This window comes from Piscibacillus salipiscarius (genome assembly GCF_042685285.1).
GTDB lineage: Bacteria > Bacillota > Bacilli > Bacillales > Alkalibacillaceae > Piscibacillus > Piscibacillus salipiscarius.
The window spans coordinates 1-57,671 of sequence record NZ_JBHUMZ010000016.1; the positions used below are offsets into that span (position 1 = coordinate 1).

The 57,671-nt window shown below is 36.0% G+C and carries 60 protein-coding genes and 1 other annotated feature (1 of these 61 running past the window's edge); of the genes, 51 read left to right on the forward strand and 9 right to left on the reverse strand.

The window, feature by feature from the left end; genetic code table 11:
* Window positions 1-103: 103 nt before the first annotated feature.
* Together ytvI and ACFSW4_RS04725 are read right to left on the reverse strand one after the other, a co-directional pair.
* Window positions 104-1,162, reverse strand: a complete 1,059-nt coding sequence (ytvI, locus tag ACFSW4_RS04720; RefSeq protein WP_377327763.1) for a sporulation integral membrane protein YtvI — start codon at window positions 1,160-1,162, stop codon at window positions 104-106.
* A gap of 72 nt (window positions 1,163-1,234) precedes the next feature.
* A complete protein-coding gene (locus ACFSW4_RS04725) occupies window positions 1,235-1,612 on the reverse strand; it encodes a YugN family protein (protein WP_054751638.1) in 378 nt (125 codons plus the stop codon).
* A 199-nt stretch (window positions 1,613-1,811) separates the two neighbouring features.
* Between ACFSW4_RS04725 and ylbD the strand changes: the two genes are divergently transcribed.
* The 3 genes from ylbD (at window position 1,812) to ACFSW4_RS04740 (ending at window position 2,945) form a co-directional block, all read left to right on the forward strand.
* Complete coding sequence (ylbD, locus tag ACFSW4_RS04730; RefSeq protein WP_377327765.1) at window positions 1,812-2,126, forward strand: spore coat protein YlbD; 315 nt, start codon at window positions 1,812-1,814, stop codon at window positions 2,124-2,126.
* Between the two features lie 65 nt (window positions 2,127-2,191).
* Window positions 2,192-2,638: a YlbF family regulator gene (locus tag ACFSW4_RS04735; protein ID WP_377327767.1), complete on the forward strand. Its 447-nt coding sequence runs from the start codon at window positions 2,192-2,194 to the stop codon at window positions 2,636-2,638.
* A 25-nt stretch (window positions 2,639-2,663) separates the two neighbouring features.
* Window positions 2,664-2,945 carry a YlbG family protein gene (locus ACFSW4_RS04740; RefSeq protein ID WP_377327769.1) on the forward strand — a complete coding sequence of 94 codons (282 nt, stop codon included), beginning with the start codon at window positions 2,664-2,666 and terminating at the stop codon, window positions 2,943-2,945.
* A gap of 62 nt (window positions 2,946-3,007) precedes the next feature.
* Here the strand turns inward: ACFSW4_RS04740 and ACFSW4_RS04745 are convergent, their stop codons facing one another.
* On the reverse strand, window positions 3,008-3,391 hold the full coding sequence (locus tag ACFSW4_RS04745; RefSeq protein WP_054751628.1) for a DUF7147 family protein: 384 nt from the start codon (window positions 3,389-3,391) through the stop codon (window positions 3,008-3,010).
* 352 nt (window positions 3,392-3,743) lie between these two features.
* Here ACFSW4_RS04745 and rsmD point away from each other — a divergent pair, with 352 nt between their 5' ends.
* Together rsmD and coaD are read left to right on the forward strand one after the other, a co-directional pair.
* The gene (gene rsmD / locus ACFSW4_RS04750; RefSeq protein WP_054751627.1) at window positions 3,744-4,316 is read left to right on the forward strand and encodes a 16S rRNA (guanine(966)-N(2))-methyltransferase RsmD; all 573 of its coding nucleotides are present in this window, start codon (window positions 3,744-3,746) and stop codon (window positions 4,314-4,316) included.
* Window positions 4,309-4,791, forward strand: coding sequence for a pantetheine-phosphate adenylyltransferase (gene coaD, locus ACFSW4_RS04755; RefSeq protein ID WP_377327771.1), 483 nt, complete (start codon window positions 4,309-4,311; stop codon window positions 4,789-4,791). The genes rsmD and coaD overlap by 8 nt, the downstream gene beginning before the upstream one ends.
* Window positions 4,792-4,830: 39 nt before the next feature.
* On the opposite strand, the gene ylbJ is transcribed toward coaD, so the two are convergent.
* On the reverse strand, window positions 4,831-6,051 hold the full coding sequence (gene ylbJ / locus ACFSW4_RS04760) for a sporulation integral membrane protein YlbJ (protein WP_377327773.1): 1,221 nt from the start codon (window positions 6,049-6,051) through the stop codon (window positions 4,831-4,833).
* 152 nt (window positions 6,052-6,203) lie between these two features.
* On the opposite strand from ylbJ, the gene ACFSW4_RS04765 reads away from it, so the two are divergent.
* Together ACFSW4_RS04765 and ACFSW4_RS04770 are read left to right on the forward strand one after the other, a co-directional pair.
* The gene (locus ACFSW4_RS04765; protein WP_377327775.1) at window positions 6,204-6,995 is read left to right on the forward strand and encodes a patatin-like phospholipase family protein; all 792 of its coding nucleotides are present in this window, start codon (window positions 6,204-6,206) and stop codon (window positions 6,993-6,995) included.
* Window positions 6,985-8,007 (forward strand): SepM family pheromone-processing serine protease, encoded by a 1,023-nt coding sequence (locus ACFSW4_RS04770; protein ID WP_377327777.1) that lies wholly within the window; start codon window positions 6,985-6,987, stop codon window positions 8,005-8,007. The genes ACFSW4_RS04765 and ACFSW4_RS04770 overlap by 11 nt, the downstream gene beginning before the upstream one ends.
* A gap of 170 nt (window positions 8,008-8,177) precedes the next feature.
* Here the strand turns inward: ACFSW4_RS04770 and ACFSW4_RS04775 are convergent, their stop codons facing one another.
* Window positions 8,178-9,389 carry a nucleotidyltransferase gene (locus ACFSW4_RS04775; RefSeq protein WP_054751625.1) on the reverse strand — a complete coding sequence of 404 codons (1,212 nt, stop codon included), beginning with the start codon at window positions 9,387-9,389 and terminating at the stop codon, window positions 8,178-8,180.
* A 156-nt stretch (window positions 9,390-9,545) separates the two neighbouring features.
* Here ACFSW4_RS04775 and ACFSW4_RS04780 point away from each other — a divergent pair, with 156 nt between their 5' ends.
* The 4 genes from ACFSW4_RS04780 to ACFSW4_RS04795 all read left to right on the forward strand — a co-directional run bounded on the left by ACFSW4_RS04780 (window position 9,546) and on the right by ACFSW4_RS04795 (window position 11,658).
* Window positions 9,546-10,085: a YceD family protein gene (locus ACFSW4_RS04780; protein ID WP_377327779.1), complete on the forward strand. Its 540-nt coding sequence runs from the start codon at window positions 9,546-9,548 to the stop codon at window positions 10,083-10,085.
* Between the two features lie 47 nt (window positions 10,086-10,132).
* Window positions 10,133-10,306 carry a 50S ribosomal protein L32 gene (gene rpmF, locus ACFSW4_RS04785; RefSeq protein ID WP_377327781.1) on the forward strand — a complete coding sequence of 58 codons (174 nt, stop codon included), beginning with the start codon at window positions 10,133-10,135 and terminating at the stop codon, window positions 10,304-10,306.
* Between the two features lie 61 nt (window positions 10,307-10,367).
* Window positions 10,368-11,129 carry an enoyl-CoA hydratase/isomerase family protein gene (locus tag ACFSW4_RS04790; protein ID WP_377327783.1) on the forward strand — a complete coding sequence of 254 codons (762 nt, stop codon included), beginning with the start codon at window positions 10,368-10,370 and terminating at the stop codon, window positions 11,127-11,129.
* Window positions 11,130-11,205: 76 nt separating this feature from the next.
* Window positions 11,206-11,658, forward strand: a complete 453-nt coding sequence (locus tag ACFSW4_RS04795) for an RsfA family transcriptional regulator (RefSeq protein ID WP_054751621.1) — start codon at window positions 11,206-11,208, stop codon at window positions 11,656-11,658.
* Window positions 11,659-11,724: 66 nt separating this feature from the next.
* Here the strand turns inward: ACFSW4_RS04795 and ACFSW4_RS04800 are convergent, their stop codons facing one another.
* Complete coding sequence (locus ACFSW4_RS04800) at window positions 11,725-12,204, reverse strand: N-acetyltransferase (protein WP_377327785.1); 480 nt, start codon at window positions 12,202-12,204, stop codon at window positions 11,725-11,727.
* 158 nt (window positions 12,205-12,362) lie between these two features.
* Here ACFSW4_RS04800 and ACFSW4_RS04805 point away from each other — a divergent pair, with 158 nt between their 5' ends.
* The 40 genes from ACFSW4_RS04805 to pyrE all read left to right on the forward strand — a co-directional run bounded on the left by ACFSW4_RS04805 (window position 12,363) and on the right by pyrE (window position 56,015).
* Complete coding sequence (locus ACFSW4_RS04805) at window positions 12,363-13,217, forward strand: 2-dehydropantoate 2-reductase (RefSeq protein ID WP_377327787.1); 855 nt, start codon at window positions 12,363-12,365, stop codon at window positions 13,215-13,217.
* An 11-nt stretch (window positions 13,218-13,228) separates the two neighbouring features.
* Complete coding sequence (locus ACFSW4_RS04810) at window positions 13,229-13,603, forward strand: DUF3397 domain-containing protein (RefSeq protein ID WP_377327789.1); 375 nt, start codon at window positions 13,229-13,231, stop codon at window positions 13,601-13,603.
* 89 nt (window positions 13,604-13,692) lie between these two features.
* Window positions 13,693-15,315, forward strand: a complete 1,623-nt coding sequence (gene bshC, locus ACFSW4_RS04815; protein WP_377327791.1) for a bacillithiol biosynthesis cysteine-adding enzyme BshC — start codon at window positions 13,693-13,695, stop codon at window positions 15,313-15,315.
* A gap of 174 nt (window positions 15,316-15,489) precedes the next feature.
* Window positions 15,490-15,921 (forward strand): division/cell wall cluster transcriptional repressor MraZ, encoded by a 432-nt coding sequence (mraZ, locus tag ACFSW4_RS04820; RefSeq protein WP_377328137.1) that lies wholly within the window; start codon window positions 15,490-15,492, stop codon window positions 15,919-15,921.
* 17 nt (window positions 15,922-15,938) lie between these two features.
* Complete coding sequence (gene rsmH, locus ACFSW4_RS04825) at window positions 15,939-16,913, forward strand: 16S rRNA (cytosine(1402)-N(4))-methyltransferase RsmH (protein WP_054751606.1); 975 nt, start codon at window positions 15,939-15,941, stop codon at window positions 16,911-16,913.
* Window positions 16,914-16,916: 3 nt separating this feature from the next.
* The gene (gene ftsL / locus ACFSW4_RS04830) at window positions 16,917-17,291 is read left to right on the forward strand and encodes a cell division protein FtsL (protein WP_377327793.1); all 375 of its coding nucleotides are present in this window, start codon (window positions 16,917-16,919) and stop codon (window positions 17,289-17,291) included.
* 13 nt (window positions 17,292-17,304) lie between these two features.
* Complete coding sequence (locus ACFSW4_RS04835; RefSeq protein WP_377327795.1) at window positions 17,305-19,539, forward strand: penicillin-binding protein; 2,235 nt, start codon at window positions 17,305-17,307, stop codon at window positions 19,537-19,539.
* Between the two features lie 87 nt (window positions 19,540-19,626).
* Window positions 19,627-21,555, forward strand: a complete 1,929-nt coding sequence (locus tag ACFSW4_RS04840) for a stage V sporulation protein D (protein WP_377327797.1) — start codon at window positions 19,627-19,629, stop codon at window positions 21,553-21,555.
* Window positions 21,556-21,634: 79 nt separating this feature from the next.
* Window positions 21,635-23,104 (forward strand): UDP-N-acetylmuramoyl-L-alanyl-D-glutamate--2,6-diaminopimelate ligase, encoded by a 1,470-nt coding sequence (locus ACFSW4_RS04845; RefSeq protein ID WP_377327799.1) that lies wholly within the window; start codon window positions 21,635-21,637, stop codon window positions 23,102-23,104.
* Window positions 23,105-23,110: 6 nt separating this feature from the next.
* Window positions 23,111-24,454 carry a UDP-N-acetylmuramoyl-tripeptide--D-alanyl-D-alanine ligase gene (locus ACFSW4_RS04850; protein ID WP_377327801.1) on the forward strand — a complete coding sequence of 448 codons (1,344 nt, stop codon included), beginning with the start codon at window positions 23,111-23,113 and terminating at the stop codon, window positions 24,452-24,454.
* A gap of 24 nt (window positions 24,455-24,478) precedes the next feature.
* A complete protein-coding gene (mraY, locus tag ACFSW4_RS04855) occupies window positions 24,479-25,468 on the forward strand; it encodes a phospho-N-acetylmuramoyl-pentapeptide-transferase (protein WP_377327803.1) in 990 nt (329 codons plus the stop codon).
* Window positions 25,468-26,817, forward strand: coding sequence for a UDP-N-acetylmuramoyl-L-alanine--D-glutamate ligase (gene murD / locus ACFSW4_RS04860; protein ID WP_377327805.1), 1,350 nt, complete (start codon window positions 25,468-25,470; stop codon window positions 26,815-26,817). The genes mraY and murD overlap by 1 nt, the downstream gene beginning before the upstream one ends.
* Before the next feature lie 53 nt (window positions 26,818-26,870).
* Window positions 26,871-27,977: a stage V sporulation protein E gene (gene spoVE / locus ACFSW4_RS04865; RefSeq protein ID WP_377327807.1), complete on the forward strand. Its 1,107-nt coding sequence runs from the start codon at window positions 26,871-26,873 to the stop codon at window positions 27,975-27,977.
* 43 nt (window positions 27,978-28,020) lie between these two features.
* Window positions 28,021-28,920, forward strand: coding sequence for a UDP-N-acetylmuramate dehydrogenase (gene murB, locus ACFSW4_RS04870; RefSeq protein WP_377327809.1), 900 nt, complete (start codon window positions 28,021-28,023; stop codon window positions 28,918-28,920).
* Window positions 28,921-29,007: 87 nt separating this feature from the next.
* Entirely contained in the window at window positions 29,008-29,799 is a 792-nt protein-coding gene (locus ACFSW4_RS04875) for a cell division protein FtsQ/DivIB (protein WP_377327811.1), read from the forward strand.
* A gap of 105 nt (window positions 29,800-29,904) precedes the next feature.
* Window positions 29,905-31,212: a cell division protein FtsA gene (gene ftsA, locus ACFSW4_RS04880; RefSeq protein WP_377327813.1), complete on the forward strand. Its 1,308-nt coding sequence runs from the start codon at window positions 29,905-29,907 to the stop codon at window positions 31,210-31,212.
* Window positions 31,213-31,273: 61 nt separating this feature from the next.
* Window positions 31,274-32,413 (forward strand): cell division protein FtsZ, encoded by a 1,140-nt coding sequence (gene ftsZ, locus ACFSW4_RS04885; RefSeq protein ID WP_377327815.1) that lies wholly within the window; start codon window positions 31,274-31,276, stop codon window positions 32,411-32,413.
* 643 nt (window positions 32,414-33,056) lie between these two features.
* Window positions 33,057-33,971 carry a sigma-E processing peptidase SpoIIGA gene (spoIIGA, locus tag ACFSW4_RS04890; protein ID WP_377327817.1) on the forward strand — a complete coding sequence of 305 codons (915 nt, stop codon included), beginning with the start codon at window positions 33,057-33,059 and terminating at the stop codon, window positions 33,969-33,971.
* Entirely contained in the window at window positions 33,971-34,690 is a 720-nt protein-coding gene (gene sigE / locus ACFSW4_RS04895) for an RNA polymerase sporulation sigma factor SigE (protein ID WP_377327819.1), read from the forward strand. Before spoIIGA ends, sigE begins: the two co-directional genes overlap by 1 nt.
* Window positions 34,691-34,920: 230 nt before the next feature.
* The gene (gene sigG / locus ACFSW4_RS04900; RefSeq protein WP_054751594.1) at window positions 34,921-35,703 is read left to right on the forward strand and encodes an RNA polymerase sporulation sigma factor SigG; all 783 of its coding nucleotides are present in this window, start codon (window positions 34,921-34,923) and stop codon (window positions 35,701-35,703) included.
* A gap of 77 nt (window positions 35,704-35,780) precedes the next feature.
* Entirely contained in the window at window positions 35,781-36,032 is a 252-nt protein-coding gene (locus ACFSW4_RS04905) for a YlmC/YmxH family sporulation protein (RefSeq protein WP_377327821.1), read from the forward strand.
* 57 nt (window positions 36,033-36,089) lie between these two features.
* Window positions 36,090-36,881, forward strand: coding sequence for a peptidoglycan editing factor PgeF (gene pgeF / locus ACFSW4_RS04910; protein WP_054751592.1), 792 nt, complete (start codon window positions 36,090-36,092; stop codon window positions 36,879-36,881).
* 29 nt (window positions 36,882-36,910) lie between these two features.
* Entirely contained in the window at window positions 36,911-37,588 is a 678-nt protein-coding gene (locus ACFSW4_RS04915; protein ID WP_054751589.1) for a YggS family pyridoxal phosphate-dependent enzyme, read from the forward strand.
* Window positions 37,589-37,599: 11 nt separating this feature from the next.
* A complete protein-coding gene (locus ACFSW4_RS04920) occupies window positions 37,600-38,031 on the forward strand; it encodes a cell division protein SepF (protein ID WP_377327823.1) in 432 nt (143 codons plus the stop codon).
* Window positions 38,032-38,041: 10 nt separating this feature from the next.
* A complete protein-coding gene (locus ACFSW4_RS04925; protein ID WP_377327825.1) occupies window positions 38,042-38,308 on the forward strand; it encodes a YggT family protein in 267 nt (88 codons plus the stop codon).
* A gap of 21 nt (window positions 38,309-38,329) precedes the next feature.
* Entirely contained in the window at window positions 38,330-39,103 is a 774-nt protein-coding gene (locus ACFSW4_RS04930) for a YlmH family RNA-binding protein (RefSeq protein WP_377327827.1), read from the forward strand.
* Window positions 39,104-39,184: 81 nt separating this feature from the next.
* Window positions 39,185-39,700 carry a DivIVA domain-containing protein gene (locus tag ACFSW4_RS04935; RefSeq protein WP_054751584.1) on the forward strand — a complete coding sequence of 172 codons (516 nt, stop codon included), beginning with the start codon at window positions 39,185-39,187 and terminating at the stop codon, window positions 39,698-39,700.
* Between the two features lie 65 nt (window positions 39,701-39,765).
* Window positions 39,766-39,979, forward strand: a binding site (T-box leader).
* 96 nt (window positions 39,980-40,075) lie between these two features.
* Window positions 40,076-42,817 carry an isoleucine--tRNA ligase gene (gene ileS, locus ACFSW4_RS04940; protein ID WP_377327829.1) on the forward strand — a complete coding sequence of 914 codons (2,742 nt, stop codon included), beginning with the start codon at window positions 40,076-40,078 and terminating at the stop codon, window positions 42,815-42,817.
* 156 nt (window positions 42,818-42,973) lie between these two features.
* Window positions 42,974-43,447: a signal peptidase II gene (gene lspA, locus ACFSW4_RS04945; RefSeq protein ID WP_054751582.1), complete on the forward strand. Its 474-nt coding sequence runs from the start codon at window positions 42,974-42,976 to the stop codon at window positions 43,445-43,447.
* The gene (locus ACFSW4_RS04950) at window positions 43,440-44,351 is read left to right on the forward strand and encodes an RluA family pseudouridine synthase (protein ID WP_377327831.1); all 912 of its coding nucleotides are present in this window, start codon (window positions 43,440-43,442) and stop codon (window positions 44,349-44,351) included. The genes lspA and ACFSW4_RS04950 overlap by 8 nt, the downstream gene beginning before the upstream one ends.
* Window positions 44,352-44,521: 170 nt before the next feature.
* Complete coding sequence (pyrR, locus tag ACFSW4_RS04955; RefSeq protein ID WP_054751580.1) at window positions 44,522-45,061, forward strand: bifunctional pyr operon transcriptional regulator/uracil phosphoribosyltransferase PyrR; 540 nt, start codon at window positions 44,522-44,524, stop codon at window positions 45,059-45,061.
* A 185-nt stretch (window positions 45,062-45,246) separates the two neighbouring features.
* Window positions 45,247-46,623, forward strand: coding sequence for a uracil-xanthine permease family protein (locus ACFSW4_RS04960; protein ID WP_377327833.1), 1,377 nt, complete (start codon window positions 45,247-45,249; stop codon window positions 46,621-46,623).
* Between the two features lie 16 nt (window positions 46,624-46,639).
* Window positions 46,640-47,527, forward strand: a complete 888-nt coding sequence (locus ACFSW4_RS04965; RefSeq protein ID WP_054751578.1) for an aspartate carbamoyltransferase catalytic subunit — start codon at window positions 46,640-46,642, stop codon at window positions 47,525-47,527.
* Window positions 47,511-48,785: a dihydroorotase gene (locus ACFSW4_RS04970; protein WP_377327835.1), complete on the forward strand. Its 1,275-nt coding sequence runs from the start codon at window positions 47,511-47,513 to the stop codon at window positions 48,783-48,785. Before ACFSW4_RS04965 ends, ACFSW4_RS04970 begins: the two co-directional genes overlap by 17 nt.
* Window positions 48,778-49,863, forward strand: a complete 1,086-nt coding sequence (locus ACFSW4_RS04975) for a carbamoyl phosphate synthase small subunit (protein WP_054751576.1) — start codon at window positions 48,778-48,780, stop codon at window positions 49,861-49,863. The genes ACFSW4_RS04970 and ACFSW4_RS04975 overlap by 8 nt, the downstream gene beginning before the upstream one ends.
* Window positions 49,856-53,056, forward strand: coding sequence for a carbamoyl-phosphate synthase large subunit (carB, locus tag ACFSW4_RS04980; protein WP_377327837.1), 3,201 nt, complete (start codon window positions 49,856-49,858; stop codon window positions 53,054-53,056). Before ACFSW4_RS04975 ends, carB begins: the two co-directional genes overlap by 8 nt.
* Window positions 53,056-53,820, forward strand: coding sequence for a dihydroorotate dehydrogenase electron transfer subunit (locus tag ACFSW4_RS04985; RefSeq protein WP_377327839.1), 765 nt, complete (start codon window positions 53,056-53,058; stop codon window positions 53,818-53,820). The genes carB and ACFSW4_RS04985 overlap by 1 nt, the downstream gene beginning before the upstream one ends.
* Window positions 53,817-54,725 (forward strand): dihydroorotate dehydrogenase, encoded by a 909-nt coding sequence (locus ACFSW4_RS04990; protein WP_377327841.1) that lies wholly within the window; start codon window positions 53,817-53,819, stop codon window positions 54,723-54,725. The genes ACFSW4_RS04985 and ACFSW4_RS04990 overlap by 4 nt, the downstream gene beginning before the upstream one ends.
* Window positions 54,722-55,438 (forward strand): orotidine-5'-phosphate decarboxylase, encoded by a 717-nt coding sequence (gene pyrF / locus ACFSW4_RS04995; RefSeq protein ID WP_377327843.1) that lies wholly within the window; start codon window positions 54,722-54,724, stop codon window positions 55,436-55,438. The genes ACFSW4_RS04990 and pyrF overlap by 4 nt, the downstream gene beginning before the upstream one ends.
* Window positions 55,413-56,015 (forward strand): orotate phosphoribosyltransferase, encoded by a 603-nt coding sequence (gene pyrE, locus ACFSW4_RS05000; protein WP_377327845.1) that lies wholly within the window; start codon window positions 55,413-55,415, stop codon window positions 56,013-56,015. The genes pyrF and pyrE overlap by 26 nt, the downstream gene beginning before the upstream one ends.
* A gap of 22 nt (window positions 56,016-56,037) precedes the next feature.
* On the opposite strand, the gene ACFSW4_RS05005 is transcribed toward pyrE, so the two are convergent.
* The 3 genes from ACFSW4_RS05005 to ACFSW4_RS05015 form a co-directional block, all read right to left on the reverse strand.
* A complete protein-coding gene (locus ACFSW4_RS05005) occupies window positions 56,038-56,529 on the reverse strand; it encodes a hypothetical protein (protein ID WP_377327847.1) in 492 nt (163 codons plus the stop codon).
* The gene (locus tag ACFSW4_RS05010; RefSeq protein WP_054751572.1) at window positions 56,519-56,905 is read right to left on the reverse strand and encodes a hypothetical protein; all 387 of its coding nucleotides are present in this window, start codon (window positions 56,903-56,905) and stop codon (window positions 56,519-56,521) included. Before ACFSW4_RS05010 ends, ACFSW4_RS05005 begins: the two co-directional genes overlap by 11 nt.
* Window positions 56,906-57,213: 308 nt before the next feature.
* Window positions 57,214-57,671 carry the end of an Rqc2 family fibronectin-binding protein gene (locus ACFSW4_RS05015; RefSeq protein WP_377327849.1) on the reverse strand. It continues 1,246 nt past the right edge of the window, so the window shows 458 of its 1,704 coding nt (coding positions 1,247-1,704); its start codon lies off the right edge, out of view — the gene reads right to left on this strand; the stop codon is at window positions 57,214-57,216.

Sequence of the window (57,671 nt, forward strand, 5' to 3'; positions counted from 1 at the left end):
CTTTAGATTGAAGATATTATTACATCATCAATATAAAAATATAAAAGTTCGAGTCACATAATTAGGAGTGAGCGTATGCTCACCCCAACATTTGACTTAGAACCTAAATTTTTGTGTTAAACTTTATAATTCCTGCCTCTTTAGCAGAATTAAATAAAATGACTACTAATGGACCTAAGAAAAAGCCTAAAAAGCCAATTAATTGTAACCCTAAGAACATGGCAATTAATGTAGGTAATGGAGAAAGCCCTATGTGATGTCCCATTACCTTAGGTTCAATTGTACGTCTAATAGCAAGTAAAATGATAGCCAGTACTGCTAATTTCGTTCCTAGTACAAGATCTCCTGTTATAAACATATATAACGACCATGGTCCGAGGATTATAATTGAACCAATAATTGGTATTAAATCTACTAACCAAATAATGATCGACATAATAAATGCAACTTCAGGAGTAATGAGTAATAAACCAATTAGTGAGACAGTAAAGATGATTAGACTTACTAAAAACTGCGCTTTAAGAAAGCCCAATAAAACGTAAGACATTCGAGCGTTCATAAATTTAAATTTCTCTTGTGTTTGTTCAGTCATCATTCCATAAAACTTATTCCTTAAATTAGGTAAATCGAGCATAAACAAGAATAATGCAATTAAATAGACTAGTAAACTTATAAGAAAGTCAGGTATTTTCATAAAAATCTGTGTAATACTTTCAATATAATTATAGTCTTGTAATGTTTGACCATAAGTAGTCAAATTTTCAGTTACACGCTTTTCGACTGAATTTATGAACTCATCTGGCCATTCTTCAGTAAATGCATCGAACTTAGTTCTAAAATCTGTTAATTCAGATTCGACATCGCTTATGTATGACGGGATATTTTCTGTAAGTTTTATAACTTGCCCAACGACTTTGGTAGTTGTGTAAGTACCAATTGTTGCAAGGATTAATATAAATATTAAAAAAACAATAGTGACCGAGATTTTTCTAGAAATACCAAAACGCCTAGTGTTAAATCGGACTAATGGGTTTAATATTAATGCCGTTAAGAATGCAAGAATCAGCGGGACTGAAATTGGTAAGATAAAGTAGGCTAGTACTAAGAGTAGTAATATATAAAGAGCTATGGTCCATTGTCGTTTTGTAATATTTTTGAACAATTAAGCCTAGTCCCCTTTCGCACTAAAATGTTATAGGAAGGGCTGTAAATATAGACAGCCCTTCAAACATCTTTACTTAGCTTCTTCTTCGATAAACTGTTTCAATTGTTCATCCACTTTTGAAAGAATACGTTCAGCTTTTTCAACTACATTCTTTGGAAACCCTTCTTCTTCTCCGTATTCCACACCATGAGGGTAGTGATGCTTACCTAATAGTGGTGTAAGAATTTTAATAACTGCTTTACCTGAATCAACATCGCCTTCAATGGCATAGCCGCTAACACGAAGGTAGTACGTGATATTTTTTTCAGGAGCGTTCATTTTTAAATCATATGTGACGCGTTCATAGTCCCATTGACCCGCTAAAACAAAACCATTTCTTTCCATGATATATGTTAATGGTTGGAGGTCTAATACAGTGTTTTCAATATTATTGTTTTCTAATTTCATTTCCTTCACCTCTACAATAAGTTTCATTAAATTTATCATATTATGAAACCGTCAATTAATCAATTATTTCTAAGTAAATATCGTTAATGTGTAACATTTTATTCAAATATTTAAGTGAATATTTAATGAACACATTTTAATACCCCTAATTATAATAGTATTAGCAGGATCTTTATGTATTAAAAGGGGTGATGAAAGTATGTACCATTTAGATTTACCTGAGGAAGTACGTGAGTTCAAAAAATTCGTTCAAACAAGACAAGGCCTTGTTAATGATGTTAGACGTGGTAAATATAATTGGCAAGAATTGTACGATCGCTGGCATGCTAACGGAGAAAGCGATCCATTATGGAATGAATACGAACCAACCGAACCAGACGATAGTAAATCACCTTCAACTGGTAAATTTTCGAACCTATTTGACCTTNCGATAGATCAAGTTCAAGGGTTCTTAAAAAAACAAAGCAACCAGAGACCTTATCATCATTATAACCAAAGAAAACGTTTCTTTTAACATGCAAATTCGATATTGGTAATCTCACCTTCATTTTGGTAAGATAAGTATATGGAGGTGAGTACATGCTCGCTAATATAGAAGTTATTGAAGCACTAGAGCAAGCTGAGAAACTTGGTAAAATGATTACAGAGTCAGAAGACTTTAAAGTATATAAGAATAGAAAAAAAGCTTTATACGAAGACCGTGATGCGGTAAAGCTCATGGATGATTTTTCTAAGATGAAGGAACATTATGATGATGTCCAAAGGTTTGGTCGATACCACCCTGATTATAGTAAAATCATGAAAGAGATTAGGGAACAGAAGCGTGACCTAGATATGCATGATACCGTTGCGATTTATAAACAATCTGAAACGCAACTTCAAACCTTGTTAGATGATGTATCGGAAATTATCGCTCAATCAATTAGTCCAAACATAAAAGCACCTAGAGACGGAATAGCCCTAAAAGATAGTGGTTCTGGTTGTGGCTGTGGATCTGGCGGCTCATGTGGTTGCCAAGCCTCTTAATCAAGTAAGGAATGAGGTAGTACTTATGATAACTAAACGCCAAGGAATCGTTGTATGGATCAAACATCCCAAATACGTAAAAAGGCTTCGAAGATATGGACATCTGATTTATGCATCAAGGAAACTGAAGTATGTTTTAATTTACGTTAATCAAGAAGAGCTTGAAGAAGTGACTGAACAAATTAATCGTTTAAACTTTGTCAAAAGGATTGATTTGTCTCATAAGCCATTTGTCGATACAGTTTATCAAAAGAAGTCTCCAATTATAGAGGAAGAGACGGATTATGAAATAAAAAGCGTTTACTAAAAAACTGAAGCTGATCAGCTTCAGTTTTTTATTTATAATGTGGTGGAACCAGGCAATGCTCGTTATTTAATAATATGATTTAATCTTAAAACGGCAATCAGTTGTTGATAATAGAGTTCAATTTCATGATAAGTATCTGACGGTGGAACGACTAATTCAATAATGGGCTGGTTCAGTCGTTCACTAATTTCCTTAAAGGCATCAAAACGTACATTAGGCGAATCCTCATTTGGTTTTAGAATGCCTTCTAAACAAATATAAATCGGCTGAAAGTTCCCTTGATTTGTAGGCTTAAATACTGCCGCAATGGAAGTGCGTTCTTCTTCATTTTTGATTGTATGAAAGGCCAATAGGTTTTGAACTCGTTCCGGCATAGCTTCAATTAATGTGAACAACTCATAAAGATCCCCGTAACCTTCACCAAGTTTTATAAATCGCTGTGTCATGTTCATACCTCCTCAAATTCCCACTTAAATGTAGCATGTTTCATTAATTTTGTGAATTAAGATAGTCATGCTTGCATCGTTTTGATAAAATAGTAGTCGACTTGTGTAGAATTTTAAAATGAATAAAAAAAGTGGTTTTTCTTCAATCTAACGATTAAAGAAAAACCACACTCTCCGTATTCTAACAGAGAGAGTACAAAAAGGGAGAGGAGAAACCGGAAGAAGGTCTTATGGGGAATGATAAGACTTTCTCCGAGTCGAACGGATTCCTCTTAAATTCCGTTCTAGAAGCTATTATTGCCAATAGAGGGTAAACTATACATTAAAATTTAAAAAAAGTTGGTGATCGTCGTTGAGAGTTATTGCAGGAACACTTAAGGGTCATCCAATTCAAGCAGTGCCTAGTAAAAAAACTAGACCCACAACTGACAAAATTAAGGAAGCATTATTTCAAATCATTGGGCCCTTTTTTGAAGGCGGACGGGCCTTAGATTTATTTGCTGGCAGTGGCAATTTAGGAATTGAGGCAATTAGTAGAGGGATGGAATGGGTCACATTTGTTGACCATCAATATCATGCCATTCAAACGATTAAAAGTAATGTCAAAGACCTTGACATTGAGAAGCATTGTGAAATATTTAGAAATGATGCGTTTAGGGCTATTAAAGCTGCAGGAAAGAGAGATAAAACTTATCACTACATATTTTTAGACCCGCCATATCAAAAAGCAGGTTTTAAGGATATATTAATTGAATTAGATGAACACCAATTGATGGAAGATGGTTGTTTAATCATTTGTGAACACACACAGGATGAGAAATTGCCAGATTCTTTTGAAAGATTTACAATGTTAAGGCAAGATGAATATGGTTCTTTAACTGAACTGACAATATATCGATATGATAAGGGGGATGGGAATGCCTAAAACAGCTATTTGTCCAGGGAGCTTTGACCCAATTACATATGGTCATTTAGATATTATTAGAAGAGGAGCTAAAATCTTTGATCACGTCATTGTAGCAGTCTTTAATAACCAATCTAAATCACCACTATTCTCAGTAGGAGAAAGGTTAGCATTAATTGAAGAGGCCACTAAAGACTTACCTAATGTGTCTTGTGATGTAAGTCAGGGATTACTAGTCGATTATGCAAAAAATAAGCATGTAGATGTAATTTTAAGAGGTTTAAGAGCTGTAAGTGATTTTGAATATGAAATGCAAATTACATCGATGAACCGTAAGTTAAATGAAGATATTGAAACTTTTTTTATGATGACAAATAATCAGTACTCTTTCTTAAGTTCAAGTATTGTTAAAGAAGCTGCAAAATATGAATCTGATGTATCAGATTTAGTTCCAGAAAATGTGGCTAAGGCTTTGAAAGAGAAATATCAATCCTAAATGAAAGCCCATAAATTCTGTTTTATGGGCTTTTTTATTTTAAGACTTTCTTAAGCGTGATAATAGATACAAACAGCCAATGACTAATGCTGATAGTGAGATTAAGTAACCATATTGTTCAAGCCAATACCATATATCATACCAGAAGTATTGCTGAGAAATGTTACCCTCTGAATCAACTGTAATATCATGTGGAGAAAATGCGTTTCGATTTAAGTACAACGGTTTAAACAGGGCGATTGTTAACCAAATGGAGAATATAATGTGTAATAGACGGGCGAAAAAATATGGTGCGAATTTTATGTCAGTTGTTGATAAAATGCTTGCGACCTGTGCTTGAATAGAAAAACCATTAAACGCAAGAATGGCACTGACAAAAATTAATTGGATTAATAACGTTAAATTATCGGTTTGTGAAATCATTTGAGCACCTAGTGTAATTTCAAATAGACCTGCAATAAAAGGTAAAGATAAAGATTCGGGTATTTGAAATAAACCAAATAACTGGGCTAATGCGGCCCCAACGTAATGGGTGATACCTGTAAGAAATAGTAATTTATTTATGACTGAAAATAATATTATAAATCCACCGACTACAACTAAAGTTTGAATAGAAGAAGACACAGCTTGTCCTAATACATGACCTAAAGGTTCATTCTTTTTAAGTCGTTCGTGATGGAGAGTATTCCAAGCTCTTTTAATAAAAGATTGTCTCTCGTCATCATGTTTCGGTTTGGAACGCTCTTCATTATATTTATAAAATCTCATGCAAAACCCAACTAAAATTGCTCCGACATAATGGCTTGCTGCAAGTAATAATCCAGTTTTAGGATCATGAAAAAAGCCTATTGAAATCGCTCCAAAAATAAATAAAGGGTTGGATGCGTTTGTGAAAGAAACTAAACGCTCTGCTTCTGTTTTGGTAAGCACGTCTTCTTGCCTTAACCTTGCCGTAATTTTAGCACCAGAAGGATAACCACTAGCCAATCCCATTCCAAGTACGACTCCTCCTGACCCCGGTATATTAAAGAGAGGTCGCATGAGAGGCTCTAAAACCATTCCAATTACTTTAACTACTCCAAAAGCTAATAATAATTCTGCTATAATAAAAAAAGGAAGCAAGGAAGGGAATACAATTTCAAACCATAAGTTCAACCCTCTTATGGATGCTTCTAGGGATTCATCTGGAAATGTGATCACAGCAAATGCTAAAAATATCGTGCTCATTGAATAAAAGATTGTCCTAATCTTATTTAACACTTGTATTCCTCCTATAGCATTCCTAGCTGTACGAATAGACCATCGCATAGTAAAATAAAATGATAAAGAAAACAGATTGTTTCTTTACACTATACGCGAACAGGTCGAGTATATATGCATAGTAGATTATTAATTTTGACAGGAGGCAATACATGAGCCGGCCAAAAATAGGGTTAGCACTTGGGTCAGGAGGAGCAAGGGGCTTCTCGCATTTAGGCGTAATCAAAGTCCTTGAACAACACCAAATTCCTATCGATTATATTGCTGGTAGCAGTATGGGGGCGTTGGTAGGAGCTTTTTATGGTGCTGGACAATCCGTTGATCAAATGTATCAATTGGCCTTAACTTTCAAACGTAAATATTTTATGGATATCATGGTACCTAAAATGGGTTTAATACAAGGTGAACGAATTAAGTCTTATATTAAAATGTTTACATATAATAAACGATTAGAGGAGTTTAAAACACCTGTGTCAATCGTTGCTACAGATATTTATTCAGGGGAGAAAGTTATTTTTAACGAAGGTGATGCAGCCTCAGCTGTTCGTGCGAGTATATCAATTCCGGGTGTATTCGTACCGGAGAAAATTAATGATCGGTTATTAGTAGATGGGGGCGTCATTGATCGAATTCCTGTTTCTGTTGTTAAGGATATGGGAGCAGATATCGTTATTGCAGTAGACTGTTCAAAATTTGAACAAAATACAGAAGTGTATTCAATATACGATATTATAATGCAGAGCATTGATATCATGCAAAATGAAATTACAAATTACAGAATGGTCGATGCAGATATTGTCATGAGACCTGAAGTTTATTCTTATAGTTCTCGTAACTATTCTCAAATTAAAGAAATAATTGAAAAAGGTGAAGAAGAAGCGGAGAAGCATATTCAGTCGATCAAAAAAGCTATAGAGGATTGGAAGGGTCTTAATGCAAATTAACCGTAAACAATTAATATTATATGCATTTATATTATTAGCAGTTATATTTTTATCAAGTTATAAATTAGATTATTATATATATCAACCCGGTGGGATTTATGCTTTAAATGATGTAGTTGAAGTTGAAAATCGATTTGATAGTGAAGGAGAGCTTCATTTAGTTACCGTTCGAGGCGGACAAGCAACACCTATTTATTATTTATGGGCCAAAATAAGACCTTATTATGAAATTTATGATTTAGAAAAAATAAGACCTGAGGGAATCAGTCAAGAAGAATATATGGATACTCAGCTTCATATTATGGAATCTTCACAAGAAGCAGCGACGGTTGTAGCTTACCAAGCTGCAGGTAGAGATATTAACATTGAATATAAAGGTGTGTATGTCATGGGTGTAGTGGATGGCATGCCTGCAGATGGAGCTCTAAAACCTGGAGATCAAATTTTAGCAATCAATGATCAGCCAGTTGAGTCATCTCAAGATATTCTTGATTTGATTTCTTCATATCAAAAAGGGGATCAAATTCAAGCTAATATCATTAGGAACGACCAAGAAAGAACCGTATCCTTTGATTTAGGAACCTTTCCCAATGAACCAGATCGGGTTGGGATGGGTATATCTCTAGTGACTGATCGTGATGTGACAGTTAATCCAGAAGTAGAATTTGATAGCGGTAGTATAGGTGGTCCGAGTGCAGGGCTTATGATGTCACTAGAAATTTATGATCAACTTACTTCTGAAGATATTACTAAAGGTTATCAAATAGCTGGTACTGGTGAAATTGATTACGAAGGAAATGTTTCAAGAATAGGTGGTATTGATAAAAAAGTTGTAGCTGCAGATGATGAAGGGGCAGACATATTTTTTGCACCTAATGAAGACGGAATAAAAGGCTCTAATTATGAAGTGGCAAAACAAACAGCTGAAGAAATCGGAACTAGCATGAAGGTTGTTCCCGTTGATAATTTTCAAGATGCAGTTAACTATCTAGAAAATATCGACCCTAAATAGACATTAGCTTAAGAGGGTGGGACAGAAGAAAGATAACTTATTAAAAAACGAATATTGAGTGTTATTTTGACGCAGCTAAAAAATGAAGACGAATATTAGGGATTGATCTCTCCTCTAATATTCGTCTTCTTCTAGATTAATACATACTTTGTCCCAGCCTCTTTGTTTCCCTATATAATAATTGGCCCTGTTAATTCTTGTTTTTTCAGTTGTTGTTTAACCTTTGGTGAGTGAGGAATATAATAAGCATCGGTAGCTTTTTCTTCTAGTACTAACATGGGGTGCTTAAGTTCTTGAATGTTTGAAATTAGAGGTACATTCATATCTTTTTTAATCGTCTGTATGTACTCTCTACCTTTTTGGTTCATACCAAGAATTCTAGTGTAAGGAGCTTGCTTCATTTCACTGTATTTCTCAAGATCTTCTTTAGTTGTATTTGTTAAGAGATGTACAAACATACGCTGTAATCTTGTCCATGTATAACGTTTGGTTTTAAGGAGTGTCATCCAACTGTGGAAATCTGTTGCTTCTTGAACCGTTTGTTTTAAACGATATTCTAAACCTTCAATGACACCTTGTATTTGTCTTAGCTCCTGGTGACTCTTTGTTTGTACTAGTAATTGTAAATAAGGGAAATATAATTCCCAATCATGCCAGTTAGATGTTAGATTTAAATATTCTTTTAGGTGCTCAATCGTTTCAACTGGTAAAGCTTTATAAGCTGAATCTGTAATTGATCTGTCTTTTATGATTTCTTTACGAATACTCGTTGCGCTCGCAATCTCATGTTCAATCTTTTCATCGTGGTAGCCGCTTTTAGTTCGTTTAATTGTTTCAGGTTGAATAGTTGAACCCAATTCTTTAATTGCCTTAACATAACTGAAACCTAAAATATTATTAGGCTGTCCAAGGTCAATTTCTCCTGTTGCTAAATCGATGGTTTGATACGCTTTTTTGCTAGCTTGTGGGAAAGATAGCCCTTGATCTAGTTGTTTATGAAGCTCGTCTGTAAAATGGCTTTTATAGTTTTGATAGTGGTCATATCCTTCTAAGAAAGGCTGAATATTACCAGCTTCACTTCCAAAACACACATAGTCGACATTTAGTTCCGATAATGTTAAAATGGCGCCTCTAGCAAATAAATCAGCATATTGAACTGCAAATGCAAAGGGAAGTTCAACGACGAGATCAACACCACGATTTAGAGCTGCTTTGGTTCTATGGAATTTATCGATGATAGCCGGTTCACCGCGCTGAAGAAATGAACTACTCATCACGGCTATCATAATATCTGCGTTTGTTTTTTCTTTAGATTGCTCGACATGATATACATGTCCATTATGGAATGGGTTATATTCAACAATTAGCCCACATGCTTTCATTTAAAACACCGCCTAAAATTCTTTGATAATTCTAATTTAGAAGGATTAGATGATAAAATCAAGCAGATTTTGATTAAAATAGTTGGTGTTAAGAAAAAATATTGACAAAAGGTTCATTTCCTTTTACAATAACTCTTGTTGCCTTGAGGTGATATTATGAAATTTTCCTTACAAAAAATAAAACGAGAAGCTCCATATGATTTTGAAGATACGGTTAACGTAGATGAATTAGAACGTATGGAAAACGATATTAGGAATATTACAGATGTAAATGTGAAAGGTGACGTATCGGTCCGTAGTGAAACGTATACATTTCGTTACACCATCAAAGGGACGATGACATTACCTTGCGCAAGAACTTTAGTTGATGTTCCGTATGAATTTTCGGTTCAAGCTATTGATCAGTTTACTACGAGTGAATATCAAGCTCAAAATGATGAAGATATTCATTTTATTGATCAAGAAGTGCTTGACTTAATGCCTTATATCAAGGAAAATATTTTATTGGAAGTTCCTTTAAGAGTGTATAGTGATGAGGCAACGATGGATAATATCGTTTCTGAAGGAAGCGGTTGGGATCTTCTTCAAGAAGATGAACATTTAGACTTAAAAGCTAAACACGAAGAAGAAGAACAAGAGAAGGTAGACCCTCGTTTATCTTCATTAAAAAAATTTTTTGATGACAAAAAAGATTAATGTAAATATCCCTATAAATTGGGATTACTTTAAGGGAGGTGTAACACATGGCAGTACCAAAGAGAAGAACTTCTAAAAAAGTTAAACGCCAACGTCGTACGCATAAAAAATTACATGTACCTGGTATGGTAGAATGTTCAAATTGCGGTGAATATACAAAACCTCACCACGTATGTAAATCATGTGGTCACTATGATGGTAAAGAGGTAGTTGAGAAGTAAGGAAGAGATGTCTCATCATTGAGGCATCTTTTTTTATATTAATAATTAAGGAGAGAATTCAATGGCTGAAAGTTCACTTTATATTGACCCAAAACAGTACGCAGTCATTACATTAAATCGTCCACACAAGTTAAACTCTATTTCTAAAAATACAATTAAAGAGCTGGACAATCACCTGACTGAAGTGACTAATCGTCATGACCTTAAATTCTTAATCATCACTGGTAACGGAGAGAAAGCATTTTGTTCTGGTGGAGATCTAAACGATTTTCATGGAGAGATGTCTGAACAAGAAGCTTATAAGACATTGAAGCCTATGCAAGAAATAATATACAAATTAGCCACTTTACATATTCCAACCATTGCATGGCTAAATGGCTTAGCAAGAGGTGGTGGTCTCGAACTGGCTTCTGCATGCGATTTCAGATTTGCTACACCTAATGCTGACTTCGGCTTTATTCAAGGAAAATTAGGAATAGCAACTGGCTGGGGCGGTGGTACCCTTTTGTATGAACGTATAAACTCTAATCATGCTTTTCAATGGATGATTGAATCAGATATCAAAACAACTAGTGAACTGTTAACGATAGGATTTTTTCAGAAGGAAATAAATGACTTAACCATTTCTGAGAATCATGAAGCCCTGAAGCCATACATTGATCGTAGTGTTGAACAAATGAGACATTGGAAAAAACAAAGGCTGAATTTCATGGAACTTAATTTAATGAAAAAAAGAATGGAAGATGAAGTGAGAACTTGTAGTAAGCTTTGGGTTTCAGATGAGCATAAAAGGGCCGTCAAGCAATTTTTATCTAAAAAATAATATACAAATCCTTCTAACCTCTTAATGACTTGCATAGAGTATTATTAAAGTTAATAGAGTTAAGGGGTGTATAGTGATGTCAACGAGGCAGGATGCATGGACGAAAGATGAAGATTTACTTCTAGCTGAGACAGTATTACGTTATATACGAGAAGGTAAAACGCAAATGAAAGCTTTTGAGGAAGTCGGAGAACGGTTATCAAGAACCCCTCAGGCTTGTGGGTTCAGGTGGAATGCAAACTTAAGAAAACAATACAGGCAAGCTATTGATTTAGCAAAACAAAGTCGTAAGAAGCTCAATGATTCTACGGGTTCACTCCCTTCATACCCAAAAATGAAAGCTTTTGATGAAGTGATTAATCAATTAGAGCAGCTCAAAGGTGTTTACTATACTCAAGGCGAAACATCGAAACATAAAAGTTTAGATCCAGAACATACGCAATTGAAACAACAGATTGAACGATATGAACGAATCATCGATGATATATATAACAAGATTAGTGAAGTTAAAAGTAAACAACATAAATAAAAACAATCTTCCATCTAATTTTAAAGATGGAAGATTGTTTTTGTGTATAGGAATTTAATTTGCTTGTTACTCTTCACTAACTTTTTCATCCACACCATCAGGCATCCATATAAATGGGTTTTGACCTAAGTCACGTTCCATATCATAATTGGCAGGCTGAAAACCCATCTTTTCCCAGAACCCTTGGGAATTAATACGAGCATTAGTCTTGATCGGTAGTCCAAAGCTTTTAGCAAAATCAACTAGTTTTTTACCAAAACCCTTGTGACGATAGTTCTCCAATACTTCTAATTTCCATAGTTCTAAATAGTCTTGTTTAGGGTCAAAATAGTAATCATATTTTTGATCGACTTGATATAAGCTCATTCTAGCAACTAAAGAGTTACCATAATAAATACCAAAAAACGGGGATTCACTGTTGTTTTCGATCATATTGTGTTGCAAATCTTCTAACATTGATAATTCTTGAATACCATATTCTTTAAACTTTTTAAATTCTTCTAACGTTTTAAAGTTGATTAATAAACGTTCTACCTCGCCTAACATATCTATAAGCCCCCTTATTCATGCTCAATTTTATTATAATATAAATAGGTGGTGTTGAAAATGGAAGCCCTTTAATAATAGTAAGATCAATTTTAAAGGGACATTTAACAATTTTCTGATAAAATAGATAGTATTGAATCTAATGCGGAGTGAATGTAATGGATATTGGTATTATTGGTTTAGGTGCCGTTGGGTTATTCATTTCATCTAAATTGTCTGAACGTCACGATGTAACGGGTTATGTGAGAAACCAAAAGCAGCTAAATGAAATAAGAGAGAATGGTATTCAAATTAATAAAGATCGCTATCAAATTCGTGTTAAAACCATTGAAAGACTGCAGAAACATGACTTGATTATTATCTGTGTCAAACAACCACATTTAGCATACCTAATGCCTATATTAAATAGCTTAGATAAAACGTGTCTATTATTTATTCAAAATGGTTTAAGCCATATACAAATGATTCAAGAACTGAATCATTTTATTATGTTGGGAGTGTGTGAACACGGCGTCTCAAAGGTCAATTCTCATCAAGTTCAATTAAATGGGCTAGGTCAGATTAAAGTGGGTGATTTCCAAGAGCATAATGATGCGAAGCATATTCAACATCAACTATACGCTTCCGATTTTCCTGTTTTTTATGATGATGACATCATTCAAACTATGAACGAAAAAGTGATTGTAAATAGCGTTATTAATCCACTTACAGCGTTGTTTGATATAGAGAATGGACAAGTAATCACCAATCCATATTTAAAGAAAATAGCTTATCAACTGTCTAAGGAAGCTTCTGAAGTGCTTGAGATGAACTGCGAAAAGTCCTGGGAAAAGGTGCAGGAAGTTGCTCATAATACAAAGAATAATGTTTCATCAATGTTAGTCGATATAAGGATGAAGCGAACGACTGAAATCGAGTCTATAAATGGATACATTGTGAAACAATCCAAGATTGACGTTCCGACTCAGTCAAATATGTACCATTTAATTAAAGCTAAAGAAATTAATCATTAAAGGAGAGCGTAATGGATTTTTTATCGACACTTATTGCTATACTGGCAACTTTTCCTTATATAACGTTTTTTATTCTTTTTATAATTATGAAAAAAGTGACGCGGCAGGCAACCAGATCAACTAAATTTGCTGCAGATTTATCAAACTTATTCTTCCTTATAGCAGTTAATGCTATTTTATTTAATTTACTTAATCGGTCTTTTATAGTGTATTTCTTGTTATTGTTTATGCTAGGTGTCATAGTTGTCATCACGATGCAATGGCGTAAAGAACTAGAAATCAACATTATGAGGGCCGTAAGAGTTGTTTGGAGAGCAGGATTTATCATTTTAGTTATTACTTACACCATATTATTACCAATTGGAATCTACATAACTTATTTATAATAAAACATATGAAGTGAAAATGCATGGAATATTCGATACAATAACATACGGAATGAACTAGTGAGCTCGTAAAAGGAAGGTATTAGTCTATGAAATGTCATTCAATTGAACTTAATAATCAATCATCTCTAATAAAAGATTACCGTAATCGTGAAGAAAGCATTTATACTCATTTTCATTATGATCCATATCATTTACAGAATTTCAAAAAACGCTATGAATATTTAATGAGTCAAAATTATCAGCGTGACCAGTTAGCAGATGTCTTGTTAGAGCAGAACGAAAAATGGGGTTTAACTGACGAAATAAAAAAACAAATAGAAGCTATTCGAAATTCGGACTCTGTTGTTGTTATAGGAGGACAACAAGCGGGAATTTTAACAGGTCCTTTATATACGATTAATAAAATTGTGTCTATTTTACTTCAAGCAAAGGAACAAGAAGAATTTTTAGGTAAGCCTGTTGTTCCGGTGTTTTGGATTGCGGGTGAAGATCACGATTTTGAGGAAATTAATCATATTTTTGCCTATCAAAATTCAAGGTTTAAAAAGCTAAAACTTCAGTCCAATTCACCTGAGAAGACACCAGTTTCAAGCCGGAAAATTGATGTAACTGAATTAAATAACTGGCTAGATGAGGTATTCTCGACATTAAATGAAACATCTTATTCTAAAGAATTATATCAATTAATCAAATCTTCTTATAGTCATGATGATTCCTATGTTGATTTTTTTGCGAAATTAATTAACCAATTGTTCCACCAATACGGTCTAGTGCTAGTGGATTCAAATGATTCAAAGTTACGTGAAATAGAGAAAGATTATTTTAAGAAGATCGTATCTAAGCAGAAAGCTATAGCAACATCCGTTGTAAACGAACTTGATGAGTTAAATCGCCAAGGTTATCAAATCAATTTAGATGCAACTACAGAAGATGGACACATCTTTTACCACTTAAATGGTGAAAGGCTGTTACTTGAAGTTGTAGATGGTATATGGAGATCAAAGGATGACTTGGTGTCTTTTGGCACTGATGAGTTGTTATCCGAGATTGATCATCATCCGGAGAGATTTAGTAACAATGTTGTGACCAGACCTATGATGCAAGAGATGGTCTTTCCTGTATTATCGTTTATAGGTGGGCCAGGTGAGATTGGCTACTGGTCAGCTTTAAAGCCAGCATTTGAAGAGGTTGATTTGCAATTTCCAATCATTACACCGCGTCTTTCCATTACATTTTTAGATTCTAAACATAAACAATGGTTAGAACGATTTGGTATTGATATAAGCCAAGTAATTAATGAAGGAACTAATTGGTATAAAATGAACTGGCTAAAGAGACAAACTTCTTCACCTATAGAGGAAATGATTAATCAAGTCAGTCAAGATATTGATACGCTTCACCAACCGGTAAGGGAAGTAGCTTATGAGATCCAAGATGATTTGGGTTCATATGCTGATTCAAATTTGAAAATTATTAAATCAGAACTAAACAAATTAGAAAAACGTATGATGAAAGTAGTCAATGATCAACACAAGCATACAATCGCTCAATTTGAGGAGTTAAATGCTTATTATTACCCTGAGTGTGGTCTCCAAGAAAGAATGTGGAACATCATCCACTTTATGAATGAATTTGGGTTAGAATTACCCAACTTATTAATGAGCACTCCACGAAGATGGGAACAAGATCATTTAGTTGTTGAAATTTAACCACTTGTTCACCACCATCTACCACCTATCAAATTTATAGCTAAAAACCCTGTATTAAAGCATATCCAGAAAGTTTCTGGATATGCTTTTTTAATTTTTTTAGAAAAAATAGTGAAATGATGTGGTAGATAGTGGGGGAATGTGGTAAACTAAATGAAAAGTGGGGCGAAGTCTATGTTCATGGGTGAATTTCAACATAATATAGATACAAAAGGACGAATCATTGTGCCTGCGAAATTTCGTGACGGGCTTGGTGAATCGTTTGTTTTAACACGTGGCTTAGACAACTGTCTATTCGCTTACCCACAAGAAGAATGGCGAGTTTTAGAAGAGAAATTAAAAAAATTACCTTTAACGAAAAAAGACGCCCGAGCATTCACACGCTTCTTCTTTTCTGGAGCGGTTGAATGTGAGATTGACAAACAAGGGCGAATTAACATTCCAGCACCACTTAGAAAATTTGCAGATTTAGACAAGGAATGTATCGTCATCGGTGTTTCAAACCGAATTGAATTATGGGCTAAAGAAAAATGGACAGACTATGTGGAAGAATCAGAAGAATCCTTTGCAGACATTGCAGAGAACTTAATGGATTTTGATATTTAAGGCAAAGGGGTGCCGGCATGTTTGAGCACTACAGTGTACTAAATGATGAAGCAATCAAGGGGTTAGACATCAAAGAAAATGGAGTTTATGTGGATTGTACACTTGGGGGAGCAGGACACTCTAGTCAAATTGCAAAACATTTATCTTCAGAGGGAAGGTTAATTGCGTTTGACCAAGATCTTAAAGCAATTAATTATGCCAAACAAGTACTGTCCGATTATGAAGATCGTATTACTTTGGTTCATGACAATTTTGCCAACTTAAGTGAGGCCTTAATTGAATTAGGGGTAGAACATGTTGATGGAATTTTATTTGATTTAGGAGTTTCATCACCCCAATTAGATGAAGCTGAACGTGGATTTAGTTATCAACACGATGCGCCATTAGACATGAGAATGAATCAAGAAAACACGTTAAGTGCTTATGAAGTTGTCAATGAATGGGCATTTGAAGATTTAGTTAGAATTTTTACAAGGTACGGGGAAGAGAAGTTTTCAAAACAAATTGCGAGAAAGATTGAGAAAGCTCGAAGCGCACAACCAATTAAAACGACATATGAATTGGTTGATTTAATTAAAGAAGGTATACCGGCTTTTGCAAGAAGAAAAGGTGGACATCCAGCAAAGAGAGTATTTCAAGCAATTCGAATTGCTGTTAACGATGAATTAGCTGTATTTGAAAAAGCTTTAGATCAAGCGGCAAGACAAGTAAGTATTGGTGGTCGAATCGCTGTTATTACCTTTCATTCTTTAGAGGATCGTATTTGTAAACAATCAATGAAAAAATGGAGTTCTAGTCCTCCAATACCTAAAGATCTTCCAGTAATGCCGGATGAGGTTGAACCACCTTTTAAACTGATTACACGCAAACCAATTGTACCTAGCGAAGATGAGCTTGAAGAAAATAGACGATCGAGATCTGCAAAACTAAGAATTGTTGAGAAAGTAAAAGAATGGGAAGATCAATATTCAATGACTCAGAGGAGGAATTAAACAATGGCGGCAGAACAAATAAGAAAGTATTCAATGATTCCTGATAAAACAACAGAACAACAAAGCCCAAGACCTAAAAAGCAACGTTCTGTTAAAAAGGCTTGGTTTACAAAAGGTGAAAAGTTTCTTTATACAACTGGACTCGTGATTATTGCTATGACAATGATTTTTGTGGTTCAGTATTCTTCTTCACTTGATTCAGTCAATCGAGATATTCAGAGAGTCGATTCGAATATTGCGCAGGTCGAGGTTGAAAACAATGCACTGCAAGCAGAGGTAAAAGAACTGAGCAAACCTAGTCGAATCTTAGCTGAAGCAGAGAAGCACGGACTAAGTATAAAGAATTCAAATGTAAAACAAGCGACTCAAACAAACTAAGGGTGTTAAGTCCATGAAAAACTTAAATTACAAAAATGTGATGTCGTTTTTAGTCATATCCTTATTTACGTTAATTTTTCTATTTTTAATCGGCCGTTTTACTTACATCCAGATCACTGGTGAAGTACAATCGGTCGATTTACTTGATTATGCAGAAAAATTTCGTAACACAAGTAGCGTGATGGAAGCAGAGCGTGGTGAAATTTATGACCAAACAGGTATGGTCTTAGCTGGTAATAAAACAGTTTATAATATGTATGCTGTCTTAAGTGAAGAGTATTCCACAAATTCATCAGTTAATTTACATGTTGATGATTTGGAAAAGACAGCCAATCAATTAGCACCAGTTATCGGGATGGAACAAAGCCGTATGCTAGAAATACTTCAAAAAGGAAAGGAAACTGATTCTTTTCAGGTTGAATTTGGACGTTATAGTAAAGGGTTAACAAAAGAAGAAAAAGAAAAAATTGAAAAATTAGACCTGCCAGGAATCTATTTTAATCAAGATACAGAACGTTATTACCCAAATGGTGTATTTGCATCCCGTGTAATTGGGTTTACAGATCAAAAGCTTAATGAGGAAGAGAATAAATATGAAACGATCGGAGCATATGGTGTTGAAAGACGTTATGAGGATCAATTAAGTGGTGAAGATGGTTTTATTAGATCACAACAGGATAAATTTGGATTTAAATTATTAAATGCTGAAGAGCATATTAAACAGCCAGTACATGGAAACAATGTCTACTTAACGATTGATCAAAAGATCCAAACGTTTTTAGAAGATGCTATGACGTCTGTTCAAGAAGAATATAATCCAAAACGTATTGTGGCAGCTGTTATGAACCCTCAAACAGGTGAAGTGTTAGCGATGAGTAACAGACCAACTTTTAACCCGAATACTAGAGATGATATTAAGAATTGGTACAATGATGTCATTTCGACTCCTTTCGAACCAGGTTCTACGATGAAAATCTTTACCCTTGCATCGGCGATTGAAGAAGGCGTATATAACGGTCAAGCGACGTATGAATCTGGTAGGTGGAGAATTAATGAAAATTACGATTATATCTCAGACCACAACTATGGAAGAGGATGGGGGACAATTACATATAATCAAGGTGTCCAACATTCTTCTAACGTTGCTTTTGCAAGAATCTTATGGGAACAATTAGGCCCTGAAACGTATTTAGATTATATGTCTAAGTTTCACTTAGATCAGGCAACTGAAATCGATTTAGAAGGTGAAGTAGTCGGTCAATTATCTTACAATTATCCTAGAGAACAGATTAACACTGCAATAGGACAGGGTTCTACTTTTACACCGATTCAAATCATGAAAGGTGCAACGGCCATTGCCAATGAGGGTGAAATGGTTAAGCCTTACGTGACTGAGAAAATAACAAGTCCTGATAGTAAAAAAACCATCTATAAGGCTGAACCTGAAGTGGTTGGAAAACCAATATCAAAGGATACGGCTAAGCAAGTTAGAAATATTCTAGAAACGGTCATCACATCTGAGGACGGAACTGGCCAGGAATATAAACTAGATGGTTATACTTCGTTCGGTAAAACCGGTACAGCTCAGGTGCCATCCCCTAGTGGTGGCTATAAACAAGGTGTCGGAAAATATGTATATTCATTTATAGGAATGGCACCAAAAGACAATCCAAAATTGATGATGTATGTTGCAGTTGAAGAACCAGAAGTTGAGTATAGCTACATGGGATCTGATGCAACGTCATATATTTATAAAACAGTCATGAACAATAGTTTAAATTACCTTGAAATTGAACCTGATCAGAAATCTCAAGATGTCACAAAGCCGGTTAAGTTAACTGACATCTATGAACGTGACGCTAATCAGGTGGTCAGTGAACTAAAGAAAAAAGGGTTAAATGTCACTGTACTAGGAAATGGTGAGAAGATTGTTGATTCAGTTCCTAAACAAAATAAATCAGTCTACCCGAATAAGCGTGTTATTTTAAAAACAAATGGTGAACTGACGATGCCAAATATTACAGGGTGGACACTAAGGGATGTCTTATCATTAGTTGAGCTCGTTGGGATGAGATTAGATTACGTTGGTGAAGGGTTTGTCACAAAACAAAACTTATCGGTTGGGTCTGAAATTTCCGATGAAAGCAGATTGGTGATCGAACTACAGCCTCAACAAAATCCGAATGATGAAGACAGCAAAGAAAACGGATCGAATGAGCCTAACAATGAAGAAAATGATGAACAATAGAATAGATTGATTATTGAAACAGTGGTCTAAATAAAGACGTTTTTTCATAGTTTTAATACAAGCATAGATGTAAAGGAGAATGCTATCTTGAGACGAATTGCTGCTATTACTGTGAAAAAACGTTTGATCACTGTTTTTTTATTGATTGCTGTATACTTTTTGATTATGGTAGGAAGGCTTGCATATGTTCAGTTAGTATCTAGTGCAGACATTTTAGAAAAAGCTGAAGAACTATGGAGCAGAGATATCCCGCTATATGCAGAACGTGGTAAAATACTTGATCGTAATGGTGAAGTGTTAGTGGACAACCAGCTAGCGCCTACCTTAGTTGTCGTTCCAAGGCAAATTGAGAATCCAGAAGAGGTTGCTAAAAAACTATCTGAAATCATTTCGATTTCAAAAGAAAAAGCTTTGAAACACTTAACAAAGGTCGCATCAGTAGAAATCATTCATCCTGAAGGAAGAAAATTAACTGATGAACAAGCTAACGAAATTAGAATGCTAAATGAACCAGGTGTTTATTTAGCACAGGATTCAAAACGGTCATACCCATATGACGAACAGCTAGCACATGTATTAGGATTTACCGGGATTGATAATCAGGGCTTAATGGGGTTAGAAGCTAGCTATAATGAACAATTAAGCGGAGACAATGGGGCTCTATCATTCTTCTCAGATGCAAAAGGAAGACGGCTAAATCAATTATCTAATCGTTATAGCCCTCCTGAAGATGGGCAGCATCTTTCACTGACGATAGATGCTGAAATTCAAGCCATTGTTGAACGAGAATTAGATATAGCTGAAGCTAAATATAATCCAGATGGTGCCCTAGCAATTGTAATGGACCCAAATAATGCTGAAATATTGGCTATGTCGAGTCGCCCTAATTTTCATCCCGCTAATTATCAATCTGTATCACCAGAGATATACAACCGAAACTTACCTGTTTTTAGTACGTATGAACCAGGTTCGACGTTTAAAATTGTTACTCTAGCATCTGCATTAGAAGAGAACTTAATCGATTTAGATAAAGATACCTACTATGATTCAGGGCATGTTAAAGTAGCTGGTGCACGCATTCGCTGCTGGCATAGTGGGGGGCATGGAAGTCAAACATATTTAGAAGTCGTTAAAAATTCATGCAACCCCGGATTTGTTAACTTAGGTCAGATGCTAGGCGAAGAAAGATTGTTCACCTACATTCGAGAGTTTGGGTTTGGGCAAAAAACAGGAATTGATTTACAGGGTGAAAGTAAGGGTATTCTATTCAAAGAAGAGCAAATTGGCCCTGTTGAGCTTGCTACTTCAGCTTTCGGTCAAGGCGTATCCGTAACACCGATTCAGCAAATTACTGCTGTTGCTGCTGCCATTAACGGCGGTTATTTATACGAACCTTATGTGGTCAAAGGTTTAGTTGATCCTGTAACAGGGGAAGAAACTGAAACTAGAGAACCTACACTTAAAGAACAAATTATTAGTGAAGAAACATCTAAAGAGGTTCGTAGAGCGTTAGAGACAGTCGTTGCCAAAGGGACAGGTCGGGGTGCATACTTAGATGGCTATCGGGTAGGCGGTAAGACAGGGACAGCTCAAAAGGTTGGGCCTAATGGTCGTTATCTAGAAAACAACCATATTGTATCATTTATTGGATTTGCACCAGCGGATGATCCACAGTATTTAGTCTATATCGCTGTTGATAATCCTAAAAACACGGTTCAATTCGGTGGTGTTGTATCAAGTCCAATTGGGGGTAAAGTATTAGGAGATATATTAAACGTTAAAGGCATTGAAAAACGAGATGGTGGACTTGAAAAAGAATATCAATGGCCAGATGCACCAAAGGTTAAAGTTCCAGGTCTAGTTGGGGAAAAAGTCAAAGATATTCGAAGTGCATTATATGATTTAAGGTTAGATGTGCATGGAGAAGGTGATACGGTTATCTCGCAATCACCTGAACCTGGTGTAAAAGTAGATTCAGGTTCTACCATTAGAGTATTTCTAGGAGAATCTGATTAATTCAATTCTTTCATTCTTATCCAAGCTTAAGTCTGCTATAATATTGTTGTAATTTATATTTCTAAAGGTAGGAGATCCTATGCAATTAACAGGACTAATAGACAAATTAAACATCTATAAAACTGAAGACGAACTAAATCATTTAACAATATCTAACATAGAACAAGATTCGAGAAAAGTTAGAGATAACACTTTATTTGTTTGTATTAAAGGTGCCCAGGTAGATGGGCACCATTTTATAGCAGATGCAGAAGCTAATGGAGCATGTGCTATTGTTGCAGAAAATTATGTTGAAACTAATTTACCAGTTATTTATGTTCCAAGTACTACTAAAGCACTTGCTATATTAGCAGATCAATTTTACGGAAGTCCTAGTCAGAGATTAAACATTATAGGTATTACTGGAACAAACGGGAAAACAACTACCACGTATCTTTTAGATGACATTTTTAAAGAATTTGGTCATAAAACAGCCATTATTGGTACGATTGATATGAAAATAGGTAACCAGACTTATCCTTTAAATAACACAACCCCTGATAGTTTGTTCCTTCATAAACATCTCAATCTGATGAATGAAGAGAATGTCGATACAGTTATTATGGAAGCCTCTTCACATGCCTTACACCAAGGACGTGTTCATGGTGTTCAATTTGACACGGTTGTGTTTACAAACCTAACTCAAGATCATTTAGATTACCACTTAAATATGAATGATTATGCTTATGCAAAATCATTATTATTCTCTCAACTTGGTAATGATTACACTGATAATAAAATTGCTGTAATTAATGCGGACGATCATTACTCTGAAGTCATGTCCAATGCATCAGCTTTTCCATATATACCTTATGGTCTAGCAGATGATGCTTTTATAAAGGCTACTAATCTTGATTTACAGGCAGATGCTTCTACTTTTGTAATAGAGACGCCTAAAGAGGCAATTCATGTTGAGTCTAAACTAACCGGGAAATTTAATGTGTATAACATATTGGCAGCTGTTTCCGTTGCTTATCACTACCAAATACCGAAAGAACAAATTCAAACTGCTCTAAGAAAGATTGGAGGAGTTCCTGGGCGTTTAGAGAAAGTAGAAATCGGCCAGAACTTTACTGTCATAGTGGATTATGCTCATACTCCAGATTCGTTAGAAAATGTATTACAAACATTAAATGAAATTAAAGAGAACAGGATTATTACAGTGGTAGGATGCGGTGGAGATCGTGATCGTTCTAAGAGACCGAAGATGGCAGATGCGGCTATAAAATATAGTCAGCTATCTTTATTTACCTCAGACAACCCAAGAACTGAGGATCCTAAAAATATTCTTAAAGATATGACTGGCCATTTGAAAGGCGATGAATTTAAAGTCATTATTGATCGTCAAGAAGCTATTAAAGAAGCCATTTGGTCAGCACAAAAAGGTGACATTATACTTATCGCAGGAAAAGGGCATGAGACTTATCAAGAAGTTAATGGTGAAAAGCGACATTTTGATGACCGTGAAGTTGCAAAACAATTTATAGAAGAACGGCAGAAGGAGTCTTAAAGGTATATGGAGAAATTTGATTTAAACTTTCTAGCATCTATATTTCCAAACCATACTGATTATGAAAATAAAGAGATTTATACGATATTTAGAGATAGCCGTGAAAAAGTTCAGCAAGGGTTATTTATCCCAATTGTTGGTGAACGATTTGATTCTCATGAGTTTATTTCACAAGCGATTGAAAATGGTGCCGTAGCGATTTTATCAAGTCGAACTGAACTTACACAGATTCCAGAGGGCTTCCCAGTTTTTTATGTGGACGATACGATTGAAGCGCTTCAAACATTAGCCAATCATTATCGTCATCTCGTTAATCCAATTGTAGTCGGGATTACGGGTTCTAACGGTAAAACAACAACTAAAGAAATTGTCGCGAGCTGTTTAGCTGCGAAATATAACGTGTGGAAGACCATAGGTAACTTAAATAATCATATTGGTCTTCCTTTGACTGTTTTAAGTATGGATCGAAACTGTGATGTTCTCGTAGCTGAAATGGGAATGAGTGGATTTGGAGAAATTGAATTATTATCTAAAATCGTTGAACCAGATTTTGGTATTATAACTAATATTGGTGAATCCCATATTGAGCATTTGGGAAGTAGAGAAGGCATTGCGAAAGCGAAGTCTGAAATCACTTGTGGTTTTAAAGAAAACAGTGTCTTTATCTATGACGGTGATGAGCCATTATTAAAAACAATTGAACCAAGACCTTTTAAAGAGATTACTTGCGGATTTTCAAAAGACCTTGACTATGTGATTGATGATATTAATCAGCACAATGACCAAACATCTTTTAGCATCAACAGTGAAGCATTAACAATTCCTTTACTTGGAAAACACCAGGCAAAGAACGCCTCATTTGCATATGCATTATGTAAGGAGTTAAAAATCGATGTATCTAGCATTAAACAGCAGCTTAACCAGCTTGAATTACCTTCCATGCGATTTGAGAAGATGGATGCATTGAATGGTTCTACAATCATTAATGATGCTTATAATGCATCCGCAACCTCGATGATTGCCTCTATTGATGTTCTTAAAAACATGAATTATAATAAAAAAATTGTGGTTTTGGGAGACATCTTAGAATTAGGTGATTTCTCTAAAGAAGATCATAAAAGGGTTGGTCAATCAATTGATTCGTCTATTGACGAGGTTTTAACGTATGGTGAAGAAAGCAAATATATTCTTGATGGATTAACAGATAACTTTGCGGGGAAATCAAAGCACTTCATAAATCAAGAAGAATTAATTGATGATTTAAAACAAGAGCTAGATGAAAACACCATTGTATTGTTTAAAGCGTCAAGAGGAATTAAATTAGAAGAGGTTGTTAATCAGCTAGTTTAGTGAATTAGAAGGGAAGGGAAGACCATGTTACCACAATCTGTATTACTCATCACTATTGGTATTGCGTTTCTATTCTCTGTACTTATATCTCCAGTTTTAATCCCTTTCTTAAAGCGATTAAAGTTCGGACAAAGTATTAGGGAAGAGGGACCTGAATCACACCAATCTAAATCAGGCACTCCAACTATGGGTGGTGTGCTGATTATTGTATCGATTATCTTCACATCTTTATTTATGATTTGGAGATATGAAGGAACTGAGCTCTCAAGTGAATTTTTTATTTTACTATTTGTTTTAATCGGTTACGGATTAATAGGATTTTTAGATGATTTTATAAAAATTATTAAAAAGCGCAATTTAGGTTTGACATCTAAACAGAAAATGCTGTTTCAAATCTTTATCGCAGTTGTTGTGTATATTGTATTGCATAACCATGGCTACAATACTGCTGTAAGCATTCCAGGTACTGACTTTTCCATGGAATTTGGCTGGTTTTATAGTGTCTTTTTACTAGTCATGTTAGTTGGTGCATCTAACGCTGTTAACTTAACAGATGGTTTAGATGGCTTAGTTGCTGGTACAGCATCTATCGCTTTTGCAACATTTGCAATTATTGGTACTTACCAGCACGTTGAACCTGAAATCACTATTTTTTCACTTTCTGTTGTAGGTGCTTTACTAGGTTTCTTGGTGTTTAATAGCCACCCAGCAAAAGTGTTTATGGGAGATACAGGTTCCTTATCAATTGGGGCAATTCTTGCAACCGTTGCTATACTAATGAAGTTAGAGCTACTTTTAGTAATCATCGGTGGTGTATTTGTCATTGAAACAATATCTGTAATGTTACAAGTGACTTATTTCAAATTAACTGGTGGGAAAAGAATCTTTAAAATGACCCCATTGCACCATCACTTTGAACTAACAGGATGGTCTGAATGGCGTGTTGTTGTAACATTTTGGTTCGTGGGTTTTATTTGCGCAGGCCTAGGCTTATTTATTGAGGTGTGGATGTAGTGAAAATATTATCGAATTTTCCTTATCAAAAAGTATTAGTACTTGGGCTGGCTAAAAGCGGAGAAGCAGCCGCGCAATTGTTACTGGATAGCCAAGTACCTTTTAGAATAAATGATCTTACAAAACTAGAAGATAATGAAATCGCACAAAAATTCAACTCTGAAGGTGTCGAAGTCATTACTGGTAGTCATCCTTTTGAGGTGTTAGATGGTATTGATTTAGTTATAAAAAATCCTGGCATTCCATACGATCATGTGATTGTTGAAGAAGCGATTAGAAGAAATATACCGGTAATAACAGAAATTGAGCTATCTTATTACTTAATCGATGGGCCAATCATAGCCATTACTGGTTCAAATGGTAAAACGACTACGACTACATTAACTTATGAGCTGTTAAAAGCTGGTGGTTTAGATCCATTAATTGCAGGAAACATTGGGAAAGTAGCAACCAATGTTGCAAGACAACAAAAAGATAAGCAGCCCGTTGTAATGGAGCTATCTTCATTTCAGCTTAAAGCAATCGAAGACTTTAAGCCTGATATTGGTGTGTTGATCAATATTACTGAAGCTCATTTGGATTATCACAAAACAATGGATGATTACGTTAGTTCTAAATTAAATATAACGAAGCATCAAAGTCAAGATGATGTGCTCATTTATAACGCTGATGACGATATCATTAAGGATGGTATTAAACAATCAGAAGCACAATTAACTCCATTTTCAGTTTCAGGTCTTAATCAACATGGACTATATGTTTCTGAAGGTACAATTTATGAGCGGCAAGATCCAATTGTAAAACGGGAGGATATAGCATTACCAGGCGACCATAATTTAGAAAATGTGTTAGTTGGTATAGCTATAGCTAAGCGATTTGCCATTTCAAATCAAAAAATCAAATCTGTTTTAAAAACATTTACAGGTGTTAAACACCGATTACAATATGTAGATACAATCAATGACCGGCAAATATTTAATGATTCAAAAGCGACGAACATACAGGCTACACTTAAGGCCATCAATGCGTTTAATCAACCAATTGTACTAATTGCAGGTGGTTTAGACCGAGGCGTTGAGTTTGATGAGCTCATCCAGTCTTTTAAAAATGTGAAAGGTTGTATTGCTTATGGTCAATCTGCTGATAAAATGTGTGAAGCAGCCATAAGACAAGACTTTCATTCAATATACAAAGTAGACAATTTACAGAAAGCTACTAATAAAGCTTATGAGATTAGTGAACGTGGAGATATTATTTTATTTTCTCCAGCGTGCGCTAGCTGGGATCAGTTTAAATCGTTTGAAGAACGTGGAGACATGTTTATTCAATTGGTGCATAAGCTTTATTAGGGGCTTGTCTACCAATAGCCCCGACTTCATTAAAGGAGTAGGGGTGTTTTTTCGTGAATAAAAAAGTTGAATCTCATATTGATTACGTTTTGTTAACAGCTGTGTTAATTCTATTGCTTATTGGTGTACTAATGGTTTATAGTTCATCATCAGTATGGTCCGATTATAAAATGGGTGATTCCTTTTTTTATTTAAAGCGACAATTATTATTTGCTTTAATTGGTCTAATCGGAATATGGGTTATGATCAAAATCCCGTATTTTAAATTTGTCAATATGGCTATTACGATTTATATAGCTTGCATCCTATTGCTAATCGCTTTATTTATTCCAGGCGTAGGATTAGTTCGAGGGGGAGCGAATAGTTGGATTGGCGTTGGAGCATTTAGTATTCAGCCAAGTGAATTCATGAAGCTAGGTTTAATATTACTATTCGCTAAAATACTTCCTAAAAAACAACATGATCTCCCTTTTCTTTTTAAAGGTTTCTTCCCTATGTTAGGTCTGATTGTTTTTCCATTTGGATTAATTATGCTACAACCTGATTTAGGGACAGGATTAGTGCTAGTACTTACAGGTATGCTTTTACTTTTTATATCTGGCGCTAAAATAAGCCACTTTGTTAATTTAGCTGTCATAGGTTTAGTTGCCCTTGCAGGTTTAATTATATCCGCCCCTTATCGAATTAATAGAATTGAAGCATTCTTAAATCCTTGGGAAGATCCACTGGGAGATGGTTTCCAGATTATACAATCGCTTTACGCAATAGGCCCAGGTGGTTTAATGGGATTGGGATTCGGGAATAGTATGCAGAAGTATTTTTATTTACCAGAGCCTCAAACTGATTTTATTTTTGCTGTTATTGCAGAAGAGCTTGGCTTGATTGGTGGAGCATTTATTTTGTTTTTATTCTTTGTTGTCGTGTGGCGTGGTATATTAATAGCCATTCATTCTCAAGATTTATCTGCTTCACTAATAGCATTCGGGATTACCTCTATGATTATGGTTCAAGTCATGATCAACATCAGTGTTGTTATTGGTCTAATACCTGTTACAGGAATTACCCTACCACTGCTTAGTTATGGTGGGTCTTCTTTAACCTTAACATTGGTCTCAATCGGCATATTGTTAAATATAAGCCGTTATGCGACAATAAAGTAGGGAAAGCCAAGTAAGTAGAAGATATTTAAAGGATGGTCGTGCTATGCAACATATTGTAGATAAATTAAATGAAAAAGAAGTAGGGAAAGTTTCTTTAGATGAACCTTTAAAAAAACATACAACCATTAAGATTGGCGGACCGGCAGATTTGTTCATCCAGCCCAAATCTATTGATGGTTTAAAAGACGCTTTAAAAATACTTAAAGAGAATAATATTCCAATTAGTGTCATTGGACGTGGGTCTAATCTATTGATCCCAGATGAAGGTATTCGCGGTGCAGTTATTCAATTTGGTAAGGGATTAGATCATCTAGAAGTAGACGGAGACCAAATAAAAGTAGGTGGAGGCTACCCACTCGTTAGACTTGCCGCAATTATTAGTCGTGATGAATTAAGCGGCTTTGAATTTGCTGGCGGAATTCCTGGTAGTGTCGGCGGTGCTGTGTATATGAACGCAGGAGCTCATGGTTCAGATATTTCAAAGGTTCTTGTTAAAGCTCATATTTTATTTGAAGATGGCACGACAGAATGGCTATCAAATGAAGAAATGAAATTTAATTATCGAAAATCTGTACTTCAAGATGAGCGTAAAGGCTTCTGTATAGAAGCTATTTTTCAGCTTGAGAAAGGCCATAAAGAGGATATATTAGCCGAATTAAAAAAACATAAGGATTACAGAAGAGAAACTCAGCCATGGGATTACCCTTGCGCAGGTAGTATTTTTAGAAACCCTTTACCAAACCATGCAGGGAAGCTAGTCGAAGATTTAGGACTTAAAGGCTTTCAAATTGGAGGCGCAAAAATTTCAGAGATGCATGGTAATTTTATTGTTAATGAAGATGACGCTTCTTACAAGGATGTGATGGAGCTCATTCAGCATATTAAAACACAAGTTAAGGAAAATTATGACATTGATATGGTGACAGAAGTCGAAATTCTTTAAATTAAGCAAAATTACCTTATATTAATATCGCTATATTATGCTATAATGTAGTAATAGAATCTATTTTATTAAGGGGAAGCTTTTTGAATGGCAGAAAAAAAAGTCGTTTCGATCGAAGAACGGATTCCTCAATTAAAACAACTAAGAAAACGCAAAGCAAATCGGCGGTTCTTTACTTATTTAACGTTGATTCTGCTTTTAATCCTAGTTATTGTTTATTTACAATCACCTCTTAGTCACATTAAAACTATTGACGTTCAAGAAAATCGAGTGATTTCAGATGAAGAAATCATTAGCATAAGTGGCTTGTCTATGGATCAATCGTTCTGGTCAATTGACCAGAGTCAGATTGTTCATGATATTGAATCACACCAAGAAATTAGTGACGTCAAAGTGGAGCGTAATTGGTATAATCAAGTCACAATCATCATCAATGAATTTGAAAGAGTAGGATATGTTAAATCTAATAATCTATTTAAACCAATTTTAGAGAACGGAAAAGTCTTAAAAGACACAGAATTAAAAATTCCTAAAGGAGACGCTCCTGTTCTCCACGGCTTTTCCGAGGATGATCGGTTAAGCCGTTTAACAAAGCAATTAGCGGAATTAGATTCTGCAGTTGTTCAATTAATCTCTGAAATCTACTCAGACCCTTCAGATACAAATGAGGATCGTATTAGATTATATACAACAGATGGATTTGAAGTAGTTGCTTCAATTCATAACTTTGAAGAAAAAATGAACCTTTATCCATCTATTTCTTCACAAGTTTCACCAGAGTTAGAAGGGGTATTGTACATAGATGTAGGAGCTTATTTTGAACCTTACGAATCAAGTGATGAAGTTGAGTTAGACACTTCTGAACGTGAACAAGAGTAAACTTGTAATTTTTTTGAAGAATCTAGAAGGTATTACGCAAAAAGTATGGAATTAAAACAATTAAGGAATTGAACTTGTTATGAGCCTTAGTCGGAGGTGCGAATGTTGAATCGTAGTGAAATTTTAGTCAGTCTAGATATCGGTACTTCCAAAGTCAAAGTAATTATCGGAGAAGTTTCTAAAGATACGATGAATGTTATTGGAGTTGGAATCGCTGAATCTAAAGGAATGAAAAAAGGTGCCATTGTAGATATTGATCAAACCGTTCATTCTATACAAAATGCAGTAGATCAAGCAGAACGTATGGTGGATATGGAAATCCAGCGAGTGATTGTTAGTATTAATGGAAGTCATATTGATTTACAAGAGTGTCATGGAGTCGTGGCAGTCTCTAGTGAAACACGTGAAATTTCTGATGAAGACATTGAACGTGTTATAGAAGCATCACAAGTTATGTCCATTCCACCTGAGAGGGAAATAGTGGATGTTTATCCGAAACAATTTATTGTAGATGGACAAGATGAAATTACTGACCCAAGAGGAATGATTGGAGTTCGACTTGAAATGCAAGGGACTTTAATCACTTGTGGCAGAACCAATTTACATAATATATTAAAGTGTGTTGAAAGAGCAGGCCTAGAAGTTCAGGATATTTGCTTGCAACCTTTAGCTTCTGGTGAAGTTGCTCTATCTAAAGATGAGAAGAGTTTGGGTGTAGGATTAGTTAACATTGGAGCGGGAAGCACGACAGTTTCTGTATTCTCTGATGGTAATTTAGCCCAAACTTCTGTCATGCCATTAGGTGGGGATAACATCACTAAAGATTTATCTATTGGGTTAAAAACAACAACAGAAGAAGCAGAAATTATTAAACAAGAATATGGTCATGCTTATTTAAAAGATGCTCTAGAAGACAACACATTTAATGTGACAACAATTGGTAGCAATGAACAACAAACTTTTAGTCAAGTACAAATCACAGAAATTATAGAAGCAAGACTAGGTGAAATATTTCATTTTATAACTCAAGAATTTAGAAGAATGGGTTATCGTGATCTTCCAGGTGGTTATGTGCTTACAGGTGGCGTCATGAGCTTGCCAGGTGCTGACCTACTTGCTAAGGATATTTTCCAAACAAACGTCAGAATTTCAGTGCCAAGTCATATCGGTGTACGTGAACCACACTTCACTGTTGGTTTAGGTACCTTGCAATTTGCCTATCGTAATGCGAAAATACAAGGTAAAGATTATGTTTCAGGAGTTAAAATAGAAGGAAATGAATCATCTAAACCTTCTAAGCCAAAAGTTGAAAAAATTGAAAAGAATGACCCTGAAAAAGTGAGAAGTAAAAACAAAACTAAGGAAAACAAAGATAGTCTCGTGAAAAAACTACAAAACTACTTTTTTGATTAAAATGAGTGATTCCTTCATAAGTCACTGATCTGTAATTTTGAAACAATAGGAGGAACAAAAGATGTTGGATTTCGAATCAAATGTTGACCAATTAGCAAAAATAAAAGTAATCGGTTGCGGTGGTGGCGGAAGCAACGCTGTCAACCGTATGATTGAACATGGTGTTCAAGGTGTTGAATTTATCGCTGTAAACACTGATGCTCAAGCTCTTAATCTATCAAAAGCTGATACGAAGCTTCAAATTGGTGAAAAGTTAACTAGAGGCTTGGGTGCCGGAGCTAATCCTGAAGTGGGTAAAAAAGCAGCTGAAGAAAGTAAAGAATTAATTGAAGAAGCATTAGCGGGTGCAGACATGGTATTCGTAACTGCTGGTATGGGTGGTGGAACAGGAACAGGAGCTGCCCCAGTTATAGCTCAAATTTCTAAGGAATTAGGTGCATTAACAGTTGGAGTCGTTACTCGTCCATTCCTATTTGAAGGTCGTAAACGTTCTACACAGGCGACTACAGGTGTTGATTCACTTAAAGCAAGCGTTGATACATTAATTGTCATTCCAAATGATCGTCTACTTGAAATTGTTGATAAAAACACGCCAATGTTAGAAGCATTCCGCGAGGCGGATAATGTATTACGTCAGGGTGTACAAGGTATTTCTGACTTAATCGCAGTACCAGGTCTAATTAACGTAGACTTTGCAGACGTCAAAACAATCATGGAAGATAAAGGTTCCGCATTAATGGGTATCGGTATTGCCACTGGTGAGAACCGCGCAACCGAAGCAGCGAAAAAGGCAATTTCTTCTCCACTACTAGAAACATCAATCGATGGAGCTCATGGCGTTCTTATGAACATTTCTGGTGGAGCTAACTTAAGCTTATTTGAAGTACAAGAAGCTGCAGAAATTGTGACCTCAGCTGCGGACCAAGAAGTCAATGTTATTTTTGGTTCTGTAATTAATGAGAATCTTAAAGATGAGATTGTTGTAACGGTTATTGCAACTGGTTTTGATGAAACGAAAAAAGAAGACCATAATCAAGGTCCAGTTTATCAACAAAAACCTGTTCAGAGCAATTCTTCATTAGGTGGGCAGTCGCAACAACAACAAGCTCCAAGACAGGAGCCAACTAGTCGCAGACCATCTTTTGAAGAGGATACGTTAGATATTCCAACATTCTTAAGAAACAGAAATAGAGATCGATAAGTTTTCTCTCCTTCTTAATTCTAAGAATAGAAAAACTTTAATAATTAAGAGGTTATCCAAAAGTCTCTAAAATAATCAGAGACACCAAACGTGATTTTCAACTATCACGTTTGGTGTCTCTCTTTTTTTGGCTTGGGTATCTACTGGGATACTGTCAATTACTATATATTTCATGGGACTGTAAATTAAGTCAATTATTACACTCTTGCAGGTAACGTACACGAGACTCCCAGCGGGAAAAGCGAGGCTAGCGAGATCCATAGAACGGAACAAAGTTGAGTTCGAAGGGGCTCGGAACCACCCGCGGAAAGCGAAATGTATTCAGGTGTGTTGTTCTAAGGTCAATCAATTTGAAGGTAACGATCTTAAAAGAGTCAGGCGTGAAAAGAAGAATTAGGAGTAAAATTCGTCTAATTAGCAGATTAATGATCTTTATTTTCAGTTGATATTATACAGCGGTTTAGTTTCTTGAAATATCTTTATTTAGTTAACAAATTTATTAGACAAAAGCTTTCAAAATTAGATGATAAAAGAGCCGAAAAATTGACATGATTTTTCGGCTCTCTTTTTTATACTTTTAATAAATAGATTATTGAATGGATTAAATCAAAATTAATATGACTAATTTAACTAGGAGAAGCCTATGCAAATCTACCTGGATTTAATTTGGATACTCAATCTCATATTTGATTGGTTAGTCTTGCTCGTAGTTGCATGGGCTGTCAGGCAACCATTTTCACAATTACGAATCTTTCTTGCTAGCTTATATGCTTCATTAATAGTACCCTTGTCGTTTGTCCAGGGATTGGACTGGCTTAATTGGCCATTAGTTAAATTGGTTTATTCAGTTGGCATTATACTGATAGCGTTTCCTTTTGATTCGATTCGACGCTTTGTCATTTATATGTTTAGTTTTTACTTTATTAATTTTTCAATAGGGGGTGGCTTATTTGCATTACATTACTTCTTGCAATCACAACAAGTTGATTTGCCCTGGTTAAGTCATGTAGCTTACGGCAATATGGTGAGTTGGGTATTTGTTTTAATTTTCTTTCCAATCTTTGTATATTTCACCAAAGATCGATTACAGAAATTATCCGTTATTAAATTGCAACATGAACAGATTTACGATGTCGCGGTACATATAGATGAGCATCGTAATTACTATTTAAAAGGTTTTTATGATACAGGTAATCAATTAACGCACCCACTTACGAATAAACCCATCATGCTGATTGATGAACTAACGGCACAAAACTGGTTTGGTAAACAAAAGGTAGATGAATTGAAAACAAAACCATTCGATCAGCCTGATTTTGAAACACCATTTGAATATATACCACTCAAAAAAGCAGGAGGGGATATGGGGTATATTCCTGTTTTTCAAGTGCAAAAAATTTCCATAAGAGTTCGAGAATTTATCCATTCTTCAAGAAGAGTGTATGTAGGCATTCACTTCGGAGAGTTTTCTAACAGCATGTCATATAATTGTTTACTTCATCCACTGCTATTTCAGTCGAAAAATACTAAGGTTCAACATGTGAAAGGAGTAATCTAATGAAGCGTTTATGGTATCGTATTAAATTTTTCTTCTTAACAATTATCCTAAAACTTAAAGGAAAACCTGATGAAATCTATTATATCGGAGGCAGTGAAGCTCTACCTCCACCTTTATCAAAAGAAGATGAAAAAGAAATGCTTGACCGTGTGGCTAACGGGGATGATACGGCGAAGTCTAAACTGATTGAACATAACTTAAGGTTAGTCGTTTACATTGCCAAGAAATTTGAAAATACGGGCATTCATATTGAAGATTTGATTAGTATTGGTTCTATAGGATTAATAAAAGCTGTTAATACTTTTAACCCTGAGAAAAACATTAAATTAGCAACTTACGCTTCGAGATGTATTGAGAATGAAATTCTGATGTATTTACGAAGAAATAATAAACGAAAGACAGAAATTTCATTTGATGAACCTTTAAATGTGGATTGGGATGGCAATGAGCTTTTATTATCAGATGTTCTGGGTACTGATGAAAATATCATTACGAAGGATTTGGACTTATCTGTTGATAAAAATTTATTAAAATCAGCTTTATCGAAGTTGAACGGTAGAGAGAAACAAATCATGGAGATGCGTTTTGGATTAAGTGGCCATCAAGAACAAACACAAAAAGACGTAGCTGAACAGCTGGGCATATCTCAGTCTTATATTTCCCGCTTGGAGAAAAAGATTATTCGTCGATTGAAAAAAGAGTTTAATAAGATGGTTTAATTTTCTTTCCCGTTGTCTTGAACAAAGGTTCAAGATCCAGACGGGATTTTTTTGTTTATAAAAAATTATTTGATTTAGACTAATCAATATAGATTGTGACTGGATTTGCCGTATTTTGTCTAAATTGTATAAACCACATATAAAATTATGAAAATAATACATGCCGCATAAAAACTTTCGTTATGGAGACACTTTAAACTGAACATTATCTCCATACGGGAGGGGCATACATGTCAAGACATAAAGTGGAAATATGCGGTGTAGATACATCGAAGTTACCAGTCTTAACGAATGAAGAAATGCGAGAATTATTTAGAAGAATGCAGTCAGGAGAAATGGAAGCTAGAGAAGAATTAGTAAATGGGAACTTAAGATTAGTACTTAGCGTCATTAAACGATTTAACCACAGAGGAGAAAATGTTGATGACCTGTTCCAAGTTGGTTGCATTGGACTAATGAAATCCATTGATAACTTTGACCTTGGACAAAATGTTAAATTTTCAACCTATGCAGTTCCGATGATCATTGGAGAAATCAGAAGATATTTAAGAGATAATAACCCAATTCGAGTGTCAAGGTCATTAAGAGATATAGCTTATAAAGCTTTACAGGTGAAAGAACAGTTAATGAGTAAAACTTCTACAGAGCCAACGACTCAAGAAATTGCACGGGAAATGGACGTGCCTCAGGAAGATGTAGTATTTGCATTAGATGCCATTCAGGATCCGGTATCGTTATTTGAACCGATTTATAACGATGGGAGTGATCCAATTTTCGTACTGGATCAGCTTAGGGATGATAAACAAAAAGACTCTTCTTGGCTTAATGATTTAGCAATTCGTGAAGGCATAAAAGGGTTAAATGACAGAGAGAAGCTGATCATTAATCAAAGGTTTTTTGAAGGGAAAACTCAAATGGAAGTAGCTGAGGAAATCGGTATTTCTCAAGCACAAGTGTCTAGGTTAGAGAAATCAGCCATTAAAGAAATGAATAAAAATGTATTAGAAAATTAGATTTTTACGTAGTCCCGAGATTTTCGGGGCTATTTTTTTATGTAGACTCATATATGTATGACAAAGGGGTGATGTTCGTGTTATTAACTGAGCTTCAAACAAAGGATATTATTAATGTCGAAAATGGCCAAAAAATTGGTTATATCAATGATTTAGAAATAGATGTGACGGTAGGTGTCGTCTTAGCACTTGTTGTAACAACTCGTAGTAAGATGTTCGGGCTCTTTGGTCAAGATGAAGAATTGTTAATTCGTTGGTCCAATATTGATACCATTGGAGAAGATGTTATATTAGTTCGTTTACCCCAAGCGAATAGACAAATTGAATGAAGAAAAATGTTGTAATCTATGATAAAATGGGGGTATTACAAGGAGCGGAGTTTAATAATGGAAATATTACAATTAGTTGATGATGTTTTAAAAGTGACACCTTGGAATCAATCAAAAGTACAAGCTGGTTTTTCAACACGAAAAGGTGGCGTGAGTGAATCACCATATCAATCAATGAATTTAGGAATTCATGTAAATGATTCAGAAACAGCAGTTTTAAAGAATCGTGAAATTTTCAGTCAGAAAGCTAATACTGATTTAAGTAGTTGGAAAGCTGTCAACCAAGTACATAGTAATAATATCATGGATTTATCAAAAGAATCTGGGGGACATCAATACAACCATCATCATCCTGAGGTTGATGCGGATGGTATGATAACGAACCAAGTGGGTCAGGTTTTAACTGCTTTTTATGCTGACTGTGTTCCGTTATTATTTAAGTCAAAAGATGACCATTGGATCGGTATTGCTCATGCTGGATGGAAAGGGACTGTCAGCGAAATTGGACCTAAAATGGTTCACTTATTTAATGAAAAAGGAATTGATTCCAAGAATCTCGAGGTCGTTATCGGACCATGTATATCCAAGAACAACTACGAAGTGGATCAGCGTGTTGCCGATCATGTTCCGGAAAAATTTCACTCGGAAGTACTAATGCCAACCAGAGAAGGACATTATTTATTAGACTTAAAACGACTAAATACTTTATTTTTAGTCGACAATGGGGTTAATGAATCCTCAGTTTATATTACTAACTATTGTACATTTAATGATGAAGAATGGTTATTCTCTCATAGAAGAGATCAAGGCAAAACAGGACGAATGATGGCTTATCTTTATAAACAATAAACTACAAGATGTACAAGAGGGGATGGCATATGTCAATTCAATCTAATTTTGAACATATTAAAAATCGAATTTCACAAGCTTGTCGGCGAGTCAATAGAGAAGAAGACGTACAAGTTATTGCAGTTACCAAATATGTAACTGTAGAAACAGCTAAGGAAGCTGTTGATGCAGGGGTAACTGAACTGGGTGAGAATCGAGTAGAGGGTTTTAACGAAAAACACGAGGCAATTGGAGATGCTGTGAATTGGCATTTTATCGGCACGTTACAATCTAGAAAGGTTAAGAATATTATTCAGGATGTTGATTATATTCATTCTTTAGACCGCAGCTCTTTAGCAAAAGAAATTAATAAGAGAAGCGACCGAACTGTGCCATGTTTTGTACAAGTTAATACAAGTGGTGAAGATTCAAAACACGGTTTAAATCCTGAGAACGTAGAATCATTTGTAGAACAATTAAAAGAGTATGAAAATATTAAAGTGGTAGGACTCATGACCATGGCTCCTTTAACAGAAGATGAGCAGCTCATTAGAAATTGTTTTAGAAAATTGAGAGCACTACGAGAACATGTGCAGGCTTTAAATTTAGATTATGCACCATGTACATATTTATCAATGGGAATGAGTAATGATTATGAGATTGCGGCTGAAGAAGGTGCAACTCATATTAGAATAGGTTCAAGTTTAGTAGGCAACGAGACAACATAGGGGGGCTAGCCATGGGATTTAAAGAGAAAATAAAATCTTTTTTTGAATTTGACGAGTATGAAGAAGTAGATGAACCTGTTCGCAGGCAATCAGAGCAGATGGACACTGAACAAACCGAAACGAAATCTAAAGATAACGTTGTAAGTCTAACATCAATCCAGCAGGATGCTAAGATGGTTCTGTGTGAGCCTCAAGATTACGATGAAACTCAGGAGTTAGCAGATTATCTCAAAAAGCGTCAATCTATTGTTGTGAACCTGCAACGCTTAGATTCGCAAACTGGACGAAGAGTCGTTGATTTCCTAAGTGGTACTGTTTATGCACTAAACGGTAATATTCAAAGGTTAGGTCAACAGACGTTTCTTTGCACACCTGAACACGTCAATATATCAGGAACCATAAGTCAATTGTTTGAAGAAGATGAACAATTTAATAGAAAGTAGGTAAATAGTTATGTTAACGTTAGCTAATATCATTATATTAGGACTAGAAATTTATTCCTTTGCATTAATTGCTTATATTTTAATGTCTTGGTTTCCAGGTGCTAGAGAATCTTCAATTGGTCAGTTTTTAGCCAAAATTTGTGAACCGTTTTTAGAGCCATTTAGAAAAATCATTCCACCATTAGGTATGATTGATATTTCACCAATTGTTGCGATAATCGTATTGCAGTTAGCCAAGGAAGGCGCAAGAGTCTTATTCTATAGCTTATTATTCTAAGCGTTATAGGAAGGAATAGTTATGGATTTATACCAGCATTTTAGAGCAGAAGAACAAGCATTTATCGATCAAGCATTAGACTGGAAAGAGCAAGTTGAACGTCAGTACAAAATCGTCGTGACAGACTTTTTAGACCCGAGAGAGCAAACTATTTTTGAATCAATCATTGGTAAAAATGATGAACTTAAACTTTCATTTTTCGGTGGATATGATCAGGCAGAGCGTAAGCGAGCAATACTTGCACCTTTTTACGAAGATATAAATGATCGATTATATCAATTAACGGTGTTACAAGGATCTTATCATCAAAAATTTGTCACGCTAAGTCACCGGGACGTATTAGGAACATTGATGTCTTTGGGGATTCAACGAAAAAAGGTTGGAGATTTAATTGTTGATGATGGTACATTTCAAATAATTTTAGATAAGGAAATAGCCGTATTTGTTCAAATGCAGTTAACGAAAATAAAAAACACAAGTATTAATCTGTCTGAGATATCATTTGATGAAATTTTGCAGCCTGAACATGAGTGGGAAGAGAAAGATACAACTGTTTCATCTACTAGGCTCGATGTTGTTTTAAAAGAAATTTATCAAATGAGCCGGCAAAAAGCTCAAGATTTTATAAAGAAAGAAGCAGTTAAGGTCAATTATCGCATTGTTAATGATTCTTCATTTAATGTAGAACCTGGTGATCTTATTTCGTTAAAGAAAAAAGGAAGAAGTAAGGTAATTGATATATTAGGGGAAACAAAGAAACAAAAATATATCATGCGAGTTGCGAAATTAAAATAAAAAAATGAAGGATTTATACAGTTATTGTCGAATATTAACAGTAATCTAGCGACGTATGAGTACAATAAAGGGGGCAAAATAATGGGACTAACGCCATTAGATATTCATAATAAAGAATTTACTAGAGGTTTTCGCGGTTATGATGAAGATGAGGTAAATGAATTTCTCGATCAAGTTATTAAAGACTTTGAGAAAGTAATTCGTGATAAGAAGTCTCTAGAAGATAGAGTGGCAGAATTAGAAGATAAAAACAGTCACTTTAATAACATTGAAGAAACGTTAAATCGTTCGATTTTAGTTGCTCAAGAAACAGCAGATGAAGTAAAGAACAACGCGAATAAAGAAGCAAAGTTAATTATTAAGGAAGCAGAGAAAAACGCAGATCGAATTGTAAACGAAGCGTTAGCAAAATCTAGAACGGTAGCAATGGAAATCGAAGAGCTAAAAAAGCAAGCTAAAGTATTCCGTACGAGATTAAAAATGCTAGTTGAAGCGCAATTAGATATAATAGATAATGATGACTGGGAAGATCTATTCCAAGTCGAAACTAATGAAGAAGATGATCATCACATTGGTGAATATTCTACTTCTGAATAATTTTTCTTGACGAAATTCGCATTTTTCCATATAATTTCATATCGTATAAGCATATATTAATTAATTCTAAAACGAAGATGGGAATAGTAATTAAGAGTTCATCGTTTAAGCGAGCTAGGGATGGTGCGAGCCTAGTAACGACCTTTTAATGAAAATCATCCCGGAGTCCCTTTTTGAATGAAGTAGAAAAGGGCGGTTCATTCACGTTACGAATGTCGAGTGGAATAGTTTAAATAACTATTCAATGAGGGTGGTACCGCGAGCTTTTTCGTCCCTATTTTGGGATAAAAAAGCTCTTTTTTATTTTTAAAGATTTTTGTGAAGAATTGTAAAAGGACGTCTTTAATAACGTTAATAAGTTTGAGGAGGATTTGTATGAGTTATAAGGATACACTGTTAATGCCAAAAACAGAATTCCCAATGCGCGGCAATTTACCAAAACGCGAGCCCGAAATGCAAGAGCGATGGGATCAAGAAAATATTTATCAAAAGGTACAAGAACGAACAAAAGGTCGCCCGTTGTTCGTTTTACACGATGGCCCTCCGTATGCGAACGGTGATCTACACATGGGGCATGCACTTAACAAAATTTTAAAAGATTTTATTGTGCGTTATAAATCTATGTCTGGCTATCATGCACCATATGTTCCGGGGTGGGACACTCATGGTTTACCAATTGAAGTAGCGCTTACAAAGAAAAAGAAAATTAAACGTAAAGAGATGAGCGTTGCTGAATTTAGGAAGCTATGTGAAGAATATGCTCTTGATCAAATTGACCGTCAACGTGAACAATTTAAGCAACTAGGTGTTCGTGGTGATTGGGATCATCCATATATCACATTAAAACCAGAGTTTGAAGCCCAACAAATACGAGTATTTGGTGAGATGGCTAAACGAGGTTATATTTATAAAGGGAAAAAACCTGTTTACTGGTCACCGTCATCGGAATCAGCTCTAGCAGAAGCGGAAATTGAATATCAGGATAAGCGTTCACCTTCAATCTATGTTGCTTTTGATGTAACAGAAGGTAAAGGCGTTTTAGACGGAGATGAGAAGATCGTTATCTGGACAACAACTCCTTGGACCATTCCAGCTAACTTAGCTATTGCTGTACATCCTGATTTAGAGTATGCAGTTGTCGAAGTAGATAATGCTAAATACGTCATTGCTCATGATTTATTAGAAGAAGTAACCCAAAAACTAGAATGGGAAAACCCATCAGTAGTTAAAACATTAAAAGGTTCTGACTTAGAAAAAGTGGTTACTAGACACCCATTCTATGATCGTGATTCTCTAGTTATTTTAGGGGAACACGTAACAACCGAGTCAGGTACTGGATGTGTACACACGGCACCAGGACACGGTGAAGATGACTTTTGGATTGGTAAACAGTACGGTTTAGATGTTTTATGTCCAGTAGATGAAAAAGGTGTATTTACAGAAGAAGCTCCTGGTTTTAAGGGGCAGTTCTATGATAAAGCTAATAAGGAAATCACTCAGAAGTTAGAAGAAGTAGGTGCATTATTAAAACTTGAATTCATGACGCACTCTTACCCACATGATTGGCGTACGAAGAAGCCAACTATTTTCCGTGCAACGTCTCAGTGGTTTGCATCTGTTAAAGATTTCAGAGAGCAGCTTCTTCAAGCTGTTAAAGATGTAAATTGGCACCCTCACTGGGGTGAAATTCGTATGCATAACATGGTTAAAGACCGTGAAGATTGGTGTATTTCTCGTCAACGTGTATGGGGGGTTCCAATACCAGTATTTTATGGTGAAAATGGAGAGCCAATTATTACTGAAGAAACCATTGACCATGTAAGCAGTTTATTTAATGAACACGGTTCAAATGTTTGGTTTGAACGTGAGGCTAAAGATTTATTACCTGAAGGGTTTACACACCCATCAAGTCCAAATGGTGAGTTCACGAAAGAAACAGATATTATGGATGTTTGGTTCGATTCAGGTTCTACCCATCAAGGGGTATTAGTTGAGCGTGACGATTTAGACCGTCCTGCAGACCTTTATTTAGAAGGTTCTGACCAATATCGTGGTTGGTTTAACTCATCTATAACAACGTCTGTTGCTGTGACAGGTAAAGCTCCTTATAAAGGAATTTTAAGCCACGGCTTTACGCTAGATGGCGAAGGCCGTAAGATGAGTAAATCACTTGGTAACGTCATGGTTCCATCTAAGATCATGAAACAGCTTGGTGCTGACATTCTTCGTTTATGGGTAGCCAGTACTGACTATTCCGGAGACGTACGAGTATCAGATAACATTTTAAAACAAGTTGCTGAAGTTTATCGTAAGATTCGTAATACGTTCCGTTTCTTACTTGGAAACTTACATGATTTTGAACCTGCGAAAGACAAAGTAGATGAAGCAAACCTAGAAGAAGTGGATCGCTACATGCTCATTCGTCTGCAGGAAACGATTCGTAAAGTTCGTAAAGCTTATGATGAGTATGAATATTCAACGATCTATCATACGATTAACAATTTCTGTACAGTAGATTTAAGTTCATTCTATCTAGACTTTGCGAAAGATATTTTATATATCGAAAATGCAGATAATCATCGTCGTCGCAGCATCCAAACAGTGTACTATGAAATGATCGTCTCATTAACTAAGTTAATGTCACCAATCTTATCTCACACAACTGAAGAGGCTTATCAGTACATTCCTGGGGTTGAAGAAGATAGTGTTCAACTAACAGATATGCCTGAACCTCGCGCAGTTGAACAAGAAGCAACTATTAAAGAAAAATGGGAACAATTCATGGAAGTACGTGAGGATGTTCTAAAAGCATTAGAAGAAGCACGTGCGGATAAAATTATCGGTAAATCATTAGAAGCTAAAGTAACGATTGTGCCAAAAGACGAGTCAACCATGGATTTGTTAGAGTCAATGCAATATTTACATCAGTATCTAATCGTTTCCGAAGTCAAACTAGCTCAAAGTAACGATTTAGCAAAATCTTATGATCGTGTGTCAGTTGCAGTTGAAAAACACGACGGAGAAAAATGTCAACGCTGCTGGGTGTCATCCCACACAGTTGGAAAAGATGTCCAACACCCAGATTTATGTGAACGCTGTGCAGGCATTGTAGGTTAAATTATAAGTTTAAAAGAAGGGTCTTAATAGTCATGAACTTGACTGTTAAGGCCCTTTTAATTAATTTTATAGGAACCTTGATGATTAATAATCAATCGTTAATTTTTCATTTTTGTGGTAAAATGCAATAGGATAGCAATTTATGGAGGTAGCAACGTGAGATACTATGTCATTACACTACTAATTGTTTTATTTGATCAAGCAACAAAGTGGATGGTTGCATTAAACATGAATCTATATGATTCTTACGAAGTTATACCAGGTTTTTTCTGGATTACGTCACACCGAAATACCGGAGCGGCTTGGGGAATCTTAGAAGGACAAATGTGGTTATTTTATATTGTCACTGTCATTGTGATAGGTATTCTTATTTATTACATGCAACTATATAAAAACAGCTACCCATGGTTAATGATTGGATTTGCCTTTATATTAGGTGGTGCGATTGGTAACTTTATTGATCGTATTTTTCTTCAAGAAGTGATTGATTTTATTGATTTAAATATTTTTGGATATGATTTTCCAATCTTTAATTTAGCTGACTCAGCACTAACTGTAGGGGTTATTTTAGTGATTATCATGATGTTAATTGATGAAATGAAGAATAAAGGGAAGAAAGTAGATGAGTAAACAGAAGGTTATTGTAAATGAGACATACCAAAATAAGCGAATTGATAAGGTGTTAACTGATTTAAACAAGGGTGCATCAAGGAGTCAAATTCAATCCTGGATTAAAGATGGCTACGTTTTAGTTAACGGTGAGAAAGTTAAAAGCAATTACAAATGCCAATTAAATGACGAAATTGTATGGGAAGAGCCTGAAGTTCAAGAACTAGAAATTGAACCAGAAAATATCCCGCTTGATATTCATTATGAAGATGAACATCTTTTAGTCGTTAATAAAGCGAAAGGAATGGTTGTTCATCCGTCTCATGGTCACCGTACAGGAACTTTAGTTCATGCTCTTCTATATCATTGTCAAGATCTTTCGGGAATTAATGGTGTTTATAGACCGGGAATCGTGCATCGAATCGATAAGGATACAAGTGGTTTACTAGTCGTGGCCAAGCATGATCGAGCTCATGAGATTTTATCGTCACAGTTACAAGATAAAAAAGTAAAACGCTCCTATGAGGCCATCGTGCATGGTGTTATTGAACATGACAAAGCAACGATTGATGCACCTATCGGAAGAGATCCTGATGATCGTCAGAAAATGGCAGTTGTTGAAAGTGGAAAACCAGCTGTTACACATTTTTCAGTTGCCCGTCGTTTTGAAAACTTTTCACATGTTTATTGTGATTTAGAAACAGGCCGTACACATCAAATTAGAGTTCATTTCCAATATATCGATCATCCGTTAGTCGGTGACCCTAAATACGGAAGACGTAAAACGTTAGACGTTCAAGGTCAGGCTTTACATGCAAGAAAGTTATCATTTACACATCCTATAACAGAGGAAGAATTAAGCTTCACCTGTGAAGCTCCAGATATTTTTCAAGAAACGTTAGAAAAAGTTGCGAAAATGTATTGACTTTAAATCAGAATCGGTTAAAATAAACAATTAGAATATAAAACCTTTAAGCATAGTCCAGAGAGGCTATCAAGGTGACGGAACTTAAGTAGGGATTAGTGTAACTATAACCTCTTTTGTCACCTTGTGTGCCAAAAGAGGTTTTTTATATAATGAAGAGGAGGGATGTCATGAAGGAAAAAACACAACTTCTAGACCAAGCAGCGATTGCAAGAGCTATTAAGCGGATATCCCATGAAATTATTGAACGTAACAAAGGAACAGATGATTTAATTTTAGTTGGGATTAAAACTAGAGGGTTGCCACTTGCTAAGCGAATTCAAAAGAACATCGAACAAATTGAAAACGTAACAGTGGAAACAGGGGAATTAGACATTTCGTTATATCGAGACGATTTATCAAATCGAGACGATGTTGATGAAGCAACCGTCAACCAGCGAAACATCCCGCAAGATATTATCGGTAAAACGATTATATTAGTCGATGATGTATTATACACTGGACGTACAGTTCGAGCTGCCATGGATGCAATAATGGATCTTGGAAGACCGAAAATTATCCAGTTGGCTGTACTAGTCGATCGAGGCCATCGTGAGCTCCCGATTCGAGCTGATTATGTCGGTAAAAACATCCCAACTTCTCAAGAAGAAGTTATAAAGGTTCAATTAGAAGAATCTGATGAAATGGATCAAGTAAGCATTTATGAATAATTAAATACAAACCTTTAAATGTAGTCCAGAGAGGCTAAAAAGGTTGTGAACGTAGACTTGTCATATCCTACTCGAGGAGTAGTATGTACAGGTATACCTCTTTGCGACCTTCGCAAAGAGGTTTTTTTATGAAAAAGTTTTAAATTCATATCAATGAAGGTCAATCCTTCTAAGGAGGAAGAAAGATGAACGAAAATGAGAAAGTATTAGATATTAGAGACGTACCGAACTTAAGCAAATGGTTAATTTTAAGCCTTCAACATTTATTTGCCATGTTTGGGGCTACAATTTTAGTACCATTTTTAACAGAGATGTCACCAAGTGTTGCGTTAATTACAAGTGGACTTGGTACTTTGAGCTATTTAATGATTACTAGAGGACGTATACCTGCTTACTTAGGGTCGAGTTTTGCTTTTATTACACCTATTATAGTAGCAACCCAAGTGGAAAGCTTGGCAGGAGCTATGGTTGGGGCATTTTTAGTAGGTGTCGTTTATGGAATAGTTGCTTTATTGATTCGAATGGCTGGGGTGGATTGGTTACTAAACCTATTACCTCCAGTAGTTGTTGGGCCGGTCATTATGGTTATCGGATTAGGGCTAGCACCAACTGCAATCGACATGGCTATGAATGATGCGGACGGAAATTATAGCTTAACATTGATTGGAATTGCACTTGCGACGTTAACGATTACCATTATAGCCTCGATCTTCTTTAAAGGGTTTTGGAAAATCATCCCGATTTTATTAGGTATACTTGGCGGGTATTTGGTTGCCCTCTTTGCTGGAGTAGTCAATACACAAGAGATTAAATCTAGTTGGAGTGAGCTAACGAGCGCAGGTTCCATCACGGAATTCTTCTCAGCTGTTTTTACAAAACCTGAGTTTCTAATTCCGTTTGTTGATTTCTCACCTTTCGATGTCATTAGTTGGTCCATTGTAGGAATCATGGTTCCAATCGCGCTTGTCACAATCACAGAGCACATTGGTGATCAGATGGTGTTATCAAAAGTGACAGGGCAAAATTTCATAAAAAAACCAGGACTTCATCGTTCAATCTTAGGAGATGGGTTGGCAACAGTCATTGCTTCAATGTTAGGTGGACCGCCAAACACGACGTATGGCGAAAATATTGGAGTATTAGCGATTACTAGAGTATTTAGTGTGTTCGTCATAGGGGGAGCAGCAGTACTTGCGATTTTCTTCGGGTTTATCGATATCATCGCAGTATTAATTGAATCGATTCCTACAGCAGTTATGGGCGGAGTTTCGATTCTATTATTCGGGATTATCGCTTCTAGTGGACTTAGAATGCTGATTGATAACAATGTAGATTTAGGACAGAACAGAAACTTAATTATCGCATCGGTAATCCTAGTGATAGGTATTGGAGGCCTGTATATTGAACTGCAGCTTCCGAATTTTGATCTACAAGTTTCAGGCATGGCACTTTCTGCGATCGTGGGTGTGATTTTAAACCTCATATTACCTGGAAGAGAAAAAGCATCCCGAAACCAAGATCAAATGTTTAAAGCAGATTCGAAAGAAAAGAAAGCAAGCTAACAAAGGGGTGTGTCGATTGAATCTACTTTCTATTCAAGATTTATCGAATGAACAGATTTATAGAATTTTAGATGATGCTCATGCTATACAACATAATCGAGAATTGGCTTTAAATGCAACTGGTGCCCTACTTTTCTATGAACCTTCCACCAGAACTAAAATGAGTTTCGAAATGGCTTGTATGAATTCAGGAGTAAATCTATTATCTTTCACTCCTGAGACATCAAGTGTTATAAAAGGTGAATCCCTCTACGACACAGTTAAAACAATGGAAGCACTTGGGGCTAATTTTGTTGTCATTAGACATAAGCAAGAGAAATATTTTGAGAAGTTAAGAAATCTCTCTATTCCGATTATCAATGCAGGTGATGGGACTGGGGAACACCCGACCCAGAGTTTGCTAGATTTACATACGATTAGACAAGAGTTTGGATCGTTTCATAATTTAAATGTTGTCATCAGCGGAGATATTATTCATAGCAGAGTCGCGCGGTCGAACGCGTATGCATTAGATCGCCTTGGGGCTAACGTATTATTAGTTTCAAAACCAGAATGGCGAGATTCAAGTTTACCATTTGACTACATAGAGATGGATGAAGCGTGTAAAGTAGCGGACGTCTTAATGTTATTAAGGGTACAGAAAGAAAGACATAGCTTAGGGAATCAAGATGAAAATTACTTAGAAAATTACGGTCTTACACTTCAAAGGGAAAAGCTTATGAAACCAAGCAGTATCATCATGCACCCTGCCCCTGTTAATCGAGGCGTTGAAATTGATTCATCACTTGTAGAATGTGAAAGGTCGAGGATTTTTAAACAGATGAAAAATGGTGTAGCGATTCGCCAAGCAGTTATACAAGTGTGTTTACAAAAAGGAGGCATAATTTATGACATTACTCATTAAAAACGCAAATGTCTTAGAACAAGGATTGGTTGATGTATTGATTGAGGAAGACAAGATCAAAGCTATTGGAACAGAATTAGATTCAACAAATATGGAAGTGGTTGATGCAAAGGGCCAATTCTTATTTCCAGGTTTTGTTGATATTCATGTTCATTTACGTGAACCAGGTGGTGAATCAAAGGAGACAATTGAGTCTGGTTCAATAGCTGCAGCTAAAGGCGGGTTTACAACTGTATGTTCCATGCCTAATACAAACCCAGTACCAGATTCAATGGAACAGCTTCAGAATGTATTAGATCGAATAAATAAAACTTCACACGTTCGAGTGTTACCTTATGCATCAATTACTAAAGAACAAGAAGGGCAAGAACTAGTAGATATTAATATATTAAAAGCTCAAGGTGCTTTTGCCTTTACAGATGATGGAGTCGGCGTTCAGTCAGCACATATGATGTATGAAGCAATGAAAAAGGCTAAACAAGCAAATGCATCCATTGTTGCGCATTGTGAAGAGAACACTTTAGTTTATGGTGGAGTCATGCAAAGTGGAGAGAAAAGCTTAGAGCTTGACTTACCCGGCATCCCTTCGATTAGTGAATCGACTCAAATTGCAAGGGACGTATTGTTATCAGAAGCAACAGGTTGCCATTATCATGTTTGTCATGTTAGCACGAAAGAATCTGTTAGAGTAATTCGTGATGCCAAACGAGCAGGTATCCCTGTAACTGCAGAAGTCTCACCTCATCACATAATTCTAACTGAAGATGATATTCCTTCTAATGATGCGAATTATAAGATGAACCCTCCGCTAAGATCAAAGGCTGATCGACAAGCATTAATTGATGGCTTGAAAGACGGTACGATTGATTGTATCGCTACCGATCATGCTCCTCATACCGAACAAGAAAAATCGAATGGATTCCTCAATTCGCCATTCGGAATCGTCGGTTTAGAAACCGCATTTCCATTACTATATACACATACTGTAAAAAAGAATATGTTTTCATTGAAACAATTAGTTGATTGGATAACGATTAAACCTTCACGCATTTTCGGACTACCTTACGGTCAATTAAACATCGGTTCTACAGCTGATCTTGTGTTAGTTAATTTAGAAGAATCGCAAACTATTGAACCGGATCAATTTGCATCAAAAGGTCGGAATACCCCGTTTGTTAATTGGGAGGTTCAAGGTATTCCAGTTATGACGATCTTAGAAGGTGAAATTGTATGGAGAAAGGATGAACTATATGTCTAATCGTTACTTAATATTAGAAGATGGCTCTGTGTTTCAAGGTAAAGCTTTTGGTGCACCAGTTCAAGAGAAGTTTGGTGAAGTTGTCTTTAATACAGGTATGACTGGGTATCAGGAAACACTTTCAGACCCATCCTACTGCGATCAATTTGTAGTGATGACCTATCCTTTAATAGGAAATTACGGTATAAATCGTGATGATTTTGAAACCATTACGCCATCAATATCTGGCCTTATCGTGAAACAGGCTACGGAATATCCTTCTAACTTCAGAAAGGAATGGTCATTGAATGATTATTTTAAACAAAAGAACATTCCTGGATTGTCAGACATTGATACAAGACGATTGGTCAAAACAATTCGAGAAAGAGGAACGATGAAAGGTGTTATGGTTGATTCAATTGAGAATTTATCTGAGATCGAGTCCAATCTAAACGATTTCACCTATCGAAACGATCAAGTTAAACGAGTTTCTACGGTCAAACCATATGTGGTCCCGGGTAAAGGCGAACGAATCGTGTTAGTAGATTTCGGCATGAAGCATGGCATATTAAAAGAATTTACTGAGCGTCATTGTCATGTCACAGTGGTTCCGTATAATACCTCTTCTGATGAAATTCTGCAGCTCAAGCCTGATGGAGTCATGTTATCAAATGGACCTGGAAACCCTAAAGATGTTCAAGAAGGTATTGATCTAGTAAAAGGTCTCATGGGTAAAGTACCGGTTTTTGGAATCTGCTTGGGTCATCAATTAATTGCTCTTGCTTGTGGAGCCGATACACATAAGATGAAATTCGGTCACAGAGGCGGCAATCATCCAGTTAAAGATTTACGAACAAAGGAGGTATGGATGACATCTCAAAATCATGGATATGCCGTGACACCGGAATCATTAGGTCAAACTAGCCTAACAATTACGCAAACAGCGCTAAACGATGGCACGATTGAAGGTTTAGAACATGAACAATATGACATGTTTTCAGTTCAGTATCACCCAGAAGCATCACCTGGACCACAAGATTCCAATCAATTATTCGATCTTTTCTTATCAAGAATAAATGGAGGGATTATCCATGCCTAAACGTACAGATATTAACAAAATATTAGTGATCGGTTCCGGGCCAATTATTATCGGGCAAGCAGCCGAATTTGATTATGCAGGAACGCAAGCTTGTCAAGCTCTTAAGGAAGAAGGTTATCAAGTCGTACTGGCGAATTCTAACCCTGCGACGATTATGACAGATGAAACGATGGCAGATGAAATTTATATGGAGCCATTAACCCCTGAATTTTTAACAAAAATTATACGTAAAGAACAACCTGATGCTATTTTACCTACACTGGGAGGTCAAACAGGGCTTAATATGGCCATGGAATTAGATCGCAGGGGTATTTTAGAAGAGTATCAAGTTGAAATACTAGGTACAAAGCTAAGCGCAATTGAGCAAGCAGAAGACCGTGATTCATTCAGAAGCTTGATGTATGAACTTAACGAACCTGTTCCAGAAAGCGAAATTGTTCAATCTATTGATGAAGCGTTAGATTTTGCAAATTCCATTGGCTATCCAGTCATTATACGACCAGCTTATACGATGGGCGGAACTGGGGGAGGTATTTGTGAAACGGAACAAGAATTAATTGAAATTGTACGTAATGGACTCGATGCTTCCCCAGTCAATCAATGTTTAATTGAAAAAAGTATCGCAGGTTTCAAAGAAATCGAATATGAAGTGATGCGCGATGGTGAGGATCATGCGATAGTTGTTTGTAATATGGAAAATATTGATCCAGTTGGCATACATACAGGTGACTCAATCGTTGTAGCACCTTCGCAGACGTTAAGCGATCGTGAATACCAAATGCTTCGAAATGTGTCACTTAGAATTATTAAAGCTCTTCAAATAGAAGGTGGATGTAACGTTCAGTTAGCTCTCGACCCATATAGCTTTGATTATTATGTCATTGAAGTTAACCCGCGAGTAAGCAGATCATCTGCATTAGCTTCAAAAGCAACGGGTTACCCGATTGCAAGAATTGCTGCAAAAATAGCTGTTGGGTTAACACTTGATGAAATGATTAACCCAGTGACTGGTTCTACTTATTCGCATTTTGAACCTGCACTTGATTATGTGGTCACGAAAATCCCGCGTTGGCCATTTGATAAGTTTCATGCTGCCAATCGTAAGTTGGGCACACAAATGAAAGCGACTGGTGAAGTAATGGGGATTGGACGTACGTTTGAAGAATCACTGCTCAAATCAGTACGTTCTTTGGAGATTTGTACAAATGATCTCTATTTACCTAATGTTGAAAGCATTTCAATGGAAACTTTGATGATACGGTTAAAAACAGCTGACGATGAAAGGTTATTCCTAATTGCCGAGGCATTTAGACGAGGGTTTACGTTGGAAGATGTTCATCAATACACTGAAATTGACTTATTCTTTTTGTATAAATTAAAAGGACTATTAGATTTAGAGAAACAATTACAAAAGAGTGCGTGGAATCTTATTCTACTAAAAGAAGCGAAAGAAAAAGGTTTTATGGATGAGACAATTGCTAGATTATGGGGAGTTTCAGAAGAAGAGGTTCGCTCGTTTAGACTAACGAATGAGCTAGCACCAGTCTATAAAATGGTTGATACCTGCGCAGCTGAATTCACTTCAGAAACGCCGTACTTTTATAGCTCTTATGAAGAAGAGAATGAATCGTTTGTGACGGACCGTAAGAAGGTTTTAGTCATAGGGTCAGGTCCAATTCGAATTGGGCAAGGAATAGAGTTCGATTATGCAACGGTACACTCGGTATTAGCTCTTAAAGATGCTGGTTATGAGGCGATTATTATGAACAATAATCCTGAAACCGTATCAACTGACTTTCAAATTTCCGATAAATTATATTTTGAGCCATTAACTTTAGAAGATGTGTTAAATGTCATTGATTTAGAAAAACCTGACGGTGTCATCGTTCAATTTGGTGGTCAAACGGCCATTTCCTTAGTCGATGGTTTAGAACAATATGGTGTACCGATTTTAGGTACATCTAAGCAATCAATCGATCAGGCTGAAGATCGTGATCAATTTGAACAATTGCTAGAAAGTTTATCCGTTCCAAGACCTGATGCAAGAATTGCTACTAGTGAAGAGCAAGCGATTGACCAAGCTAAACAACTAGGTTTCCCAGTATTAGTGAGACCATCATACGTTCTTGGCGGGAGAGCAATGGAAATTGTTTATGACGAAAGTGATTTAAAACACTACATGAAATATGCAGTTGAAGTCCATCAAGATAAACCTGTATTAATCGACCGTTATTTAACAGGGGTTGAACTAGAAGTAGATGCCATATGTGATGGGGAAACAGTTGTGATTCCAGGATTAATGGAGCATATTGAACGCGCAGGAGTTCACTCGGGTGACTCGATTGCTGTTTATCCTACACAGAACATTTCAAAAGATATTAAAGAACGCTGCGTTGACATTACTAAGAAAATTGCTAATGAACTGCAGGTTATTGGTCTTATCAACATTCAATTTGTTTACCACGAAGGTGAAATTTATGTGCTTGAGGTGAATCCGAGATCAAGCAGAACGGTTCCGTTTTTAAGTAAAATTACTGGGGTGACGATGGCTAACATAGCTACCCAAGTTATGTTAGGAAAAAGTCTAACAGAACTAGGATATGCTGATGGCGTCATTCCAGAGAAAGATTTAATCTCTGTAAAGGTACCTGTTTTTTCTTTTGAAAAATTAAGAAGTGTCGACATCACCCTAGGACCTGAGATGAAGTCGACAGGAGAAGTCATTGGAAGGGATTATCAACTAGAGAAAGCTTTATATAAAGGTATTACTGCTTCCGGTCTTAATATTCCGACTGAAGGAGCCGTTTTATTAACGGTTGCAGACCCTGACAAATTAGAAATGCAGGCTATTGCAAATCGATTTCATGCTATTGGTTTTGAACTTTATGCAACAGATGGATCGGCAAGAGCGATCGAATCGATGGGGTTACCTGTCCAAACGGTTAATAAAATTGGTGCGAATAATAACCTGTTAGATTTAATTGAGTCCGGGAAAGTTCAGTTTGTCATCAACACATTATCTAGAGGAAAACAGCCTCACACAGATGGATTTAGGATACGACGTGAAGCCGTTGAACATGGTGTGGCGTGCTTAACATCATTAGATACAGCTAGGGCAATTTTAAGTGTGATTGAATCAATGACTTTTACTGCTCAGCCTATGCCAAAACAAGAAGTGGCGGTGCTGACTTAATGTTTCGTAAGGAGATGAAAATAGAGTCTAATAGATTAATTGCCTTAGACACTTATGAGATGGTACTTGAAGGAGACCTAGTTCAGTATATTAAAAACCCGGGACATTTCATTCATATACAAATTGGAGAAGGAACAGCGCATATGCTGCGTCGTCCAATCTCCATTGCAGACTACGACAAACAAATAAATCAATTAACGATCATCTATAAAGTATTTGGAGAAGGAACGGATTGGTTAGCTCGGCAATTACCTGGGGGACAAATCAATGTATTAGGTCCCCTTGGAAATGGTTTTGATTTGAGTGGTATCCAGGGTCAGACAGTCATAGTTATTGGCGGAGGAGTAGGAGTTCCGCCCTTATATAATCTAGTCAAACAGTTGAACAGTCAGTTTAACGACGTTACAGCCATTTTAGGTTATCAGTCAAAGGTATCAATCTTTTATGAAAAAGAATTTAAAGATTTAACTCAAACTTACATAGCAACTGATGATGGTACTTACGGTTATGATGGACTCGTCACGGATGTTATTAGAGAGTTAAGATTTTCATACGACCATTATTTCAGCTGTGGACCGACGGGGATGTTAAAAGCTGTGCAGCACCAATTATCAGATATTGATGGCTATATATCTATTGAAGAACGGATGGGCTGCGGGGTAGGGGCGTGTTTTGCATGCGTCTGTCAAGCAGATAATGACAAAGGTTACGTTAAAATCTGTCAGGACGGTCCTGTGTTTCATGCTAAAGAGGTGACATTATGAATCTATCAGTACAATTAGGAGGATTAACATTAAAAAATCCAGTAATGCCAGCTTCAGGATGCTTTGGTTTTGGCCAAGAATTTAGTCAATTTTATGATCTAAACACTCTTGGTGCCATCGTGATTAAAGCTGCAACAGGGGAAGCCCGGTTTGGAAATCCGACTCCTCGCGTAGCGGAAACGTCTTCAGGAATGCTAAATGCGATTGGTTTGCAAAATCCAGGTGTTGATCAAATTATCAAACAAGAATTACCATTCTTAGAGCAATTTGATACACCAGTCATCGCAAACGTAGCTGGTAGTTCAGAGGAGGAGTACGTGATAGTTGCAGAGAAACTATCGAAGGCAAGTACGGTTAAAGCTCTTGAATTAAATATTTCATGTCCAAATGTTAAAGAAGGCGGTATACAATTCGGTACAGATCCTGAACTAGCCTATCAGTTAACGAATAAGGTGAAAAATGTATCGAGTAAACCGTTATTCGTTAAGCTTTCTCCTAATGTCACGAATATCGTATCGATGGCAAAAGCAGTAGAAGAAGCGGGGGCAGATGGACTATCGATGATTAACACATTAACTGGCATGAAGATCGATTTAAAGACAAGAAAGCCACTCATCGCCAATGAAACGGGTGGTCTATCGGGACCAGCTATTAAACCAATTGCCATAAGAATGATTCACCAGGTCCGTCAAGTATCTAATATTCCCATTATCGGGATGGGAGGTATAACCACTTCAGAAGATGTGCTTGAATTTTTATTGGCAGGGGCCGACGCAGTAGCAGTTGGGACAGCCAATTTTCAAAATCCATATGCTTGTAAGGACATCATAGATGAACTGCCACGTGCTTTCGAAAAATTTGGTTATAATTCTTTAAATGAGCTTAAGGGAGTTGTATCCACATGAAATCTTCCATCTATATCGCGTTAGATTTTCACACTAAAAAAGAGGCATTAGATTTCCTCGATGTGCATCAATTAAATGAAGCTCCTGTTAAAGTTGGTATGCAGCTATTCTATCGTGAGGGGCCACTACTTATACAAGAATTAAAGAAGCGTGGTCATTCTATTTTTCTAGACTTAAAATTACACGATATACCGAATACAGTTTATCATGCCATGAAAAGTTTAGCTCACCTTGATGTTGATATAGTTAATATACACGCATCAGGCGGATTAGACATGATGAAAGCAGCTAAAAAAGGTCTGGAGAAAGGGAGCGCGACGAAAATTCCATTGTTATTGGCAGTCACGCAACTAACCTCGACGGATGATCTCATGTTGTCTAACGAACTATTAATTAAAGAGCCTATGGAACAGGTCGTTCTTTCTTATGCAGAATTAGCTAAGCGTGCTGGCGTAAATGGAGTCGTATGCTCCGTAGCGGAATCTAAGTTTATTAAACAGTTGTGCGGGACTGAATTTGTAACGGTTACCCCTGGTATTCGCCTTAAACATGATCACGCAGATGATCAGAAGCGAATCGCAACCCCATCTCAAGCTAGGTTTTCAGATCATCTCGTTATGGGCAGGAGTATTACACAATCAAAGAACCCAAAAGCTGCGTATAAGCGGGCATTAAAGGAGTGGAATCATGAGTATAGCGAAACAACTAATTAATATTGGTGCCATAAAGTTAGACCCAGAGAATTATTTTACTTGGACATCCGGAATCAAGTCACCGATCTATTGTGATAATCGAATAATTATTTCATTCCCAAAAGTCAGGAAATCTGTTATAGAAGCCATGTTACAAGAGATTAAGACAAATTTTAAAGAGGTTGAAGTCATCGCCGGTTGTGCAACAGCAGGAATTCCACACGCAGCTTGGATTGCTGATCAGTTAGATCTTCCAATGGTCTATGTTCGCGACAAAGCTAAAAGCCACGGGTTAAACAACCAGATTGAAGGTCAAATAGGCAATGGTGAGCGAGTACTTGTTATTGAAGATTTAATCTCAACTGGAGGAAGTTCCATTAAAGCAGCTAATGCGGTTGAAGAAGCCGGAGGAGAGGTATTAGGTATTTTATCTATTTTTTCATATAACTTGATGAAGAGTCAAAAAAATATGAAAGAACATGGATATGAATCTTATAGTTTATTAACATTTGATACGTTACTCCATGAGCTTGTAGAGAGCGGCGATTTTGATACAAACCAGATGAACACCTTAATAGAATGGCGTAATAATCTTTAAGTGTTTTAGGTAGTTCAAGTTTCTAGTTTGAACTACTTTTTTTAATTAACATACCGATCACACAATCTTTATTTAGGGCAATTTCAAGAATTATATTATTTTCATAATCAATATAGCCCATGATAAAACTCCCGGATTCTGTTTTTTTATAATAATTGTTACCATAAATGTCAATAACATGTTCTTTAGAATCTCCAACCTTAATTCCATGCTGAGTAGTATAATTATCGGTAATAATATAACGAAATACCTGTTGGTTATTGATACCTATTTCCAACCCGGCATACTTATAATAACTAGAGATTGGATTCTTTGTTTTATGGATTTTTTCGGGCTTGCCAAAAATCCTCAGCACATCACTCTCGGTCGAATATAGTGTAATAGATTCAACGTTTTCACTAGAAAGGACAGTAGTACTAACCTCTTGTAGGTAATCGTTTTGAGTAATACTCGGAAATAATAAGAAACCAAGTAATGTTGAAATTAATATTATATTTCGTTTCCTAACCTTCATCTTTAACCTCTAAGTTAATTTCTTTTGATTGATTAAAGTTTATATTGTAATTTCGCTGATCTACTATTTGTTTATCATTATAAAGTGTTAACTCAATTTTTGTTTCAGCGTTAAATTTAATTGGGTCTTCTTCAAAATATTCAAACCTTAATGTATCACCGTTACTGATAATAGAACCATCCGCATACATACCATTTTGACCAGCTACAAAGTGATCTTCTTGATACAGTTTCATTTCGACTCGGTTAAATTGTAATGTAGAATCATTTTGCACTTGAATAGTGGCCTCAGGTTCAGGTAATGACTCAGCTTGGTTAGAGCATCCTTGTGTAATTAAAAGTAGAGTGATGATCGTCATTATGGATAAGCATTTCATTTAATTATCCCCCTTTTTTATATTTTACTATAAATTTATTGTTTTTCAATAAAAAATAATTGTTTTGCAGTATTAATTGCTGCTGTTGACGCTTTTCTTGGAAACAGTCTCAACTTTCTTAAACTACTTCTATTCGCTAGGCGTGATTTTCATCAAGCGCTAATCCTATAGGAGTGGCCATCTTTCGCAAAATTTTTAATATAGGTATATAATCTGATCTTCTATGGGCGTAAGTTTGATTTCTATAGGTGTAAATTTAAATAAATAAGCGTAAAAAAGAACCTGAACACCGCGTTCAGGTTCCTAATCTAATCTTTCTTTAATTGTTTAACAAACTGCTCATCTGGCGTAACGTATATGGTTTGCTGATTGTCATAAATAACATAGCCAGGTTTAGCACCGTTTGGTTTTTTAACGTGTTTAACTAGGGTATAATCAACTGGTACTGAGGATGATAGTTTGGCTTTACTGTAAAAGGCGGCTATATTAGCTGCTTCCATAATCGTTTCTTCACTTGGGTCATTTGAACGAATGATGACATGGGAGCCTGGAATATCTTTGGTGTGTAACCAAAGATCATTTTTATTCGCCAGTCTGTTTGTTACATACTCGTTTTGTTTGTTATTACGCCCAACAACAATGTCAGTACCATCATTTGCATGATAATAATCAGGTTGTAACATCTTTTTCTTCTTCTTTTTAGAAGATGATTTTCGTTTCAGGTAGCCTTGCTCCTGAAGCTCTTCACGAATGTCTTCGATATCCT

Excerpts from the sequence above, each read along its gene's own strand:
- sigE (WP_377327819.1), top strand. The coding sequence starts at position 33,971 with ATGAAGCGTTTATGGTATCGTATTAAATTTTTCTTCTTAACAATTATC.
- ACFSW4_RS04850 (WP_377327801.1), top strand. The coding sequence starts at position 23,111 with ATGGAGAAATTTGATTTAAACTTTCTAGCATCTATATTTCCAAACCAT.
- ACFSW4_RS04740 (WP_377327769.1), top strand. The coding sequence starts at position 2,664 with ATGATAACTAAACGCCAAGGAATCGTTGTATGGATCAAACATCCCAAA.
- pyrF (WP_377327843.1), top strand. The coding sequence starts at position 54,722 with ATGAAATCTTCCATCTATATCGCGTTAGATTTTCACACTAAAAAAGAG.
- ACFSW4_RS05005 (WP_377327847.1), bottom strand. The coding sequence starts at position 56,529 with ATGAAGGTTAGGAAACGAAATATAATATTAATTTCAACATTACTTGGT.
- pyrE (WP_377327845.1), top strand. The coding sequence starts at position 55,413 with ATGAGTATAGCGAAACAACTAATTAATATTGGTGCCATAAAGTTAGAC.
- ACFSW4_RS04960 (WP_377327833.1), top strand. The coding sequence starts at position 45,247 with ATGAACGAAAATGAGAAAGTATTAGATATTAGAGACGTACCGAACTTA.
- carB (WP_377327837.1), top strand. The coding sequence starts at position 49,856 with ATGCCTAAACGTACAGATATTAACAAAATATTAGTGATCGGTTCCGGG.
- ACFSW4_RS04795 (WP_054751621.1), top strand. The coding sequence starts at position 11,206 with ATGTCAACGAGGCAGGATGCATGGACGAAAGATGAAGATTTACTTCTA.
- ACFSW4_RS04770 (WP_377327777.1), top strand. The coding sequence starts at position 6,985 with ATGCAAATTAACCGTAAACAATTAATATTATATGCATTTATATTATTA.
- spoIIGA (WP_377327817.1), top strand. The coding sequence starts at position 33,057 with ATGCAAATCTACCTGGATTTAATTTGGATACTCAATCTCATATTTGAT.
- ACFSW4_RS04735 (WP_377327767.1), top strand. The coding sequence starts at position 2,192 with ATGCTCGCTAATATAGAAGTTATTGAAGCACTAGAGCAAGCTGAGAAA.
- ACFSW4_RS04930 (WP_377327827.1), top strand. The coding sequence starts at position 38,330 with ATGGATTTATACCAGCATTTTAGAGCAGAAGAACAAGCATTTATCGAT.
- murB (WP_377327809.1), top strand. The coding sequence starts at position 28,021 with ATGCAACATATTGTAGATAAATTAAATGAAAAAGAAGTAGGGAAAGTT.
- ACFSW4_RS04780 (WP_377327779.1), top strand. The coding sequence starts at position 9,546 with ATGAAATTTTCCTTACAAAAAATAAAACGAGAAGCTCCATATGATTTT.
- ACFSW4_RS05010 (WP_054751572.1), bottom strand. The coding sequence starts at position 56,905 with ATGAAATGCTTATCCATAATGACGATCATCACTCTACTTTTAATTACA.
- ACFSW4_RS04925 (WP_377327825.1), top strand. The coding sequence starts at position 38,042 with ATGTTAACGTTAGCTAATATCATTATATTAGGACTAGAAATTTATTCC.
- rpmF (WP_377327781.1), top strand. The coding sequence starts at position 10,133 with ATGGCAGTACCAAAGAGAAGAACTTCTAAAAAAGTTAAACGCCAACGT.
- ACFSW4_RS04920 (WP_377327823.1), top strand. The coding sequence starts at position 37,600 with ATGGGATTTAAAGAGAAAATAAAATCTTTTTTTGAATTTGACGAGTAT.
- ACFSW4_RS04985 (WP_377327839.1), top strand. The coding sequence starts at position 53,056 with ATGTTTCGTAAGGAGATGAAAATAGAGTCTAATAGATTAATTGCCTTA.
- mraY (WP_377327803.1), top strand. The coding sequence starts at position 24,479 with ATGTTACCACAATCTGTATTACTCATCACTATTGGTATTGCGTTTCTA.
- ACFSW4_RS04950 (WP_377327831.1), top strand. The coding sequence starts at position 43,440 with ATGAGTAAACAGAAGGTTATTGTAAATGAGACATACCAAAATAAGCGA.
- ACFSW4_RS04845 (WP_377327799.1), top strand. The coding sequence starts at position 21,635 with ATGCAATTAACAGGACTAATAGACAAATTAAACATCTATAAAACTGAA.
- pyrR (WP_054751580.1), top strand. The coding sequence starts at position 44,522 with ATGAAGGAAAAAACACAACTTCTAGACCAAGCAGCGATTGCAAGAGCT.
- ACFSW4_RS04725 (WP_054751638.1), bottom strand. The coding sequence starts at position 1,612 with ATGAAATTAGAAAACAATAATATTGAAAACACTGTATTAGACCTCCAA.
- pgeF (WP_054751592.1), top strand. The coding sequence starts at position 36,090 with ATGGAAATATTACAATTAGTTGATGATGTTTTAAAAGTGACACCTTGG.
- ileS (WP_377327829.1), top strand. The coding sequence starts at position 40,076 with ATGAGTTATAAGGATACACTGTTAATGCCAAAAACAGAATTCCCAATG.
- bshC (WP_377327791.1), top strand. The coding sequence starts at position 13,693 with ATGAAATGTCATTCAATTGAACTTAATAATCAATCATCTCTAATAAAA.
- ACFSW4_RS04975 (WP_054751576.1), top strand. The coding sequence starts at position 48,778 with ATGTCTAATCGTTACTTAATATTAGAAGATGGCTCTGTGTTTCAAGGT.
- ACFSW4_RS04875 (WP_377327811.1), top strand. The coding sequence starts at position 29,008 with ATGGCAGAAAAAAAAGTCGTTTCGATCGAAGAACGGATTCCTCAATTA.
- ACFSW4_RS04800 (WP_377327785.1), bottom strand. The coding sequence starts at position 12,204 with ATGTTAGGCGAGGTAGAACGTTTATTAATCAACTTTAAAACGTTAGAA.
- ACFSW4_RS04970 (WP_377327835.1), top strand. The coding sequence starts at position 47,511 with ATGACATTACTCATTAAAAACGCAAATGTCTTAGAACAAGGATTGGTT.
- coaD (WP_377327771.1), top strand. The coding sequence starts at position 4,309 with ATGCCTAAAACAGCTATTTGTCCAGGGAGCTTTGACCCAATTACATAT.
- ACFSW4_RS04765 (WP_377327775.1), top strand. The coding sequence starts at position 6,204 with ATGAGCCGGCCAAAAATAGGGTTAGCACTTGGGTCAGGAGGAGCAAGG.
- ACFSW4_RS04790 (WP_377327783.1), top strand. The coding sequence starts at position 10,368 with ATGGCTGAAAGTTCACTTTATATTGACCCAAAACAGTACGCAGTCATT.
- ACFSW4_RS04745 (WP_054751628.1), bottom strand. The coding sequence starts at position 3,391 with ATGACACAGCGATTTATAAAACTTGGTGAAGGTTACGGGGATCTTTAT.
- sigG (WP_054751594.1), top strand. The coding sequence starts at position 34,921 with ATGTCAAGACATAAAGTGGAAATATGCGGTGTAGATACATCGAAGTTA.
- ACFSW4_RS04915 (WP_054751589.1), top strand. The coding sequence starts at position 36,911 with ATGTCAATTCAATCTAATTTTGAACATATTAAAAATCGAATTTCACAA.
- mraZ (WP_377328137.1), top strand. The coding sequence starts at position 15,490 with ATGTTCATGGGTGAATTTCAACATAATATAGATACAAAAGGACGAATC.
- rsmH (WP_054751606.1), top strand. The coding sequence starts at position 15,939 with ATGTTTGAGCACTACAGTGTACTAAATGATGAAGCAATCAAGGGGTTA.
- ftsZ (WP_377327815.1), top strand. The coding sequence starts at position 31,274 with ATGTTGGATTTCGAATCAAATGTTGACCAATTAGCAAAAATAAAAGTA.
- ACFSW4_RS04805 (WP_377327787.1), top strand. The coding sequence starts at position 12,363 with ATGGATATTGGTATTATTGGTTTAGGTGCCGTTGGGTTATTCATTTCA.
- ACFSW4_RS04775 (WP_054751625.1), bottom strand. The coding sequence starts at position 9,389 with ATGAAAGCATGTGGGCTAATTGTTGAATATAACCCATTCCATAATGGA.
- ACFSW4_RS04935 (WP_054751584.1), top strand. The coding sequence starts at position 39,185 with ATGGGACTAACGCCATTAGATATTCATAATAAAGAATTTACTAGAGGT.
- ACFSW4_RS04810 (WP_377327789.1), top strand. The coding sequence starts at position 13,229 with ATGGATTTTTTATCGACACTTATTGCTATACTGGCAACTTTTCCTTAT.
- ACFSW4_RS04990 (WP_377327841.1), top strand. The coding sequence starts at position 53,817 with ATGAATCTATCAGTACAATTAGGAGGATTAACATTAAAAAATCCAGTA.
- ftsL (WP_377327793.1), top strand. The coding sequence starts at position 16,917 with ATGGCGGCAGAACAAATAAGAAAGTATTCAATGATTCCTGATAAAACA.
- ACFSW4_RS04835 (WP_377327795.1), top strand. The coding sequence starts at position 17,305 with ATGAAAAACTTAAATTACAAAAATGTGATGTCGTTTTTAGTCATATCC.